Source organism: Legionella pneumophila subsp. pneumophila str. Philadelphia 1, assembly GCF_000008485.1.
Lineage (GTDB): Bacteria > Pseudomonadota > Gammaproteobacteria > Legionellales > Legionellaceae > Legionella > Legionella pneumophila.
Map to the genome: position 1 here is coordinate 1,071,374 of NC_002942.5, position 57,671 is coordinate 1,129,044.

Here is a 57,671-nt window from a genome sequence, read left to right on the forward strand (position 1 = left end):
TTGCCATTCATCACTTTTTTTGAATGATTCATTGGTAGCCAAAGTGGCAGTGACAAAAGATTGTCCGTCTTTTCCGGTGATGCTTTTAGGATCAGCGCCGAGATTACCGATTAATTGAACGCGGTTTAAAGATGCAGTCATTGTATTCTCCTGTTATTGTTAAATGTGAGCCGCATAACAGAAAAACATCCGCATAGGCAGGTGGTTTTCACTTATGCGGATAAGACTTAATTTGCTTCAATTAACAAGCAATTCGTTGAGTATCAAACTGTTTGACAAAGGAAATCAGAGATTCCAGTTTGTGCAAACTTAACTCTGCCTGCTGAATGTCATAGGGATTAATTTGCAGTCGATGACGACTTAAATCATTAACACAACAATTCAGTTCAAACAGCAAATGTTCAATCTCAAGTTGCGCTGGTTCCTGCTGTTGCATGGTATGCTCCTTAGGTCTAAAGAGGATTAGCCCCAAAGGGACTATAAATCCCAATTGGGTTATGCAAAAAAGATCACCGAAACTTCGGTTGATTTACCTGGTTATTAATGATGATGTGCTTAAAGCACTCCTCGGGCGTAAAGCCGTAAAGACATCTCCTGGTAGGGTTTCCCTGCTAAACGCTTTGCCATGGAATTAGGGAACAAGATGGCATATCACAAGACCTAGTGGTTTCGTCAGATTTGCGCTGACTCATCAGTTGTGTTGCTTTCAGATTATCAAGCTAGTATTGGAAATCAAGCGCTTTTTTCAAGTGATAGTAAATGAACTTAATTGAAAATTTATTAATAGACCGCTTTCTGATAAATGGTACAATTCAAAGATAAGATCCTAGTTTTTTTGAGTGTTATTTGATGATTAAAGCCTCCACAAATGAGTTTCGTTTTTGTTTCAAACAAATGAATAAATCGCAACATGAACTTGTTTTGGGGTGGATTCATCAGCCACATATTAATGAATGGCTTCATGGTGATGGATTAAGTAATACAATAAAAGACCTTCATGAATTTTTAAACGATGGGAAACCGTGGGCAACTCATTGGATAGCCTATGATAATGAAATCCCCTTTGCTTACTTGATTACTTCTGAAATAGAGAAATCAGAAGAATATCCTGATGGTGCAGTTACGCTGGATTTATTCATTTGCAGGTTGGATTATATTGGGAAGGGATTATCAGTACAGATGATACATGAATTTATCTTAAGCCAATTCTCTGATACTAAAATCGTGCTTATTAATCCTGAAATCTCTAATGAGCGTGCGGTTCATGTTTATAAAAAAGCTGGTTTTGAAATCATTGGGGAATTTATAGCTTCATGGCATCCAGTACCACACTATAAAATGAAATTGTGTATTGAAGATTTAAAAAAGCAAAGATTGTCAGCCTAAGTAAATTTTTGTAATACTTAATCTCGAATGCCCAAGCGACTGGCTAATAATTTCCCTTGCGGTTCTATCCCAATATTTTTCAAGAGGATTCAGTTCTTTGTATACTCTGCCTCCTTGAATTGGGCATATAAGTCCATTGCCAGTTTTGTCATAGGATTTTGTAATTTCATGATATCTTCGCTGAGCATAAGCATGGCGAAGGCCATGGCATTTGCTTAAGCCCATTTTTTCTATCACTTCATGATACTGAGCTAGATGATTTTTATAAGTCTTTTCTTTAGGAATGAGGGATTGTCCAGCAGGAACTTGTTTTATAGCATTGAGTAGCCACTGTCGTTGTTGCTCATTCGTTAGTTTAATATCACGCCCGATTCCACCTTTTGTCCAGCTGGGCTTTATAACCAATTTATTTCCTTGCCAGGCGTGACTGAGTACAATCTTCATCGATTCTTCACGGCGTAGACCGAAAAGTGATTGGGCTTCCAGGGATAAACGGATCATTGGGTCTGAGCATTTGGAAAAATCGACGTTATTGATTGCTTTATTATATTGAGGGGCATAATTACGTTTATTGATTTTATAGTTGTCGTTGCATTCTTTGACCAGTTCTGGCTTGTTTAGCACTGAGGCTACTTTTCGCAGTTTAGCCATGTAATTTTTAATTGTTGCGGGATTTTTATTCTGCGCTTTCCAGTGATCAACCAGGATGTATATGTGTTTTGGTTTTAGTCCTTTTATGTGTGTTATCATATAGCCCAGTTCGTGTAGATCTTTGACGCAGCGATTCAACATGTGTTTCATATCTGCTCGACTGGCATGGGAGTAGTTTTGGATTTTCTTAATACATTCATTGATTGAATACTGGGCATTTTTAAGTTTGGACTTACTCATTGAGATACCTCCATAAAGAATCACGGGATTTGATGCCCATTTCGGTTCGAATAACCCAATAGGTTTCGTACTTGCCTAATATGGACAAAAGATACTGATACATTTGTTTTGCATAGAGGTAGCGGTATGCTTTACTAATCGGTAACGCATGCTTTTTTAAAGCCTTTCGCCAGGCAACTTTGGTGTCTTCATAATCGTTAAATTCAGCAATGGATTTACCGTCAGTCAGCTTTTTGATTTCATTAAGGATGGCTTTTTGCATTTCAAATCTGATAGGAATTGTTCTGTCTAAGGAATTAAACGCGATGTTTCTAGTTATCCAAATGCTGTCTGCTTGGATGTTAATTTCAGGTTTTATATAAATAGCTTCTTGAAAGGTCAGGCCAAATTCTGTTTGTAATGCCATGATGAGGCGCGGTATTGGATTTTCCCATGAGTGCCAGTGGTCGTGCTGTATTTTGAGTTTCCTTTTACGTTTCCTGATGGTTTTACTAAGTTGTAGAGATTGATTGTCTATATTGGGAATGGGGCAATCTATGCTGGTTAGATAATGCCTGATAATAGTCATGTGATTCATAATCGTGCTGGCACGAATTTTACTTTTTTTCCAATGAGCTACCAGTTGATGAATATGGTGCGATTGGATATTTTTCCAGGAGGATGGCACATCACCAATGCTATAGAGATCATCGATCATTTTACGAATAACATATGCCCGTTGTTTTTTGATTTTGTAACTGCCTTGATTGCCGAGCTTTAAATATTGATTGGCAGTTTGTCTTAAGCTGTATTTTCTCATCATCCCATCCGATAAAAATTTATTTGCCCTGTCTTTGGTTTAGTGTTGAACGAGCGGCTCACTCAAAGATGAAACCTGGCCAAAGCCATAAAGCTCGAAGTAGGGGGCAAATCAATCGTTATAAGGCAAACGATCTCGCCGATTTACAACAGTTTTTGAGAGCTTATTTCCTCCTTGTTTTGATGATTAATAAAAACGACAAGACAATGGCTCTTGTCATACAAGTCCATGGTCAAATTGAAATAAATTGACTTAAACTCCCGAGGGAGTTGCCCTGTCGGATGACAGAGATTCCTAGATGGTTTTCCCTACTGAACGTCCAACCACGGGGTTAGGGAATGAAGTGGCTTAGCATAAGACGTCTGTTGACGTTTCGCCGGAGTTTCACCAGCTCATCAGTCATGCTTGACTCCAAATTAGCAAAGCAGTGCTTGCTTCGCAAGGGATTTTGGAAAGAATTTTGTCCAATCCCGATTGGCGGGATCGGACAAAATGCTGAAATGTGTTGATTTTACGCGGTAAAATCAAGGTGATTTTTCTGCGTCACTGCTGGGAAATTTGCAGTGACGCAGAAGCATATGGAATTTAAAACTGGATATCTTTTGTCAATAAATAAAATTCATTATCTTATTTTTATCTGGTGAATTAGCTTGTTGATGGGCTTTTATTTTTTGTAGTTGTACTGTTTAAATAGTTAATGAGTTTTTGTTTTGTTTCAGAGAAACTCCATTTTTCAAATATTTTTGCTACAGTATTCTTATCAATAGCAAATTATAGAGCACGCTCATGCAGGAAAAATGCAGATTATGTGAGCAAGAAGCAATTTTACTGGAAAGCCATATTATCCCTAAGTTTATATATTCTTATTTAAAGGACACTTCACCAACAGGCAAACTAAGAGAAGCAAAAAATATTAATTTGAGAAAACAAGATGGTATTAAATTACATTGGTTTTGCCAATCTTGTGAAAATATATTTAGTGAATGGGAAAAATATTTCTCTGAAAAAATATTTTACCCTCTTCAAGAAGATAAAGTTCCAATTTATTACAACGAAAAATTTCTAAAATTCTGCGTTTCTATATCATGGAGGGTATTAAAATTCCTGCTGGAAGAAGATTATATTTCTGATTTTTCAAGTGAAATAAAGGGGAAAATCCAGACCGCATTGATTGCGTGGAGAAAACTTCTTTTAAATGAAGTGGATAATCCTGGCGTTTATGAACAACATTTTTATAATTTTATAGGAGAAATTGAGAGCAAGATGTTTGCTCTGAGCTCAAATATTCATCGTTACTTGCAAAGATCCATTGCTATCGATGTGATTAATTGGGGATCTAAAGCTATTATAGTTTATTCAAAGTTTCCAGGATTATTATTAGTTGGTTTTATACATATCGAAAATAGAAATACATTTAGAGATACAATAGTTCATGTAAAAAGAGGGACACTCCAACATCAAAATTTTTCCATTTCACAACAATTATTGAATTATATACAAACTAAGGCAAATAGGACCGACAAAATAAAGAGAAGTCTTTCATCTAAGCAAAGAAAAAAAATTAATGAAGACTATAAGAAAATTTCTATGGAGGATGTTGCTTCTTCAGGTACATTCCAATCACTTAAGCGCGATATAGATCTTTCGAGTTAAAGCATGTACCGAATTTAGTCATTCATTATTTGAGTTCATGGGCAAGGGAATTCTAATTTTCCAAATCTCCCCACCACTTGCTAATACAAACGCCTGCCCTTTAGGTAAAGAAATAATATCATCTACCCCAATCATAGGAGCATTAGATGTCTGAACGCGATCCTCATTTGTTGTATTAAAATAAACCCCATCGTCTCCATGCGGCGTGTCATTAACCATCGAAACTTGCGTATGTCCGACAACGCCAACTTGAGGCAGTACTTTAACCAGTAAATTGGCTGTTTCTTCATTTTTAACACGCAGCATAATCAGGGTATTAAAATTTCCCTCAGATACTTCTGCTTTAGCCCTGGAACCAAGTGCAACTTCCATATCTTGAATAGTTTGAGCGTAAGCGGTCACCTGAAATCCAGCACCTCCTGCTTTATTAAGAATCTTCACAAAAGAATCCTGAATAATCTCTGATAACTCATCGCAGTGTAGATTTAAAGTATATCGTGCGTTGGGTTCTTTATAGATTTTACCAGCTGTAGACACCAGATCAGACAAAAAGGCTTTTCCTACTGCTTGGGCAATATTGGGATTGGTTAGGCTATCTAAGCCAATATAAAGCACTTTCTTATTTTTAATTACATCCATCAGCTCAATATCGCCTGGTTGAGCTTTTGACGACAGGATTTTTGAGGCATTACTTTTATTGATTTCAGATAGTACAGGTCCGACACTGGCCGTGATTTTGTCGTAATAATGTTTATCCATAATGGCTGCATCGTAGAGGTCTATTAAGATTTGGTCGTGTAGAGCTTCGGCATTATTGCTTTTGATGGTTTTATTGATGTGGTCTTTGATATATTGAATGACTGCCTGGTGGCGTTCCATGGGGGATTTAGTCTTATTATTTTTGCCTATTTTACTGTCATGTTCCTCAATGATGTCATCTATCTCTTGATGATAATTTAGGTAGTGGTTAGGAAGAATGTTATCAGCATAGGACATTAACAGTTGTTCTAATCGGCTGATATAGAAGGCTATTGTTTGGTAGGTAATGGGTTGATTCATTTCTTCCAGGCATATAGCGACTATATTTACATATTTCCAGGCGAAGGCTGCGAACTGCTTTCCTTCTCCTTCTGCGGAGATTGCATCGGTGATGCGTGTGGCAACCTCACTGATTTGGTCGAATTTTTTTAAGGGGTTGTATTGTGCAGATTGTTCTGGAAATCCCAAGTGTACGATTTTGAAATCTTCTGTTCGTCCTGATACTTTACATGCTGCCACCATGTCTCTCACCAGGTCTTGATCGCCTTTGGGATCTACAACGATAACAGCATCCCCATTTCGGATGTCTTGGTTAATTAGAATACTGGCCAAACGTGTTTTTCCTACCCTGGTTGTACCGACAACGAAGGTATGGCCTACTCGCACATCTTGGGGGATGTAGACGGGTTTATCTTCGTCACCAACTCCATGCAAGAATGGACTACCACCAACAGGTGGATCTGGTCTAAATGGGTTTAGTTTTGAATTGATATTTAGCCATTTAGCCAGCTTTGTATGTTCATGGCTTTGGCAGAATCTTCTGGTAAGCTGGTAGCAATAGCTTCGTTGCATGAATTTTTCATTTTTGACTTGTTTAATTTGATGCAGTTTTTGGGTGTGGCTTGGCCGCCAGCGAAAGCCTTTACCTAAGAATAACCAGTTTTTGGATAAAGGTATTTCTGTGGTGGATAGGGCATAGGTAGGCATGGCTAACAATCTTCGGTGATATCGCTTTACTTTAATTGCTTGCCAGGCTCGATAAATTCCAGGGACGAATAATGCGAGTGCAGCATATAGTCCCATGGTTTGGGTTAGTAAAAACAAATGTGGTTGGGTATATGCCAGCAAGGCAAGAGACAAACAGGTAACTGCTGACCAGGCTTCTGTTGGTTCTCTTAATAGGTTATTAATGGGGTAATTGCTCATAGTCGACTTCCAATCATCAAAGCATCAATGAATACAAAAATAGCCAGCAAATACCAGCGGGCTTTTAAGGCAGTATTTAGCTGTTCTGCGGTAAGTTGGTGTTGATTCTGTAGGCGTGAAATTAGCTTTGGCCATAATAGGACAAGGGCTAAATAGAGCACTCCATGCAGGACGAGAAATAATGGTTGAATGGTGGTGAAGGTGTTTTGCCAGCGAGTAAGCAGATTGCTATTAATGAACCAGGGCGCAATTGCTAATAAGGCAATGATTGGTAAAACGGTTTGAATTAATACTATAATGGATGAACGGATATAATGTTTAATCATAGGGATAGCTCCAAATGAGAAAGGTATTTCGGTTGTTGGCAGTTGTTCTTGATGCCATTGTCGGAGTGGCAGAGGATAAACCTGCCAAATGCTACATGTCTGTTTATGAGGCTCAAGATAAGCTTGATAATGGCTTGATCACTATTCGTGAATACAATGAAGCCTTTGAACGTAAAGATGTGCTTTAACATATTCATTGAATTCCTTTTGAAATAATTTTTACTCCTGTCTTGGCTACCTGCATACCGGATTGCGCCATGCTTTCGCTTTGCCTATCTGCACCATTGACCAAATCCATAAGACCCGCCCCAGCGTCACCGCCAAAATGGCTTGATAATCTCAACAATAAAACAGGTGCAACAAAGTAAAACATCACAGCCATATTCTTCATGGCAGAAATCGCATCGTTTTCACCTAATGGATCAAGCACTGAACGTTCAAGAAATCCGACTAAATGCCAGAGGTACTGAAGAAAAATAGCCATGACAAATAAGGCGCATAAACTGCCTAATGCTCTGGTGCTGTAGCAGCTTAAAGACAAAACCATTGGAGTGAGAATGATTAAAAAGAACATGAAAAACGCCTGCATGACGGGCAATGTTTGCATGATTGCTTCTCTTTTTAATGGGGTGGATGTCCATGATTTTGTCCATTGTCCGACATTGACCAGGCTATGGGTAATGGCAGATGCGACTTTTCCATTGTTATTATCCATGAGGTTTTGCACAGAACTGGTCTGCATGTCTTTGCTTTCTTGCAAGAGCATTTTCGCAATAAAATCTTCTGCGCTGATGTCTGCTTTCCAGGCTTTTGGGTGTTTCACTTTATATTGGCGAACCCTATCAAGCATGGCGTAGTAGTTTAAGTGTTTATTAAAAACACTGGCCTGATTAGAGACTTCAACCAGGTCAGTTTTGATTTTGTTCCACCATTGCTGACAGCTGGGATAACCATCTTCTGGCAATCGTTCGGGTGGGATATCGCCACGATTAGCTGCCTTTTCAAGATTGCGATTAGGGGCTTGATGAAAGGTAAATCCTGGCACGGGTTGGCGAGCATGAAGTTTGCTGTAATACATTTTTTGCAGGATTTTAGAACCCATCCAGTTTAAGTCATCTTCACCGCCATAGCGTTTGAGCATAGGGTCTAATTCACTGGCTTCATGCTTTTCACTATTGAATTGAGTTCTGGCTTCAATAAAACATTGTCTATGAAAATCCAATGCCTGCTTGCGAACGCTCTGGGGGAGATAGGTTGATACCAAATCTCCTTGAATGGATTGCAAACTATCGGTGCAACCCGTCACCTTCATAAGGCTGTAGGTAAAGCTCGATATAAAATTCTGGATGATGGCAAAGCCTATAGGAATTTTGACCTGGTTAGTCAGTAGATCTGCAAAGGCTTCATCATAAGTTGTGCCGCTGTCGCCAATGACCGCAGTCGTTGGGTTTTTCAGTCCGCATAAGGGTTTAAATTGTAGGGCTTTGGTTTCCAACGGTACACAAGGATAGACAAATAAGCTGCATATCAGGAAAGTTATTGCCAATTCATAAAGAAAATTATTTAAAGCATGTTCAACCGCATAGAACGCGCCAGCTGGATTGAGCACATTTTTAAGAAAGCGATAACCAATGGCCAAAAAGCCAAGATACAACAGCCCTGTTTGCCACAGGGCGTTGAATAGAACCTCATACTGTTGCCAGCCTAGATAGGTGGTATAGAGAGATAAAGGATTAAAGACAATCATGATTAAGCTCCTTTATTTTCTTTAACGTAGATTGCGCCGTTTTTAACAGCAGGCTGTTCGTGATCCTGGCCTGGCATATTTTGGCTTTGGGCTTGATGGCGAATGTCCATGATGGTTCCCAAAGTCTCAGTCATCATTTTTTTGCGGACATCGTTTTCAAAGGACAAAGAATGAATGTCATCGTCTAGTTTTTTCAGGGCAAACAAGACCATATTCATAGCAGGTTTTAAATTCTGTACTTCTTGCACTTGTAATCCTGCTTGTAAGATGCGGCGCATCATTAAGGCTTTATCCAGCATATTTTGAACAGCGATTTCTTCTGCCAGTTTTGAGACAGTAAGCATTTGTTCTTCACGGGGCAGGTGCTGAATAGTAGTAATGACTTCATCAGTAATCAGTAAATTGGAGGCACTGACTTTACTCAGATTTTCTTCAGTAAGCGTCCAAGTACCATTGACTAAATTCCATAAGGCCTTGGCAATGTTCTGGCTACAGGTATTGGCGTTCGCGCAGCTTTGCAATAAAGCTGATAAACCAATCCCTGCTTTAGCATCATGGCTTTGTTTGTTTTCACTGCTGCTGACCTGGATATCGCCAAGAACCTTAACTGCCCAATTAGCAGCATCGGTAGGTGTTGGCCAGCTTTGTACCATAGGAATTTTGGTGCTTGGTTTTTCCAAAGAATCTAAAGGTTTTCTCTCTAAAAGAATGTTGTAGCCCGCAATGACTACATCATTAATTACCTTAATGGGGCGTTGAAACTTACCGCCCGCATTGCCTTTATTGCTGCCTATCCAGGGTAGACCATATTCATCTCGCTTTTGAGCGATGCTTTTTGATGTTTCGGTCACATCGACGTTTTCCTTTTTAGCTCGTTTGGCAGCATCAAGCCATCCTTGACTATCGGATACTGATAATATGCCTTCCATTGGAGATTGGTTTTGTTCCAGTGCTTGTTTGACTTCCTGACAATCTTTAACCTTGAGGGTAAATTCGTTTTGTGCACTGGATGCAGCGTTTTGTAGAACATTGTATAAAGCAGGCATGGACTGTTGCAGCTTATAAAGAGGGAATCCTGCGACTGAACCTTTTAAATTATCAATGACACCACCAGGGATATTTAATGCTGATTTTTTTAAATCCTGAAAGGTATTGGTAATGGATACGACAGGATTAAAACCGCTACAAGAGAATCCCATACGGCCATCAATATCTGCACCAATAACCAGCGTTTGATCTTTATTTACGGGCGGAATAAATAAATTAGATGTTCCTCCTAATTCATAATAGTAATCCGATTGGCTGGGCATAAAGCTGCCAGCATGGGTCAGTGTTGGAACGAGTAAAGCTATTAATAGAGATTTCTTCATGATGATGTCCTATCGTTTTTGAGGTTGCCCAACCTTGGGTAAAGTAAGAAAGTTCACGAGTTTGCCTTTATGCTGAATACAGCCGCGGTATTTGCGCCAAAGGACAAACACGTAATTGCCATTTCCGGCTTTTTCGTCTTCAATGCCAAAGTCCTGTGTGTCGCCTGGGTGGATATTGCGATTTAATGGATAAATTTCCTGCCAGATGACTTTCGTGTTTTGTGGGTCATAAATGGCATTAGCCACCACACAGTTTTTACCGCAGGAATTACTGGTTGATTTGGTGACATGCAGAGGATTTTTATTGGTGACAATATCGACCGCGTGCATGGCTGCAACAACTGACGCTCTGTAGTTATAGGGTTGCGTGACGCGCATTAATCTTGGAATTTCAGAACCCCAATGCTGTGTTAATGTGCCGATTTCATGATTGATTAACAGATGAGGATGCGTTCCCATATATAACAATTCAGCTGCTTCTGTTCTATCCATGACTGCATCAGCTTCGGCCAGATAATAAGGAACGCCAAAACCAGTTTCCGGTCTGTGTGATAGATATGGGATACGGTAAAATGCAGCAGGGCTGCCAATCACATCAACAATGCGAGTGCGTTCGTCATTGATATGAAGATCTGTGGTTTGACCGCTGTCATTGCCAAACCCCAACGCTGAGCCAGTTGCAGCCTTATAGGCTTGTTGGTACATCGTTCTTGCAGCTTTATTTTCATAAAGTGTTCTTGCTTCAAGCCATGGATTTTTTTCTGGTTTATTGCTGACGGTAATCACTAAATCAGGTAAAAATTGTTCAACTGCAGGGGTGACTTCAAGTCTTGGCGGTAAATGTCCTACCGTCCAAGTGCAAGATCCAATGACTTTGTAATGGCTGTTTTGAAACAGCTTTTGCAAAACCCGTGTGGCAATTGTGAAGGTGTTCACTGGATGAGGCGGGCTTGTGCTTTCTAAAGCAAAGACAGTATTAGTCATAAAAATAAGCCCTATTATGAGTAGTCGTTTTTGGTTGCTCGAGTTTCTTAGCCATGATTTCAGCTGCTTCAAGGACATCATGTTCTTTCTCCAGGAGGTGGCGTTGTGCTTTTTCTGATTTCTCAGTCATTAAAAGGGCAAGCAGGTAGCGAGGTGGAATGACGCGAAACAATCCTTGATAGCGTGACCCTAATAAAACCGCTTCTGCATACAAACCTTTTTGTGAATCAATATCTCTGATTAAGGTTTCCTGCTGCGGTGTTAAGGATTTGAAACGTTTCACATCAGTGATTTCTTTTTCATCCAATCCCAATAAAATCCAGGTTTCAATTAACGATAAAATCTTTGCAGCCTTTTCAGAATTCATGTCGGTGACATTTTGGGTAATTGCAACCAGCCAAAGCCCGAGTTTTCTGGCTACTTTGGCAACTAATAGACACACAGTCACCACAGAGGGAATTTGAAATTGCAGATGGGATTCATCAATAAAAAGAAAGGTCGGCCTATTGTCGTTTTGAGTGGCTTCTGCCATAGCCAAAATTCTTGGCAACAAAGACACCATAACCAAAGCCAGCTTTCCTGTATCATCTTTAATCGCTGAAATATCAATATGAAAGATATCAAAATCACCTAAAGGTTCTGTTGGCACATTAAAAAATCGTGATTTGGCGCTGTTAATGACATAACTGTTTAATCGGTCGTGCATATCCAGAATTCGGTCTTTCTTGCGAGTCACCGTTTCTTTATCCAACCGTCGTTTAAAGCTACTTACAATATGCTCAGTCAACATTTGTGGAATGCCGTTGTTAAATGAGGTTAGGATGGCATCAATTAATACTTCGATAAGCAGAGTTTCATCAGCCAAGGTAAATTGTTCTTCTTCCAAGGCATTGGCTTCCGTAATCATGGTACGCAAAGCCAAGGCAAGCTCTGCGAGATATGCGCGAGAACCATCACCACAAGCTAAATCTTCTGAGTTTGCAGGATCTTTAAGATCCAGGATTTTTTGAGCCATTAAAGAGGCTTGCTCAGCACTTAAATTATCTGTAATTTCTGGAATGGCTTTATATGCTTCACAAAATGGATTTAATGGAACGGCTTCCTCTTTCTTATTACTCAATAATAACTGCTTGGTTTTTTTGCCATGGGCTTTGGCATGAATGAGCATCCGGTCAAACGAGTTCCCCATTTCAAAAAGCACCACCCGGGCGTTTTTCATGGCGAGGAGTGATTGAATCATCCAGCCTGTTAAAACCGATTTACCACCGCCAGAGTTAGCGAAGATAGCGCAATGCGAATTTTGGCTAATAAAATCATGGTGAAGTAAGTCAAAGAAAACAGGCTCGCCTAAGCGGTTGAAAAAAGGAAAACAGGGTAGATGCCTTGCGCCTTGGTTCCGGCCATAGACTGGAAGTAAAGCTGCAAGTTCAGTGGCATACATCAGGCGGTCAAAGCATAAGTACTTACGGGCATAGTGGGGATCGAAGTTAAATGGCAGGGCATTGAGCCAGGAATTTAAAGGGTGGATATCATAGCTGGAATGAATTAAGGGCATCTTTGCATCGTTGAATATGGTATGCAGGTTTTTTTCTATGGCTTGTGCCTGTTGTTCATCTTCAGCTTGATAAAAAACGGCCTGATTAACCCAGAACAGACGATTACCAGTACTTAACTCATTACGGGCGGTTTTAATATCATCTCGGACTTCCTGTGGTTTTAAACTGGTTCCCACAATTCCTTTTTCTAATCGTGTTAAATGGGAATCAAGACTTTCATCATGGCTAAAGACGACTTGAATGGTGTAGATGCTTCCTTCTGGCAAGGTATCCAAAAGCGCATAGCGGTGTTTAGGATTGGCTTGTTGTCTTTCTCGGGAGACTAAACCAATAATAGGCGATTCTTTTAAGCCATCAACATACAGAACTCTTTGTTTTCGGCCTTCAAAAATAAATCCTTGTTCATCGCTCTCAGGCGGGGAAAAGAATATATTTTGCGCCAGATTAAAACCTGCTGGTATGGGGTCAGGGTAGGGATATTGTTCCAAGATCTCATCGGCTGATTTGGGATTAAACCAGCGTATCCACCATTGATAATAATCCTGACCTTTAAGACGTTTGATTTCTAGGCCTGGTGAGCGCAATTTGGTTTCAATCTGGCTGACGACTTCTTGATGTTCCAGAAGAGTCTGTTCTCTAGTTAAAGTGGTTTGATGTAGTTGTCTATAAAACAATACTCTGATTCTTCGTCTGCGGCCACGATAGGGCGCACCCGTTTTAGGATCGAGAAATAAGCCTTCTGGCCTGGTCATTTTATTGTAGAGATCGTGCAGGCGTTGTAAGTAGTCTTGCGTTAATGGACTTTCAATGAGTTGTTGTGGAATCTGGGCTTTAATATGATCGATTACAGGATCAAGGCTATATTCATCTTGAACAAATATCTGCATGACCCAAGGATCAATGGCATGAAGGGGAACTACCGTTGCAAAGGTATCGCGGATTTTATTAAAGACAGCTTGAAGATATTCAGGAGAAGCGGCTTCAGCTTGAATATCGCCTAACTCAAACCCTGAACCTAAACTTTTTCCATCAGCAAATAAAAATACTTGTTCCTTTTCATTAAAATCAACAATGGCGAGCCTGTCGGCAAAAGATGGGAGAGGGTTGGCGTATTGCATTTTTACCTCTTGTTCCTTTATAGCTTGGGGATTCTTTTCCCCAAGCAACCAGTTAGATAATCGTTTCATCATGCCTCCTTAATACAGTTCCGATGCCAGGGCATACTGGTTTTGCTTATAAAGAAAAAAGCGTGTGGTGTAGGCTGGTTTGATGATTTGTTCATCGCCCAATTGCGCTACATGAGCAAAAACATGAATCGGCACTTCTGGGTTAGGCAGTTGTTTGAATTCCTCTCCTGACGAATCGAGGCTAACCTTCTGATAAACAGGCTTTTGTATTGGTTGTTGTAGGCTCTGCTGATACAACTGGCTGACCGTTAAACCCTGCTCAGGAATCGCGCTTTGGGATATATTGGTGGTTGAGCAAGCACTCAAAGCCAGACTACCGCAAAGCATTATCAAAGTTCTTTTGTTGATGGTAACCATAATCTAAGACCCTCCCTTGGTGTTCTTTATCAATGGCAATGGTTTGACTGAAATGAAGATTGAATTGATTGGGTATAAAGCCTGAATGGCTGCGGATGCTGGCAGGAACAAAAACCATATCGAAACTGCCTTGGATTCTTTTCTCAAGCCAATCAGTAATCTTTTGGCTGCCTTCGTTAATGGCACCACCAGCTGCAAAATGCGCTAAATCGCCAGTGGGTGTGGCAATGGCAGAACCACCTTCGGCTTGATAGCTCATTTGCCATTTGGATAAAGCGTTGCCTGCCCCTTGAATTCCGCCTGCTGCCATAAAGGCTGTTAATACTCTGGGAGCATTAGTGATGTATTGTCCTTTAATGCAAGGATTACCGAATTGAGTAGTTAGATAACCAATGCTGTCATTGTTCACCAGCTCCGCAGAGCTTTTCATTTGCTCTTGGCCGATACTGACAAAATGCCCATCCTCAAAGACAAATAAAGCGGCGGTAACATATGCGCGAACGCAGCTGATGTTATCGAGGAAAGAGCCTACGCCAATGGAGTAACCGCTGATTTTCATACCAATGATTTCTTCCGGTAATTGCATACCATTTGCTGTCATTAAATCGCCACGGCTGACCATTGCGGTAAAGGGAAACAAAGGCTGCATCAGTTTGCCTTCAACAGGCACTTCACCCATCAAGGCAGACAACAGCGTGACTTTACTGAAATCACTACCTGCTGGAATGGTATAGAAGGGCGTTTTTGTTGGCGCTTCTTCTTTGGTTGTGGTGTCTTGTTCTGCAAAAATTTTGCTCTCAATAGGAGCTTTATCCAGTAATCCATCCAGATCTTTAATTCGGCCAGATATAGAAGCCTGGTTGCCTTCCATGGGATAGGATTGAGTTTGATGATCAGTCAGGGCTGAGAGCTTTTCTTTCAGCGTTTGCAATTCATCTTGTAGCGTATGGCTTGCTTCTTGTATAGGTTGCTTTAATTGCTTTTGCAGAGATTTATTCTCCTTGTGCATTTGTTCCAGTTTCTTTTCTGTTTCCAGAAGTCTTGCAGACACATCACGGATGTTGTCGTTGAATTGGCTGGTAATGGCTTCATGAAAATTGTTGGGATTAGGTGTGTCATCATGGATAGGCGTACTATGACGGCTATTGATAAGAATCATGACGACTGCAAAAACCACCGATCCAGATAAGATTTTAATGCCTTTGTTTTTGTTCATCGGCTGTACCTCGCATGTTGAGTAAGCGCTGTTGCAAAGGGTTGGTCAGAAACCACAAAGACAGTTGTGCTTTCATGTTGATTCCGCGGAGGCAATTCACTTTTGGGATAGAAACTTGCGGTTTGCCAATGCCCCATGAGTTTTGAAAATTGCAGTTTCACAGGTTGATTCAGCAGGTTTTTCAAATCGACCGCGGTTACATAGAGGCTACCGCCACGCCATGAGGCCAGAGGGTGAGCTTCAATGCTTGCGCCATAAAATAAGGGGATGGTTTTATTGGTTTGCATGGGCGAGCGATAAATACCCTCTGGAATATCTCTGACACGCTCTGGTGAGTACAAGGCTTGAATGGCAAAACGGGTGAGCTGTATAGCGTTGTATTCATATTGGCTTGCACTTGATTGATGGGTGACTTTGGGATCATCAATGAGGATTTCAATAGGTGTGGTATTAACAGCTTTTTCATTGGCTTTAAGGTTCAGTATGATGACTTCACCTTCGGGTAGGAGCTGCGCAATCAAACGCGCATCGTTGAAGGTGTCTTTAGCCTTTAAATACAGACTGCCTTTTACTTTCAGAATATCTAAGTTGGTACTGAGTTGTTGATCAATAATTTTAATGGCCTGGGGAAATTGGACGAGCCTTTCTTTATTGATAGGTAATTCAATCGTTAAAGGGACTTTTTCCCAAACCAGATGTTCGCTTTGCAGCGCGTAGCTTACTTGCGTGAGCATAAAGCCAATTATTAATAACATGTGTTTAATGAGTTTCATGGGATTCCTCCGTGTCGACCAATAAATCTTGTAAACGTTCTTCAGGACGGGTGTAGCCATCGAGAGCGAGTTGGAAAGGGTTGTGTAAACGAGACAAATTGAGTTTGGCCACACGTAGGTGATAGGCCACTACCTTGTCGGCAATCACCATACCGCTGTTGTCTTTTAATCGTTGAGTAATGCGCAGGATTAATTTCACTTCCCAGGTATCGGGACCAATTTTTCTAATATCTTGAGGCTCCATGAAACGATAGAGACTGGCTACTTGACTGCGGTCAAAGAGCTGCGCGTTTTTATAAGCTCCCAGCGTTTCTCTGAGTAATTGTTCATGACGAGAGGTAAAATAATAATGAAAGGCTTTGATATTTTGGTTAAATTCTTCTTTGCCTTTATTAGACCAGGTATATAGCGTTGGTATTAATGAGGACACAAATCCTTGCACATATTCATTAGGGATATCGCTTGCTTTCATTAAACCACCATTGGCCGCCATATTAGGACTTAGCCAAAACTCATAACGTTTGGTCATGGTCATGAGGTTAATGATTAAGGCCAAAACGATGGCTGATAACAGGCCGATAAAAGCCAGTAATAAACGGTTATGATGCTGTAGACTGTCGATCTTTTTCCAATATTCAAACATGAGGCTCTCCAACAGATTTATTCTTTTGCCACTGTCCCTGATAATGAATCCAGGGCGAGTGTTTGAGCCTTAATCGCACCATCCATTGAATGGTTTTCTTCATCACATAACCATAAGGTTTGCCTGCTTTGATACGGGCGACTCCTTTTGGCCATACGGTAATGGAGAGGATGAATCCAATCACAAAACCGATGCAGCCAGCGGCCAGTGGATATCCTGCCATTGTTCCTAAAAGGATAAAAAGCAGGGTGGTTACTGGTGTTGTAGTGATGACAATCCAAAACAATTCACGCAGACTTAAGCCTTTCCAGGCTGGGAAGTCATGTGATAGATGGCGCGAAGAAGGCTGACTCATAATGTCACCTCCTATATTTTGAACTTGGTAATCATGGTGTAACCCACGTAACCAGAAGCGATGCTAATGGCTAAATAGGAGATGCCCATTACGGCAAAAGTACCGAAGGCCACCATGGAACCTTCGTTCTTTTTGGATTCTTCAATACCGTGTTGCACAGTGGTAATGAACTTGATAAAGGTCACGACTGCGGTGATGAACAGCAATAAGCCAAGACCTTGTTTGACGTAATTGCCTGTTACCGACATCATGCTTTTGGAACCGTCACCGATGTTGTCCGCATCAGAAATTTTAGGGAACCAGTTATCTGCCAATAACACAGGCGCATAAAAAAGATTGACAGCGCCCAGGTAGAGCGTGCGAAGCGTTGTTTTCATGTTGTCTCCTTAACGAATAACACTAAAATGAAAATCATCAGGCCAATGACAAGCCTGACCATTCGAGAGCCGAAGTTCAGCAAGTATCCTTGTTGCTGTTTTTCCTCGGCTCCCATCATGTGGTTGACGCACCACATCACCGCTAAAATCACCAGGCTTATGGCAATAAAACGGATACTGCTGGAAAAGACTTGGGCTGAGATGTTGTTGCTGGCTTGTTTGAATGTTGAAGCAAACATTCTCGCTATTTCGTCTTTACTCATTAGGGCTTCCTCACAAAATCCATTTCTAATGGTTTAATTTTTCGAGGGGCAATGATGGGCTGGTTGATATAGTCAATCAGCCCGTTGCGGATGTTTAGCAAGTCCTCTCTCAATCCTGCGTGATGTTGTCCTTGCAGATCTTCAAATCCTTCGATTTGCAATTGGATACGAGCGTTAGGTGTTATCTGTGTTTGCGCTTCATCAAGCAAAGGCATGATGGCGTTAATCTGATTAATAATGCGTACCAAGGTTTCATTCAAATCAGGGTTATTCGCTGAGCATTGCAGGCTTATTATCACTAAGATCAGGCATAATATTCGTTTCATGGTTTCTCCCTATAAGTATTTCTTAAAGCGGCTGGCCGTCATGGCTACCATTAATCCCATCAACAAACTGACAGGTACAAAGACATAAGCAGGGGTGATGCTAACGGGCAGGGCAAGCCACAGTATGAGTAAAATCACCAGTCCTTTTTTCAAATAGTGATTAAGCCTGTGGAACACATAAGAGGATTCACGACCTAAACAAGCGGTACGTATTGCTCTTTGATTTAGGCCGTCAACCAGACCTGCAATCATGGTTAAAGCAAATAAGGGCAGGGCAGCGAATAGGATAATGAGTTTGATCAAAAGGCACTTGCTGCTTAACAAAAGGATCTGCAATAATTGTTGTGATTTTTCGATTAAGTCCTTGGCAAGATCATTGATGGCCAGTTTGTTTAAGTAGGGAATGGCGAATGCCCAATCTGGTTTGGCATTTAAAGGAAGGACTGCCAGAAGGGAGCCTTGATAAACAGGAGTAATAGCCTCTCTTTGAGTGTTTACAAGGATATTCACTTTTTCAAAAGCGATGGGGTAGCCATGCAGCATCCATTGGCTCAATGCCCAGATAATAATTGCTAACCAACCTAAGAATAGCACTATGGTTAATTGCATGGTCAGTTGCCTTGAATATTGCTTTACTGCCATACAGCCCCCTCAGCAATGATTAAGGGGTAATGTTGTTCATGAAGGTATGCAAGCAATGGGTCAACATTGACAGGCAGTAACGGTAGTTTGAATTTTTCTTGCAAAGCGACAATGGTTTCAAAGTCATTGACGTTGGTAATGAATCCTGTGGCTTGCATGGACTTTAATTCTTCCTGATGCTGCTCTAACCATTGAATGGATACTCTATCCGCACCTATGACAAACAAAGGCATGTTTAATAAAGTGGTATCCAATGTTTTGCGGCTGACTTTGCCTGCGGTGGCTTTGCTTTTGGCTGGTACGCCTATTGGGCTAGACAGATGTAATTTTAATGACGTATCACTTTGTGCCAGGGTTAAAGGGATGACGTTCATACTATGAACATTCAACGCGACCAAGAGTAAGAGCAAAATCCTAATCATTAAAATCTCCCTAAATCGACGACTTGCGAGGTTTTACCATTGGCTATTAACAGCAATGGGGTTTGTTTCTTGGCAAGCGTTAAGCCTTCAAATTGTTGGTTGCCAGGGGTTAACGTGATTTGCTGACTGGTCACTAATTGAATGGGGATTTGATGTCGATTCGCCCACAGTTGTATGGTGTTATTGTCCATGTCCAGAAACAGAAGGTTAAGTTTTGTATTGGGAGTGCGGTTAATCGCGTCAATGAGTTGCAGGATAATGGTAGTAACCGCATCGTCAGGTCTTATAAATAAATAGAGTGTTTCTCCCGCTTTTAGTTGAATAGGTTGATGAGCATAGGGTGAGTAAGGGGAAGGATCAAAATCACCAACCACGGGTACATCTTTAAATAGTTCGTTATACGCTTTGTAAAAGGCATTGTTCCAAGCGATATTTTGCGCCACCTTTTGCGCTTCCTGGCGAGCAGCCAGACTGGCAAAATGCTCACGTTCCGCATCATCTCTGGCATTAAGTCCCAGGATATCAACCGGTGTCATGCGTAAGTCTTTGTAATACACACCGCTTCGGCTTTGCATTAATTGCAGATAGCGTTTTTCTTCTTTTTCATTCAATCCCCAGATTTTAGCTTCTTGCTTTTGAACATCATTCAGTAGGAAATCCTTTTCTTCGATCACTTCATCATGAAACTCAGTAAGACCTGCTTTTGCTAGGGCATTGTCGGCTTGTTGCATGGGTGAGGTGGCAATGCCAGGGATATACAAACCTGCGATGGCTTGCTGGCCTAATAACAGGCATAGAGTGATGGTAGACAATTTATTCATTGCCCACCTCTTGTTGAGTCAAATGCATCAGAACATGGGCTTTATCTGCGTTCTCAAATTCGATAGTTTGCTTGGCAAAATTGATATCTAGGATTTTCCATCCGGCTAGGGAATCCCCTTTCTCTAGGGCTTGGGTTTTATAATCGTAAGCAACCGATGCGACTGAAATTTCCTGTACGCTGTCTATGCTTAAAACTCTAAAAGGAAGTTCGCTTGCTGGCAGCATTTTAATAGGCTGCTTTTGGCTATCTAAATGCTTCAGCAATTCTTTAATGCCATCGAGCTGGTTTTTAATAGCAGCTTGTTCGGTTGAAAAAAGATCACCTAATTGATGGTCGTCTTTGTTTTGCATTTGTTGGATGAAATCCCCAAGCTGTTTGATATTGTCAGTAATAGGGGAAAGATCGGGTTGTTGGTTAGGTTTATTTAATTGCGATTGAATAGTTATAAGTTTTTGTTCCAGACCATTCAGATTGTTATTATTGATGGATGAAGATTGGTGTTTTACACACACAAACACAATCACCAGAACATTTAAAACAACCAGGCCAAGCCATTTGGCATCCAGAAATTTCTTCATTGTGCTCTCCTTGCATTAAGACTGAAATTGATTTCTCTTAAGAGGTCATCCTGCTTGAGGCTAAACAGGGTTTTCCCAACCAATACCGTGAGCCCGTCGGCTATAGTTAAAGGACCAAGGTTTCTGGTGACTTGGGGTAGGGGTTGTTGGAAGATTTGTTTAAGGCTTTCGTTTTGCTTATCCTGGGGAGCAAGATGGTAACCTGAATAACGAAGCCAATACTCAACCGCTTCACCTATCGTTTGAACTGAGCTTGGGAAATGAATCTGCTGGACTGTTTTAAGCGGATTTATCTGTGCTGCCAGGGGTTGATTATTCACGGTAGCATAACGTCCAACCTGGGTGATATTAGCAGCTTGTATTTGCAGGCTGCTTAGGGCTAAAAGGCCAATAATGGTTGTTCTCAACATAACTATCCCTATCCTTGATTTGACTTGTTTTCTTGGTCTAATTTTTGAATGTATTTGCGGATAAAGACTTCTTTGCGATCGATATCGATTTCGCTGGGTGCTCTGACACCAATTCCTATCAGGCCATTTTTTTCATAAAGAACAGTGATTTTGATTTTGCCTTTATTGATATAGATTTCTTCACCAATTTTGCGGTCTAGGATCAGCATGATTTTTTCTCCTTAACTGAGGGACTGGTTAGCTTTTCCATCATCTCTTTGATGTGGGATTTAACGATTTGTGGGTCGGTTCTTTTATGGTTTTCGGGTTTAGCCCGCAGAGCTTCTTCTCTTGCCTTAATACTTTTTTGAATGCTGATGCAAAGTTCTACAAAGACAGGAATAACGGGAGGGCGTTGTTGCGTTCTTTTTATTTTTTCCACCGCAAAGGTTAAGACCTGGCTATCAAATTCTTTGATGCTGTCAGCCCATTCCAGCTTGGCAGCTTCAAGGGCTTTTTCATTGTTATAGGCAGAAAGCCATAAGGCACCATAAATGGCATTAAATCTTAAGAACAAAGTATCAACCCGTTTGTCATACGCTTCTTGTTGAATTGAAGTGGAGGACGTTGTTTCCTGTTTGGGGTTTATCTTCAAAGTTGATGCTGAAGCTGGATTCTTTGCAGGATTCAGCGAGAATATCTGCGGCTGATTTTTTTCTATAACTTGTTTGAATGTTTGCATGGCCTTGCTCCTGTTTTCTTATGGGTAAAAGTTCATCATTCCAGCATTGTTGGGCTAGCCAATTGGCTGGAAACTTCCATTTAGGAACCCACTCGCCACAGAGCTCCATGTCTAAACGGTTTTCAATTTGTTCTTGCAGAGCATCCATCATCTGTCTAAACAGCGTTTCATCGGGCTTGAGTTTATAAAACTCCTGGAATGCCCTGGTCTCATCTTGCTTCTGTGGATAAAGTTCCCAAAATTTTTGAAATTGGGCGCGCACATACACACACAAATTTTCTGAGTTATGAGGTGTGTCGGGTTTTGTGTTTTCAACTGTGTTGGATTTTTTAGAAAAATCATCGTAACTTGATGATTTGTAATTCTTTTTGATGTTCGGGTTTGTGTCGGGTTGCTGTGTCGGGTTTGTGTCGGGTTTATTTTGGACAGAAATATCCGTATCAGCTAAAAGGCATTTTACAATCAGGTTCATGCCTATGGACTCAATCTTGATTAAACCAGCTCTCTCCAGCGCATAGATGATTCTTCGCAATTGTTGACGACTAGGACTACCGGATTGTTGAAAGCCTTGATGAGGCTCAATATATAAAGCCTCAGCGAGTTGCTGATAACTGATTTTTCGTTTAACCCCAACCAGAAAGGTTTCCCTATCCATATAAGGTCGAATCCCCAGCAAGTAGGTCGATTGCTGGATATAAGGCAATCCCATCAGTGCGGATAATTCGTTAGTAGTAACAAACAAAAATCCCATTTTCTTATTCATCCATCTAAAAACACTGTTCCAAATTCAGTGTTTGCAATATCAAATAATTTCATTTAGTATCAATCAATAACACGAAACGTGTTGTTGATAACCCATTGTAAATAAGCACTTTTTAGTGTCAATGGGCTATTTCCGTTTGATATCAAATGAACCTAAATGAACATGAAAAAAATTATAGGTAGTAGGATTACGCAGGCTAGAAAAGCAAATGGGTTGACGATTAAGATATTGGCAGAGAGAACAGGATTTGGCGCTGCCAGGATTGGGAATTGGGAGCAGGGTACGAGAAGCCCAGGACCTGAAGAGGCTTTAGTTCTATCCAAAGAGTTGGTTGTTGCTGCTTCTTGGTTGCTTGGTATTTCTAATGACCCACATGGAGAGTGGATGGATCATGTTATATTTGAATATTAAGATCACTTTTAATGCAATCTGAGTTTGGCAAAGTTGAAGGCAATCAACGACGTCTTCTAGATATTGGCGATAGCCATTCGGGGTGGTGTCTCAATCAAACCGTAGCGTTCATACAGACGAATGGCAAACAGGATAAATCCATTATGCTAGGCCTAGCCCCTGTGAGTTCACAATCCAGAGAGTGATGGCAAATTTCTTCACAATATTTTCATCTCCAAGAAAACCAATAGGTTTTAAAATAATTTCTTATAGTTATATTCTGTATGCAACTTATTTTGATCAGTAAATAGAATGATATCATGATTGTCTTTTTAAGATAGGCATTAAATATAAGTAGAGGTATCCTAAATATTTGTTTGGTGACTTCATTCTCTGGGTTATTGAGAAGTTACAATTTAAACATGTAAAAACACCTAAATAAAGTTAAACTAAAAAAGTATATTTGCAAGTTAAGGGTAAGTTAAGGGATGCGTATTTATTTTTATTTAGTTATTGCATGGATGAACCTCATGACTCATGAAGCTATGGCATCATCCTCATTTACTTTCAAAGATGCTTTGGCAATTGCATATCGGAATAATCCGGAATTACAAGCTGAAATAGATAAAGCTCAGGCCATGCGTGGGTATTTTATACAAAGCGGGCTTTACCCTAATCCACAACTTACCTTAACTGCCGAGAATTTTGGCGGATCTGGAAGTTATTCCAGTTACGAATCTGCTGAAACTACCGCATCAGTGACACAGCCCATTCCTTTAGGTAATCGTTTATCTTATTTGAAAAAAGCCAGCTATGCAGATTATTTAGCCTCATTAGCACAAATTCAAGTCCAAAAAGCAGCGATTTATATGGCTGTTGGTGGCGCATATGTCGATGCATTGTATGCCGGACAATGGCACCAGGTAACTAAAAAGCTTGTTTCACTCAATGAGGGTATCGTTAAAGCAATTGAGCGGCGTGTTAAAGCGGGTGCGGGAGCTGAATTGGATTTACGTTTAGCTCAAATTCGATTGGGTGAATCGCACATTCAAGAAAAAAAAGCGGCACGTGATGCACTGTCACAACGTGCTAAATTGGCTCGTTTATTAGGTATCGGATTAAGGGTGGATCAACCATTAGTAGATAAAGGGCTACCTGATGTTACATTAAATTGGTCAGTGCTTTTAAAAACATTACCTCAAAGCCCGCAATTGATACAAATGCAACAACAACTAAAAGCCAAACGAGCAACCATTACAGCAGTTAAAAAATCCGTTTGGCCGGATTTAAACATTCAATTAGGCGCTCGCCATTTTTCTGATGATGGAAGCAATGCTGCAGTGATGTCGGCTTATGCACAAGTTCCTGTTTTTGATCGCAATCAAGGAAAAATAATGACAGCGGAAGCGCAATTCACGCAAACTGCGCATGAATACCAGGGAACAAAGCTCGATATACGTCAAACAGCATATACTGTATTTTTACAAGCCCAACAAAGTCATTATGAAGCAGAATTAGTAACCAGTACTTTGTTACCACTTGCTCGTAAATCAATAAAACTCGCTCAAGATGGCTATCAAATGGGACGCTATACCTACATTGAATTATCTACAGCCTTAAATGCTTTGTATGAAGAGGAACGACACTATCAACAGGCACATGCAGATTATCATAAAACATTAATTCAACTTACAGGGCTTTTAGGTCTTCATCCTACCAAGGAGAGTAAATGAATCTATTAAAACCAATCGGTTTATCCCTAAAACTTGCTGTGTTCCTGTTAGGAATGAGCTCTTTTTCGCTTTGGGCGGAAGAAACAACTCATGCTACAGAAGAAAATAATCATCAAGAGACCATGGAAAAAGGACCTCATGGAGGCCGTTTGTTTAAAGATGGCGATTTGGCCTTAGAGTTTTTAATTTTTGAGCGTGGTATGCCACCTCACTTTAGAGCTTATCTTTATAAAAATGGGGAAATGATTTTGCCCCAAAAGGCAGAATTAATCGTAAATCTCACTCGATTTGGTGGAAAAAAAGAGCAGATTACTTTTATTCCTGTGGAAAATTTTTTGCAAAGCAACCAGATCATTGAAGAACCTCATTCTTTTGATGTAACAATTCAATTAAATAGTTTTGGAAAGCCATTGAGTTGGCATTACTCTACGTATGAAGGTCGAGTAAAAATTGCTCCTGCTGTTCTTAAAGCAGCGGGGATAGAAACAGCAGTTGCCCAAGAACAAACGATAAAAACGCAATTAAATGCTGTAGGCAAAATCGTCACCAATCGTGATACTTCAGCACCTATTTATGCACGTTATTCGGGAATTATTAAAGTAATGAATAAAAATTTAGGCGATGAAGTGACAAAAGGGGATGTGTTGGCAACGATTGAAAGTAATGAGAGTTTGCAAAATTACGAAATAAGATCTCCCATAACGGGAACGATAGTACAAAAATATGCCACCAATGGTGAGTTTGCTCAAAACACCAAACCTATTTTTGAGGTAGCCAATTTAGTTACTGTTTGGGCTGATTTTACCTTATATCGCAAGGATGCACCTTTAGTAAAGCCGGGTATGGAAGTCATTGTGACTGGGGATGAAGGAAAGCCCAAATCAGTAAGTACCATTAGCTACATTTCACCTTTAGGGGTTGAGGACAGTCAAACCACACTGGCACGTGCTGTTCTTAATAATGACACTCGCATCTGGCTTCCTGGTATGTATGTGAATGGTGCCATCGTGATTAAAGAGAAAATAGCCCCAGTTGCAGTACTTCTTTCGGCACTCCAACAAATGGGTGAACAAGACGTGGTTTTTGTTCAGCAAGGCGATTATTTTGAAGCCACTCCAGTTAATCTGGGTGAAAAAGACGAGCAATGGGCAGAAGTGATTTCGGGATTGGATGCGGGGCAGCGCTATGTGAGCAAAAACAGTTTTTATATCAAAGCAGAAATAGGCAAAGAAGGCGCAAGCCATGACCACTAAGGAATAGTGATGCTTGAAAAAATCATACGTTTTTCTTTAAAACACCGTTGGTTTGTTCTTTTGTTTACATTTATTATCGCAGTGCTTGGTGTTTACAATTTTCAACGCCTTCCCATTGATGCAGTCCCTGATATCACCAATGTGCAAGTACAAATCAACACACAAGCCTCAGGTTACTCGCCTTTTGAGGTGGAGCAACGTATTACGTTTCCTATTGAATTGGCCATGAGTGGTCTGCCTAATCTTGACTATACCCGTTCTTTATCGCGCTATGGCCTATCGCAAGTGACTGTGGTTTTTAAAGATGGAACGAATATTTATTTTGCACGACAGCTTATTAACGAACGCTTACAGGAAGTCAAAGATAAATTACCACCAGAAGCAGAAACAACATTAGGTCCTATTTCAACAGGACTTGGTGAGATTTTTATGTATACCGTGACTAACAAATCAAACCTACCTAAAAGCCAACGCTACAACCCAATGGAGTTACGCACTATTCAAGATTGGATAATTAAACCCCAATTACGCAATGTAGAAGGGGTGGCAGAAGTTAATACCATTGGTGGATATGAAAAACAATTTCATATTACCCCCGATCCAACCAAATTGGTGCGTTATGGTCTGAGCTTAAATAATGTTGTTGAAGCACTTGAACGCAATAATGCCAATGTTGGAGCAGGTTATATTGAACGAAATGGCGAGCAAAATCTTATTCGTGTACCAGGTCAAGTAAAGAATATCGCCGACATAGAAAATATTGTGGTGGCAAACTTTGAGGGAACTCCTGTTCGAATTCGTGATGTAGCAGAGGTGGCTCTTGGCAAGGAGCTAAGAACGGGTGCTGCAACGGAAAATGGTGATGAGGTCGTTTTAGGAACGGTGTTTATGCTAATGGGCGAAAATAGTCGTACCGTGTCTCAACGCGTTGCTGCAAAAATGAAGGAAATTAATAAATCATTACCCGAGGGAGTCGAAGCGGTCACGGTGTATAACCGGACATTGCTTGTTAATGCCACCATTAATACTGTGAAGAAGAATTTACTTGAGGGTGCTTTATTGGTATGCGTTATCTTATTTCTCTTTCTGGGAAACGTTCGCGCCGCGCTTATTACGGCGATGGTCATTCCATTATCCATGCTGCTGACTATCACTGGTATGGTGACTAATCAAATCAGTGCCAACTTAATGAGTTTAGGTGCACTTGATTTTGGTTTGATTGTCGATGGAGCGGTTATCATTGTTGAAAATTGCATCAAGCATTTAGGAGAGCAACAGCATGCTCTACAGCGAATTTTAAACCTTGAAGAGCGTTTAAAGACCATTGCTTATGCTACCACTGAAGTGATTCGACCTAGTATTTTTGGTGTTTTTATTATTACCGTGGTTTATTTGCCTATTTTAACCTTAACAGGTGTTGAAGGAAAAATGTTTTTGCCCATGGCAGAAACCGTCATTATTGCACTTTTGGCATCCATGCTGTTTGCCTTAACGTTTGTACCGGCAGCGGTCGCTATTTTTTTACGAGGACACATACAAGAGAAAGAAAATCGACTGGTTCACTTCCTTTCTATAGGTTATGCCAAAGTATTAAGACGGTGCTTTCATGCACGTAGGCAAGTGATTGGAGCAGCAGTTGTTCTGGTTATTATCAGTTTTATGCTTGCGTTTCGCTTAGGTGGGGAATTTATTCCCAGTCTTGATGAGGGGGATATTGCTATGCATGCGATGCGTATTCCTGGAACCAGTTTAACTCAAGCCATTGCTATGCAAGATTTAGTTGAAAAACGCGTGCGGCAATTTCCTGAAGTAAAACGTGTGTTTGCCAAATTGGGGACCGCAGAAGTTGCTACTGATCCCATGCCGCCTAATGTGGCTGATACATTTATTATGCTCAAGCCACGTAACGAATGGCCTAATCCTAAGAAAAGCAAACAACAACTTGTACAAGAAATTGAGCAGGCTGTGAAACAAATTCCAGGAAATAATTATGAATTTACCCAGCCGATTCAAATGCGCTTTAATGAATTAATTTCAGGAGTTCGAAGCGATGTCGCAGTGAAAGTGTTCGGTGATGATATGCCTACTTTATTAAAGACTGCGGACGCAATTAGTGCAGAGCTTAAAAAAGTACCGGGTGCTTCTGATGTGAAAGTCGAACAAGTCAGTGGGTTGCCGCTTCTGACCATAGAAATCAATCGTGATGCATTGGCTCGTTACGGTCTACAAATTGGTAATGTCCAAGACGCTATAGTCATTGCTGCAGGGGGGAAAAAAGGTGGAGAATTGTTTGAAGGTGACAAGCGATTTGATTTAATCGTGCGCCTGCCTGAGGCATTACGTACAAGCCCTACTGTTTTAAGGCAAGTGTTTATTCCGTTACCTCTTGCAAAAGACGGAGAGCGTCATTTTATTCCATTGAGTGAAGTTGCTAAAATGGTACGCAGTGAAAGTCCCAATCAAATCAGTCGTGAAGTGGGTAAACGTCGTGTAGTAGTCACTGCAAATGTGAGGAATAGAGATTTAAGTTCCTTTGTCAATGAAGCGAAACAGCGTATCGAGCAAAAGGTTAAGGTACCTAGTGGTTATTGGATAACCTGGGGTGGCCAATTTGAGCAGCTGCAATCTGCATCGCAACGATTGCAAATTGTGGTGCCCATAACCTTATTAGGTATTTTTCTACTCTTATTTATGAGTTTTGGGAACGCACGTAATGCATTGCTAGTATTTTCTGGTATTCCCTTGGCTTTGACTGGAGGCGTTTTTGCTTTATGGCTGCGAGGTATTCCACTTTCAATTTCAGCAGGAGTAGGATTTATTGCTTTGTCAGGAGTCGCTGTTTTAAATGGTTTGGTGATGATTACGTTCATCAATAAGCTACGCGAACAGAAGAAATACTATTTAAAGGATGCGGTGTTGCAAGGATCTCTTGCTCGTCTTCGTCCAGTATTAATGACTGCACTGGTCGCATCATTAGGGTTTGTCCCCATGGCATTAGCTACGGGTACAGGCTCTGAGGTACAAAGACCTCTGGCTACTGTGGTTATTGGTGGAATTATCTCTTCCACATTTTTGACATTACTGGTATTGCCAGGGTTGTATTATATATTTCATGAGCGACGCAAGAAGCAAGGTCTTAAACAAGAGATCACAGAGTGATGTGTATCAGACGATGTTCTTGTGATGCCTCATTCATTGCAAGGGTTATATTTTACGGACAATGCGGAAAACCAAATGACAGTACCTTTAAATGAAATCAAATTTTTTGTTGCAGGACTTGATTGTCCAGCAGAAGAGCAGCTTATCAGAAAGCAGTTTCAGGATATTCCTGAAGTGGAGCAGTTGGATTTTAATTTTATTGCTGAAGAAGTTACCATTCATCACCGGTTGGCTTCAAGTGAAGAATTGCAAAAACGCATTGAGGTGTTGGGAATGAGTGTTCGAACGCTGGAAAGCACTTTACCTATACCACAAAGAAAACAATTATCGTTGGATTTTTCCTGGAAAATTATTGGACTAGCAGGTTTTCTTGCCCTATTTTCTGAGCTGGCAGCTTATTTTTTGGCTACGGAACAATCCATTTGGACTATTCTTCCAGCTTTGTTGGCTATTGGTCTTAGTGGGCCTTCTACCTTTAAAAAAGGGTGGCTTGCCTTAGGGACTAAAACAATGAATATCAATAGCTTGATGTTCATTGCGATAGCAGGGGCTGTTCTTATTGGAGAGTGGCCTGAAGCGGCAATGGTGACTGTTTTATTTGCATTGGCTGAACGTATCGAGCGCTACTCCTTAGATAAAGCACGTCTTGCGATTCGAAGCTTAATGCAAATTGCCCCTGAGGTAGCTTCGGTGAAACAGGACGATGGTCAATGGCAAACCTTGGCCATTGAAAAAGTGGTGCCTGGTGCTGTTTTTAGAGTAAAACCTGGAGAGCGTATTCCTCTGGATGGTGTTGTTATTTCAGGTCAGAGCACGGTCAATCAAGCGCCGATTACTGGTGAATCAATGCCAATAACAAAAAAAGTAGGCGATTTGGTTTTTGCAGGAACATTAAATGAGCACGGCGCGTTTGAAGTGCAGGTCAGTAAAGCGTCAGGCGATACATTGCTTGCTAAAATTGGTAAAGCGATAGAGCAAGCGCAAGCGGATCGAGCCCCAACGCAACGATTTGTTGATCAATTTTCTAAATATTACACTCCAATTATGGTATTGATGGCTTTTTTTGTTGCATTAATTCCACCTTTAGCATTTGGTTATCCTTTTTATGATTCTCTTTATAAGTCACTGACTTTATTAGTTATTGCTTGCCCTTGCGCTTTAGTGATTTCAACACCCGTGACTGTTGTAAGTGGCCTTGCAGCGGCAGCAAAACAAGGGCTTCTTATTAAAGGAGGAAGCTACTTAGAGGTTGGTCATCGACTGAGGTTAATTGCTTTAGATAAGACAGGTACTTTAACGGAAGGAAAGCCAGTTGTAACTGACTTCATAGCTTGGGATGAAAATCGAACTAAGGAGAGTTTGTTATTGTTAGCTGCAAGCCTTGATAGTCACTCGGAGCATCCAGTCGCTAATGCCTTAGTACAGTACTGGCAACAGGAACAACCCCAAAACGCTTTACTTGAAATTGAACAATTTTCAGCACTTCCTGGACGAGGAGTAAAAGGATTGGTGGGTCAAGAACTCTATTTTGTAGGCAATCATCAGTTAGCTGAAGACAATCAGGTATGCAATCATTTTGTCGAACAAGAGCTGAAGCGCTTGGAGGAAGAAGGTAAAACGACCGTAATATTAAGTAATGCTACGACGGTTTTGGCTATTTTTGCAGTAGCTGATACGTTACGTGTTACAAGCCAACAGGCGATTGCACAACTCCATGAACGGGGCATAAAAACCGCGATGTTAACGGGAGACAATGCGGTAACGGCTCAGGCTATTGCTAAAAAAGTAGGTATTGATGAAGTAAATGCAAATATATTGCCTGCGGAAAAACTGCAAGCGATTAATCGTCTTTTAGAACACTATCATAGCGTTGGGATGGTAGGAGATGGAATTAATGATGCCCCTGCATTGGCAAAAGCTACCGTGAGTTTTGCGATGGGGAAAGGAACAGATACTGCCTTAGAAACTGCTGACGTTGCCCTAATGAATGACAATCTAGCAAGACTTCCCTTTTATGTTGATTTAAGTCGTAAGACGGCACGTACTCTTTATCAAAACATCAGTTTATCTATTGCGATTAAAGGCATTTTCTTTATTTTAGCTCTTGTAGGGTATGCAACGTTATGGATGGCAGTTTTTGCAGACATGGGAGCGAGTTTAATCGTAGTGGCTAATGGTTTGCGATTGTTGTATATGTCTCCAGATGATTAATCAAGAAAGTAGTTAATAAAATAACGTAAGTCTAAGATATTTTTAAAGTAAAGGATGGAAATGAGTCAATTTTGGTATTTGATGGCTCATTAACATAAATCCATTACAAAACTAAATGTTTTAATCTTATTGTAATTATTAATGAAGTAAAATAATTGATTTTTACCCTCATCAAAGTGGGTATTTATTATGTTAGTATATGAGGTATTTTATTTTCCAATGTAGTAAGGTGAATTTTTTTTATGATTATATATGGAGATGTAATGACTATGCCAAGATTTAAGATGTTCTTACTGATAGGTATTCTTATTTCAGGATTTGGATTAACTTCATGCACTCAAACACAACCTGCTTCTGGAGCACATTCTGAAAGTGGCCATAATAAAGGTTCGGGTGGAAACGCTCAGCATGAGCATGATTATTATAACGACTAGAATTAGGAATAAAAGTGATAATAAATGCTTGGGTATTAGGCATGTTTGTTGTTTTTCTCATTATTTTATTCAGTCTTATGATTTATTTTCAAAAAAATAAGCAAAAATTATCTTTTATTATTTCCTTAGTGAGTTTTCTTATCATGCTTGCTATTTTTTTACATGGAGTATCATTTAAACTTCATTAATTGGCTTAGCACTTCGGAATACGATCCGTTAGTTGGCAGTAACTCATTTTTAATCTATCCTTCCAGTTCTTTATACTCCGTTTTTTTAGAGAATGATATTTTAAAATATTTTCTAATCAATGAGATATAATTATCATAAGTTCTTGATGATGCTTTGCTTGTTGTTGGAGGAACATCAAACAGCTTAGCAAGTGTATTAATAATAAAACGGAGTATTTTGGTTAGGTCATCAATAAATTGATTCCCTTGGTAACATTGAAATAACAAAGCAAATGGATCTGTTCAATATCTATGATAGAGATGGTTCTCTAACAACCGTTACTTTTACGCGACATATAGCATCAGTGTTTAAAAAAATTACGAATAAGGAGTGTAAAAATAAATGGGCTGCTCGACATGCTCTTCACATAAAGAGCCAATGCCAAAGCTGTGGCATAATCCCAAAGTCATTACAGCAACTATAGCTGGTTTATTATTAACTATTGGTTTTGTAGGCTCATATTTGACATTACCAAAAATTATCGCTAACGGGTTTTACGTAGGCGCAGTTTTAATTGGCGGATATTATTTCGCTCGCGAAGCAATAGACGAATTTATCAAAGAATATGAAATCGGTATTGAATTCTTGATGTCTCTTGCTGCCATTGTTGCTGGTATCATGGGACAATGGGCGGAAGCAGCAACATTGGTATTTTTGTATTCTATTTCTGAAGCTGCTGAAGGTTATTCTGGTGAAAGAGCGCGGCATGCTATCCGAGCATTGATGGATCTTGCCCCAAAAACAGCATTAATCCGGCGAAATAATACTGAATTTCGAATACCCATAGAAGAAATTCACATTGGAGATGAATTCATTGTTCTTCCTGGTGAAAGTCTTGCTACAGATGGAGAAGTCATTTCAGGACATTCTAGTGTTAATCAAGCACCTATTACGGGTGAGTCAATTCCAGTAGAAAAAACTATAGGGAGTAAAGTTTTTTCTGCAACTATAAACGGTGAAGGAACTCTTACTGTTCGTGCAACCAAAAAATTTGCTGATAATACATTATCTCGTATCATATTTCTTGTCGAAAAAGCACAAGACAAAAAGGGGCGTAGTCAACGTTTTATAGAACGTTTTGGTAACCTATATAGTCCATTTGTCCTTTTGGTGGGAATACTCATAGCTACTTTACCACCTCTATTTGGGCAACCTTGGCAAGAGTGGGTGATTCGTGCCACAGTATTTATTGTTGCTGCAGCACCATGTGCCCTAGTGATTTCTATACCCATTACACTTGTAGCTGCTCTTGGCACAGCAAGTCGAAATGGAATATTACTAAAAGGTGGCTTATATTTGGAGCAACTAGTGAAGATAAAGGTTATTGCACTAGATAAAACAGGAACATTAACACAAGGTAAACCGAAGGTTACTGATATCATTCCATTGAATAACCATACTCGGAACCAAATTTTAAATGCAGCAGCAACTCTTGAATCGCGTTCCCAGCATCCCATGGCCCAAGCCATTTTGCAACAAGCCAATGAAGAAAATATTCAATATAATCCTGTTGAACAGTTTAAGTCATTAACTGGTTCAGGTGTACTTGGTTTTATCAATGGGGAAAAATTCTACATAGGCAATCCAAAATTATTTATTGATATGGGCCTATTGATAGAAACATTAACACAGGAAATAAATAAATTACAGGCCGCTGGAAAGACAGTCGTATTATTAGGAACTGATAAGGAAATCCTCGGTTTAATTGCAATTGCTGATCCTCTAAGACCAACAGCCAGGCAGATGGTGTCTAACTTAAAATCGATGGGTATTGAACGTGTGGTTATGCTCACAGGAGATAATTTGATAACTGCCTCTTCAATTGGTGAACAGGCGGGTGTTGATGAAGTATTTTCTGATTTATCACCAGAAGATAAGACACGAAAAATTGAAGAGTTAGAAAGACGTTATGGTAAGGTAATGATGGTTGGTGATGGAGTAAATGATGCTCCAGCACTCGCAGCAGCTCATGTAGGAGTTGCTATGGGAGCTGTCGGAACCGATGTTGCATTAGAAACTGCGGATGTAGCCTTAATGGGTGATAATTTATTAAAATTACCTTATCTTATCGCATTTAGTCGTCGAACCTGGAATATAATTTTACAAAACTTGGGACTTTCTATAATTGTAATTAGCTCTCTTGTTGTCGGTGCAATAACAGGTTATTTCACGTTGCCGATAGCAGTTTTAGCTCATGAAATCAGTGAGCTTATTGTTATTGCAAGTGGTCTTCGTATGTTAAAGTCTTAGCCTTAGATGAGTAATTATAATGCGTTTAATACTCTCTCAAGTCGCTTCCTGACTTCACTAGCGATATGATTAATTTCAGGATTGCTGACCAATTCTAATACCGCTTTCGGATCCATGAATTCAATATACACTATGCCTGTATTATCTTGGCGTACAACCACATTACAGGGTAGAAGCAAACCAATAGATGGTTCTTTTTCTAAAGCATGATGAGCAAATTGGGGATTGCATGCGCCAAGAATTTGATAGGGAGGCATATCCTGATTTAACTTTTTTTTCAGGGTTGCTGACACATCAATATTTGTAAGAACTCCAAATCCCTCTTTTTGTAGTTCTTCAGTAACCTTTTTAATCGCATCATCAAATGAATACAATGTCTTTTTTCCAAATCCATATTTAATATTATTCATTTTTCTTCCTAATTATTTTGATAGATAACTACTTACTTCGTAATCGTTTTGCCCACCAAAGAAGAGCTAGAGTAATCAGGGCATTGATAACAATTGACCAAGTATTTAAAGTGGGAGTCAGAATTATAAATTTAAGGTCTAACGGAACTAAAAATGCAAAAAAGACGTGTGCCATCGTATGAAAAAATTCAAATCCCGCAAAAAATAGAACGATATCTCTAAGCATAAAATTTTTCCTTTCGATTAGTCTCCATTTATTTGTTAATTATAGAGTACTTTTCTGTATATGTATTATTGAAAAATAGACGTTGATTATCGATTTTTTTAAAATACATTTTAGTTTTTTCTTAGTAGGTGCTCTTGATTGGAGTGGAATTACTACTCCGCTGTTTAATAAAACTTTATTTATAAAAATGCTAAAAACATATGCGTCTTCTGGAATAACAATAAATCAGGATCATTTGGAAGCCGCTTTTTATGGTGTTCTTGGCAATTGGATCAATTGGCTAGTATATAATATAAACCGTTCTTTTAGTTCTGATAAAGAGCAGCAGGACATTGGTATTGAGCAGGTGCTTCAGGTTTTACCTACTATTATTCAAGTCAAGGCGAGTATTCCAGAATTAACTCAATTAGTAACACATGAATTAGGAATAACCTTTTAACTTTCGCCAACTTTGATTACCATACCGCACGAAAGTAACTTAAGTTTCAAGGAATGCTTCATGACGAACATCAACAATAATAAAGCTGCATTAGTGACCGGAGCCAGCCATGGAATTGGTCTTGAACTCGCTAAAATTCTTTTAGATGATGGCTGGGTTGTCTATGGAACAGGAAGGGATGTGAGCAGCTTAGAGGATACTAAAGCGCTATTTCCTTGTTTTGTTCCCATTTAATCGAATTTTACTCACAATAGTGATATCGAACAGGCTGCTAAAATTATTAATGAATCTGGAATACCGCTTCATCTTTTAGTTCAAAATGCAGGAATGAAAAGTCCTCCACGTCCGTTGACCGAATACGATTGTGACAGTATTGACGAAGTTTTTCAGGTTAATTTATTAGCTCCAATGAAACTTACGGCACTACTTGCCGCGCAGATGCCTGAGAAGTCTCGGATTTTATTTGTTACATCAAGAGCTGCCACTCTGAAACTTAAAGAAAGTTCAACATACTGTGCCAGTAAAGCGGGTTTGGATGAAGTAACTGCTATTGTGAGAAAAGAGTTAGCAGAGAAAAATATTGGTGTGTCTTGTGTTATTCCAGGAGAAGTGGATACAAGAATTCAAAAAATTTTAAGAGAAACGATTTCATTTCATTTACATAAAATGTTTGATGAGGCTTATCAGTCCGGTCAATTAATAAGTCCGGAAACTTGCGCGGTATTCCTTAAATGGTTTCTTTGCGACTTATCTTTTGATGAATTTAAGCAAAGCAATATGCCCGTTTCCATCTATGAAGAGTGGCATCATCCATTCTGGCTTAGAGATAGGAATCAGCTACCTCCTTTTCCTTTCTAATTTATTTATGAACTTTTATGATTAGTTCCAATAAAAATTCAACTTTGGAGAACAGATGCTTCGTTTATTCTGTTCTTTTTTCAAGGCATATTCTCTTATGGGGGATATGCTCCCCACTCTTTCTACAATTACTTCCTAAAATAGATCCGATCATGCCCTTCTAAGTAATTTTTAATTGTCCCTAAAGAATTAGGTGCAGAGTACTAGGATCCCATGTTCGGAGGAGGGCAAATTGTTATCAAAGTATTTCTTATCACCCGTGTGGGAAAGGATTGAGCAAGCTATCTGTTTACTGTGACTCCGAAGGGGACGAACAGAGTTTTTCCATTAATTTGTACTTGGGCAAACAGTTTAATAAAGCCAGCTTTATTAGGTTCCACATGAAATTGCAATTCAGGCCCTCCTCTCTCAGAAGTTTTTATTGGTTCTTTGCCCATGGGATGGACATGGATTACCGTTTTAAAATCTTCATTAAAACCAACAATATGAGCATAAGCTCCCATAATCGGCTCTAAGGTATGAACTGATTTTCCTTTAGCATCAGTAATATCAATTTTCCCCATGGCTGGTTTACCCGCATGTAATGGTGTTTTATCAAAAGACAATTTGAAAGTGTAACCATCGACAGTACTTTCAGAGAATGGGTGCCGGTCCATATGATTTTCTGTTTTTTTCATGGTTTTTGTCAATGGAAAATCAGCAATTACGTATTCTTGAGTTTTGGTATTGGTTGGTAATAAATCGGCCCATGCCCGATAGGAGGCTTTTTCAAAAGTTGGTTGCCATTCAAATTGATAGACACCAGGGGTAGCTGTTTCGACTGGATGGACATGGCTGTAGTCTGTGAGACTGTCATCAATAATCAACAAATGAATCTTTTGTGTATGCGCTTCAATCAAGTCGTTGGAGGTGACTGGTTTATTGTTTTTCATGTCTATTAGCTTGATTAATATCAGTTTCTGGTTCTTTTTATCAATTATCTCTTGAATGGATAATCGTATGGTAGAGTTATTCGATGATTTCAAAATCTGGGTGGCATGATTTTTCACAGAATGATAATGGGCATTGGATGCTGTAGCGATAGAATGATATAAATTGATTAATAATAAGCTCATTAAGAGGGTGGCCAATTTTATCACGATACTCCGGTCTCCAAGACAATCCAATGGTTATGAGATATTTTTCTTATAGTCCTTGTAGGTTGACTATACACCTCAATCAGTTAATAGAATGATATCATGGATTGCTAAATAGCATAGGGATTATTTAATTGCTTAGACGAGTTTGCATTATGAATATTTGATTAGTAGACTTATTTTGGGTCACCATTGTGGGATTTTTCATTGATTTGGAAGCCTTCATGAGTGCTATAAAAAAATTAGTAGATTTGATTAAGGACAGTAGTGAAGGGGAAAGAGAAAACGGTAAGTTATTTATCAAAAAAATGAGGATGATGAATAACGTAATCTTACCGAGCTGTTGGATTGGGAGAACGAGGTTGATGTCGTATGTTCCATCAATTAGTAGAGATGCTTTCACAAACTAAGTCTTTGAATTAACGTAAGACGCAAAAGACGTTGTCAAAAGCATAGCGCTACTTTGTCTTTTATCAGAAAAGAGCCTATATTGTAATTATTTCCTTTTAAAATCAAAGAGCGAGAACATCATGAAACAAAGTCATTGGATGGTTTTGGCATGTTGCTTGATACTTACTGCTTGTATGAATAGTGGCACTACCGGTAAAAATACTGAAAGTCTGGAAGAGCATGTCGCTCAAGGCCATGTAGGGCATGGTGGCGGTGGTCGCTAACACTAAAATCTTTTTATTGGATTTCAAAGAGTAAAGAGTAAATATGAAAGATGCCGATTTTTTGTAATAAGAGCGCTTAGATACTAAAAAATGGGGTAAAATGGTGCTCACCGACTAATGGGTGAGTGAATGCAAAGGATGGCTGTTATGGCAGAACAGTGGCACGAACAAGCACCTGCAGATATGGCATTGTTGTTTGAAACTGACTTATCTTTAGGACTATCTGAGAAAGAAGCAGAACAGCGGTTAAAAGAAGTGGGACTCAACCTGCTGAGTCAAACAGAAAAAAACGTCTCCTTTCCTCATTTTTTTGCAGCAATTTGCGAGCGTGGTTACCTGGGTACTTTTAGGTGCTGTCATCGTTTCTTTTTTATTAGATGAAAAAGCCGACGCTATTGCCATTTTTGCTATTGTAATTTTAAATGCCATTATTGGATTCGTTTTAGAATATCGCGCCGATCGAGCGATGCTTGCTTTGCAACAAATGGCGGCCCCTAAAGCCACAGTATTGCGAGATGGCCACGCGAGGATGATTGCTGCTTCTGATATCGTACCAGGTGATGTTCTTCTTTTTGAAAGCGGTGATTTAATCGCTGCCGATGCTCGCCTTTTTGAATTATCAGCGCTTAAGGTTAATGAAGCGCCGCTCACGGGTGAGTCCATACCTGTTGCTAAAAATCTAGAGGTTTGCTCTAAAGAAACGCCTCTAGCCGACCGTAAAAACATGGTGTTTATGGGCACCTCTATAGCCGATGGCACAGGTCGCGCGCTTGTCGTGGCGACTGGTATGCAAACGGAAATGGGGCACATTGCCAAAATGCTGGGTGAAGCGTCTCGTGATGAAACCCCTTTACAGAAAAAACTCAATCAAGTGGGTTCTCGTCTATTGTGGCTTTGCTTTTTCATTATCATTGCCATTTTTGGCTTAGGTCTCTTACGTAACATCCCTATCTTCAGTTTGTTCATGAGTTCAGTCAGTCTTGCAGTGGCTGCAATTCCTGAAGGCTTGCCTGCCGTAGTAACGGTGGCTTTAGCACTCGGCGTGCAACGTATGGTACGGCGTGCCGTACTGGTAAGGCGATTATCGGCGGTTGAAACACTCGGCTGTTTACAAGTCATTTGCACGGATAAAACAGGAACGTTGACGGTAGGGGAAATGACGGCGCGTAAGCTTGTGACAGCAAGTGATGTTTATAGCATTCATGGGGAAGGCTATAACCTCTCGGGAGGGTTTGCTCTTCAAGGTCAAGAAATTAATGTGTCAGAAGACCCGTTGTTGCAAGCTACTTTGCAAGCGATGGTGGCTTGCAATAACGCGAGTTTTGAGAGCCAAGATGGACAGGTAGCTACTGTGGGAGACCCAACTGAAGTGGCACTTTTGGTTGCTGCTGCCAAAGGAGGCCTTTGGCAAGGGGAACTACAGGCCTCTTATCCTCGTATCAAAGAGTTACCCTTTAGCTCCGAACGCAAACGCATGTCGGTCGTGTGTCGACAAGACCATGAACACATCGCTTTTGTGAAGGGGGCACCAGAAATTATCTTGGAGCGCTGCACCCATATTTTGACCAAAACAGGTATTAAAAAATTAACACCGAATGATAAGGCGCGCATGAAACAATCCTGTGAACTCATGGCCAGCGAAGCATTGCGACTGTTAGCTTTTGCGAAGCGCCAATTAGAGCCTGCAGCTTTAGAAAAAGAAGAGAAAGAGCTTGAAAATAACCTGGTTTTCTTAGGTCTTATTGGTCTTCAGGACCCACCTCATGCAAGTAGCAAGGAATCCATCAGTCGCTGTAAAAAAGCCGGCATCAAACCGGTGATGATTACAGGAGACCATCCTGATACGGCAAGAGCCATTGCCAAAGAGCTTGGTATTTTGGAGGCAGGTGACCGATTGCTCACTGGCAATGAACTTGAAAATATGCCAGAGGAGGAATTTAACCATTGCGTTAAGGACATTGCCGTCTATGCTCGTGTGACCGCGGAGCATAAATTAAAAATCGTACGGGCCTGGAAAAGACAGCAAATGGTGGTGGCGATGACAGGCGATGGGGTGAATGATGCGCCTGCTTTAAAAGAAGCATCTGTTGGGATTGCCATGGGAAAAACTGGTACTGCGGTCACCAAGGAAGCCTCTGACATCATTGTCATGGACAATAATTTCACCTCGATTGTGGCGGGCATTGAAGAAGGCCGGACTATTTACGATAACATTGCCAAAACGCTTGCCTATTTATTAGCAGGCAATAGTGGGGAGTTACTGGTTGTGTTTGTAGCCCTTTTAATTGGTTGGCCTCTGCCGTTACTTCCTATCCAATTATTATGGATTAACTTAGTAACCGATGGTTTGCCGGCCATTGGCTTAGCTACCGATATGTCAGAGCCAGGGATTTTGAATCGTCCACCCAGAGCCACGCAAAAATCCATGATGGATATGGCGTTTTTCAAACGAGTAACCTTTGTGGGTTGTTTAAAGGCTTTAGTAATCCTTAGTGTGTTTGCTTATGAATATTTAATCGATAAGGATTTAATTCAAGCCCAAGATGCGGCCTTTTCTGTTTTAGTAACCGCCGAGCTTTTATGGGCCTTTGGAGCGCGAAGCGACACCAAGAACATTTGGCAAGTAGGATTGTTCTCCAATTTAAGACTCTTTTTTATTGTGAGCATCAGTTTTTCCCTGCAGGTCTTAATTCACCATATCCCGGTATTGCGCGAATTATTTGGGATACAACCGGTCTCATTCACCCAATGCCTGGTTTGGATTCTATTGGGCATGGTGCCTTTGCTCATCATAGAAGCTCAGAAACGGCTAAGGAAGGCACCCAATGAAGCATTTTAGTGTGAAACAAATCACTTACACTATTTTCTTAGGTTTCTGTTGTTTTACAGGGCCAATATCTTATGCCAAGACACCGCTTGCTTTATCGCAGCTAATTAAGGAGGCCACGCAAAACAATCCTCAGATTCGTGCGGCACGCGACCGACTGCTGGCCGCAATCCATGTGATTCCACAAGCGCGTGCCTTACCTGATCCGAAGCTTAATGCAGGGTATATCAACATGTCTGAGAATATCCCTATGGATGTGGATCCAAGACGCGAGCAAATGTTGGGTGGCCAACAAGAAATTCCTTTTCCTGGCAAACTTATTGTGCGAGGAAGGATAGCAACGCTCGAGGCCAAAAGAGCGGAAGCAGAATATCAAGCCACTAGTTTCGCCGTCATTGCTGAATTAAAACGGCTTTATTACGACCTTTATTTTGTCAATAAGTCCATCGAGATTGTTCAAAGAAACCAGGAACTTCTTCATGAAATGGAAAAGAGTTCCGAAGCCAATTACAGTGTAGGGAAAACACCCCAACAAGATATTTATCGTGCCCAAACTGAGATTTCTCGTCTACTGATGCGTTTAGTCATCTTAAAGCAACAACGGGGATCCCTGCAGGCGGATATCAATCGCCTTTTAAATCGTTCCTTAGAAATTACAATCCATACACCAGCAGTGCTCCCTGTAACGCCAATGGGTCATAATTTAGAGTATTTTTATACGCTCGTTAAGAGCCGAGCACCGCAATTAATCATGCAGCAACGTGCTGTTCAAAAAGGACGACAAGCCATCCGCTTAAGTAAAATGGAGTATTTCCCTGATGTGGAAATCGAAGGGGGACAGCTTCATGATACGGGAATGCACACCAAAGGCTACCAAGTATTGTTAAAAGCAACCGTGCCTCTTTATTTTATGCAAAAGCAAAATCATGCCGTGCGCGAATCACTTGCGCGGTATAATGCGGATATTGAGGATTTGCAGACCACCTATCGCATGCTTTCTTTTCAAGTGAAAAATGCTTATTTGTTGGCAGAGCGCTCTGCAAAACTCATTCATCTGATTCAACATACCATCATTCCACAAGCCAGCTTAACATTTACTTCATCGCAAGCCACCTACGGCGTGGGCAAAGTGGATTTCTTAACGATGCTGAATAATTTATTGACGCTGCAAGAAAATGAATTGGAATGGCACGGTGAACTCGCTGAACATGAGAAAGCGATAGCACAAATCGAAGAAAGCACAGGGACGTTCTTATGAATTTTAAGAGAATAATCAAGGGTGTGGTTATTTTGAGTTTACTTTCGTTGTTGCAGGTAACTCAGGCGCAACAGGCCATGGATAATCATGGCAAGATGGACATGAAACAGTCCACTCAAGGAAATGAGATTGTGATTGATCCGGCTCGTTTACAAGCCATTGGCATTACGTCAGAGCCGGTGCGTCGCCAAGTGGTTGAAAAGATAATCCGTACTGTGGGGCGTGTTGAAGCCGATGAGCGGCTCGTTGCCCATATTCATGTACGCTTTGATGGGTGGATTGAAAACTTATTCATTAATTTTACCGGAGAAAAAGTCAAAGCAGACCAAGCTCTTTTTACCGTTTACAGTCCTGAATTGGTCGCCACTCAGCAAGAATATTTGCTCGCCCTTAATGCCCAAAAAATATTAAGCAAAAATACGACATCGAGTGCGGCTCGTGGTGCGAAGTCTGCTTTTCAAGCAGCTCACCAAAGATTGTTGCTGTGGGGGATATCCGAAAAAGACATTGAGCAATTAAGACGTACGGGCAAAATCACCCGGACGATGACGATTCATTCCCCCATCCAAGGTACGGTTCTTAAAAAAATGGCGCTGGTGGGCATGCGCATTGAGCCAGGAGATGAACTCTATACCATTGCTGATTTATCACGCTTGTGGGTTTTAGGGGACATTTACGAATATGAGCTTCCTTATATTCGTCTTGGTCAAATGGCTGATTTGACCCTTACCTACTTGCCCAATGAATTATTTAAGGCCAAGCTTGATTTTATCTACCCTACGATTGACATGAAAACACGTACCGCCAAGGTTCGCTTTGAAGTGGACAACCAGAAGGAGCAATTAAAACCGGGTATGTATGTGAATCTGGAACTCAAAATTCCCTTAGGAAAACGACTTGTAGTTCCTAAAAATGCTGTTCTACTCACAGGTGAGCGCGCAGTGGTGTTTATTTACCATGGCAATGGCAAAATTGAATGGCGGGATGTGACCTTAGGAGTTAGGGCCGGTGATTTGCTTGAGATAGTCAAAGGGGTTAAAGAGGGCGATCAAATTATTACGTCTGCCAATTTCCTCATTGACTCAGAGAGCCAGTTGAAAGCGGCCATGGGAGGCATGCAACATCAATAGATTTTCTTTCTGAATCGCTATAATGGGAAAGAAGCTCTAATAAAGAGGCGTGATTTGGCCTTGAAATAAAGGGATTTTATGGTCGAACGGATTATTGAATTTTGTGCACGCAACCGGTTTATTGTGTTGCTTTTTGTACTTGGGTTTTCTTTCATGGGCTATATGGCCTTGAAAAATACCCGTATGGACGCGCTGCCTGATATTTCAGACACGCAGGTCATTGTGTATACGACCTGGATGGGGCGCTCGCCCGATCTGATGGAAGATCAAGTCACTTATCCTATTGTCACTGCGCTTTTATCAGCACCAAAGGTTGTTGCTGTGCGGGGATTTTCTGACTTTGGCTTTTCTTATGTCTACATCATTTTTGAGGATGGTACGGATATTTATTGGGCGCGATCTCGTGTCTTGGAGTACATGAGTCAGCTGGCTGGAAAATTGCCCGAAGGGGTAACACCCCAATTAGGCCCTGATGCCACACCAGTGGGCTGGATTTATCAATACGCCTTGGTGGATGACAATGGCAAGCATAACCTGGCTGAGTTACGCACATTTCAGGATTGGTATTTACGTTATTGGTTAAGAGCGATTCCTGGGGTGTCTGAAGTAGCCAGTGTGGGAGGTTTTGTCAAGCAATACCAAGTCAATTTGGATCCAGTCAAAGTCCTTGCCTACAACCTATCGGTTCCTGAGATTGTTGAAAAAATTCGCATGAGTAATAACGACACCGGTGGTCGAGTCATTGAGTTTTCGGGCGTGGAATACATGATTCGTGGTCGCGGGTACATTAAGTCTACTGAGGATATTGAAAAAATTGCCGTGGGCACCAATGCCAATGGCACGCCGATTTTACTGCGTGATGTCGCCACAGTACAACTTGGCTCGGATATGCGCCGCGGGGTGGTCGATTTAAATGGCCAAGGCGAAGCTGTGGGCGGTATTGTCATCATGCGCTTTGGTGAAGACGTGCTGCAAGTGATTGGTCGCATCAAGGATAAATTGAAAGAATTGGCTTCGGCCATCCCGGAAGGGATAAAAATGGTTCCTGTGTATGACCGAAGTAACTTAATCCAAGAAGCGATTTCCACGGCCAATTGGAACTTGATTGAAGAGCTCGTCGTGGTTGGGTTACTCATTATTGTGTTTTTAGGACATTTTCGTTCCGCACTCATTCCTATTATTACTTTGCCGCTGGCGATTTTGATTTCGTTTATTCCCATTTATTTCTTACATGTTGGACTGAACATCATGTCCATCGGCGGCATTATTGTCGCCGTTGGTGATATGGTCGATGCGGCCATCATCATGGTCGACAATGCCCATAAACGCATAGCGGATTGGGAAGCAAAAGGAAGCCCAGGCGATCGCACCCAGGTGTTAATCGATTCGGCGAAAGAGGTGGGGCCTGCGATTTTCTCATCCCTTTTAGTGATTGCCATCTCCTTCATGCCCGTTTTTACCTTGGAAGCCCAAGAAGGGCGGCTGTTTTCGCCCTTGGCTTATACCAAAAACTTGGCCATTTTCATGAGCGCTTTACTCGCTATCACCTTAATTCCTGTGTTATTGCCTCTTTTGGTACGTGGTCGAATCATTCCTGAACAAAAACATCCGATTACGCGGTGGATGCAAGCCATGTACGCGCCCGTGTTGAGGCTTGCTTTGAGATATCGCCAATTTGTGGTGGGAATTGCCATTGTATTGGCTCTTGCCACCATTCCTCTTTATAAACTCATTGGCTCTGAATTCATGCCCCCTCTTTATGAAGGGACGATTTTGTATATGCCGGTTACTTTACCAGGTATTTCAGTCACTCAGGCGACCGCTTTACTTCAAGAAATGGATAAAAAATTAAAAGCATTTCCTGAAGTGGCGCACGTTTTTGGCAAAACGGGAAGAGCCGAAACGTCCACCGACCCTTCTCCATTTAATATGATGGAAGTGATTGTGGAGTTAAAGCCTAAAGAATTTTGGCGCAAAGGAATGACTTATGAAAGCCTGGTTGCCGAAATGGATAAAGCGTTGCAATTTCCTGGTGTAAGTAATGCCTGGACCATGCCCATTAAAGCACGCAATGACATGCTCACCACAGGAATCCGAACAGCGGTAGGGATTAAAATTTTTGGTCCTGACATTAAAAAGATTGAAGCTATTGGCAAAGAAATTGAAATGGAGGCCAAAGAAGTGAAGGGCACCAGTACGGTCTATGCGGAGCGGGTGGCTGGAGGCTACTTCCTTGATTTTCAAATTAATCGGGACCAGTTGGCTCGCTATGGTTTAACCATTATGGACGTTAATCGCATTATTGAATCGGCCGTGGGTGGTGAAAACATTGCCACCACGATTGAGGGGCGTGAACGCTACCCAGTGAATGTGCGTTATTTGCGAGAATTGCGCGACGACCCCGACAAACTCAATCGTATTTTAGTCAAAACACCCAGTGGTGCAGAGGTACCCGTTGCGCAATTGGTGACTTTAACCTTTCGTTCAGGACCTGCTATGGTTCGCGATGAGAATGGCATGTTAGCAGGTTATGTGTTCATTGACATCAGTGGCCGGGACATTGGCGGCTATGTAGAGGAATTAAAACAAGTGGTCAACGCTAAAGTGAAATTGCCTCCTGGCTATACGCTTGCTTGGTCGGGCCAATACGAGTTTATGCAACGGGTCTATGAGCGACTTAAAATTTTTGTGCCACTGACCTTGGCCATCATTTTTGTCTTATTTTACTTTACTTTCCGCACCATTACCGAGACCTTGATGGTGATGCTTGGCGTTCCTTTTGCTTTATTTGGCGGCTTTTTATTGCTGTATTTATTAGGTTACAACATGAGTATTGCCGTTTGGGTGGGGATGATCGCACTCGCCGGTGTTGCTGCTGAAACCAGTGCCGTGATGCTCGCTTATCTTGATTCCGATTACAATGAACAAAAAGAAAAAGGGTTGCTCAAAACATTGCCCGATTTAATTCAGCTGGTACAACTTTGTGCGGTCTCCCGCATTCGTCCCATGGCCATGGCGGGTCTTGCTAACATCATTGGCCTATTACCGGTGATGTGGGCTACAGGCATTGGGGCTGATGTGATGAAGCGTCTTGCAGCACCCATGGTCGGTGGGGTTTTTTCTGCCCTTTTATTGACCTTAATTGTGATTCCTGTGGTTTATGTGATGTGGCGGGGCCAAATGGATTTGAAAAAAACAGCAGACTTAACGGAGGCAAGATGAAATTAACTTTTTTAGGAGCAACTGAGACGGTTACTGGTTCTAAATATCTTTTGACCATTGGTTCTAAAAAAATCCTGATTGATTGCGGTCTTTTTCAAGGCTACAAAGAATTACGATTACGTAACTGGGCTCCCTTGCCAATTGATCCCCATGATATTGATGCGGTGATTATCACTCATGCGCATATTGACCATTCAGGCTATCTTCCCTTGCTCGTCAAAAACGGATTCCAAGGCAAAATTTATACAACACCGGGTACCAAAGCACTGTGTTCCATTTTGTTACCCGACAGTGGTCATCTGCAGGAAGAAGAAGCCCGCTTGGCCAATAAATATGGTTTTTCAAAACATAAGCCTGCTCTCCCTCTTTATACTGAAAAAGAAGCTCAGACGGCATTAAATTATTTTGAAACGATCGATTTTGATACTCCGCATCAATTGTTTCACGATTTCAGTTTTGAGTATCATCGTGCTGGTCACATTGTGGGTGCGGCCATGGTCAAAATAAAAACCCAAAAGGGTTCCATTGTGTTTACTGGAGACATTGGCCGTCCTTATGATCCCGTTATGAAAGCCCCTGCCTTCATTCAAGAAACGGATTATCTGGTGATGGAGTCCACCTATGGTGACCGATTGCATGATGCCACAGATCCTTTGCCTCAAATGGCTCAGGTGATTAATCAAACCGTTAAACGAGGGGGCTCGGTCATTATTCCTGCTTTTGCAGTAGGACGTGCTCAAAGTCTTCTTTATTTTATTTACGAATTGAAACGACAAGGGGCTATACCCAAAAACATTCCGGTTTTTTTAGATAGCCCTATGGCCATTGACGCGACTCATTTGCTCTGCACCTATAAAGAAGACCATCATTTAACGGCAGAGCAATGTCAGGGATTATGCCGTATCGCTACTTATGTGAATACACCTGAGGAATCCAAGGAGATTGACCGCCATCACATGCCGCAAATCATCATAGCGGCTAGTGGCATGGCGCAAGGAGGTCGCATTCTCCATCATTTGAAAGTGTTTGCGCCCGATCCCAAAAGCACTTTGTTATTTACTGGCTTTCAGGCGGGTGGCACTCGTGGTGCTCGAATTGTGAATGGGGAGAGACAAGTCAAAATTCATGGGAGTCTTATTCCGATACGAGCCCAGGTGGTAGTTATGAGCAGTACGTCGGCTCATGCGGATTATCAAGAACTGTTAGGATGGCTTAAGCACTTTGCTAGGCCGCCTAAAAAAGTCTTTATTACTCATGGTGAACCCCACTCTGCTCAATCATTAAAAGAAAAGATTGAAAAGCAATTCGGTTTTTCTTGCACGATTCCTTCTTATCTGCAAACGGAGGATTTGTTGTGAGTAAGAAAACCCCTCATGGGCTTCGTTTAAAGCATTTAGGGATTAAAACCTATCATGAAGCCATTATTTACATGCGCGAGGATTGCCATGTCTGTCACTCGGAAGGATTTGAAGTACAGACCCGTATCCAAGTGACTTTAGGTAGCCGCTCCATTATAGCCACCCTCAATGTGGTGACCTCAGAGCTACTTCAGCCTGGTGAGGCTGGTTTGTCGGATTACGCCTGGGAGTCTTTACATGCCAAAGAAGGTGATGAAATTCAGGTCTCTCATCCAAAACCCTTGGAATCCTTAAGCTATGTGCATGCCAAGATTTATGGCAATGAACTGTCTTTTGAGCAAATGAAAGTGATTATTGATGATGTGTTAAGCGGTCGACTTTCTGATGTACAAATTTCCGCTTTTCTAGCGGCAAGTGGCGCAGGACGTCTAACCCGTACGGAAGTGATGAAGCTCACCAAAGCTATGATTGATAGTGGCGATCGTTTATCTTGGCCTTCGCCTCTGGTCGTTGATAAACATTGCGTGGGGGGATTACCGGGAAATCGCACGACTCTGATTGTAGTTCCCATTGTGGCTTCATTTGGATTGATGATTCCAAAAACATCATCGCGTGCTATTACATCCCCTGCGGGAACTGCAGATACCATGGAGACTTTAGCTCCAGTCCACTTAAGTCCCCAAAAGATGCGCCAAGTGGTTGAACAAGAAAATGGCTGTATTGTCTGGGGTGGGGCTGTGAGTTTAAGTCCTGCTGATGACGTGCTTATTCGTGTGGAACGAGCCATAGATTTAGATAGTGAAGGGCAATTAGTGGCTTCCATTCTTTCTAAAAAAATTGCAACAGGGGCCACACACGCGGTTATTGATATCCCCGTAGGACCTACTGCCAAAGTCAGGAATCAGTCTATGGCGCTCCTTCTGAAACAATCACTTGAGGAGGTAGGTAACGAGTTAGGGCTTGTTGTCCGTGCGTTATTTACGGATGGGTCGCAGCCGGTAGGCCATGGCATTGGTCCATCGTTAGAAGCTCGCGATGTATTGGCAGTATTACAAGGGTTGCCTGATGCGCCCAATGATTTGCGTGAACGAGCGTTGACGCTTGCAGGTGCTGCGTTAGAGTGTTCTTCGAAAGTACCACCGGGTTTAGGTAAATCCATTGCGACGCAATTATTGGAGAGTGGGCAAGCGTTTAAGAAATTTCAGGCCATTTGTGAGGCTCAGGGTGGGATGAGGGAATTGACCAAGGCACGTTTTACTTATCCTGTTGTGGCTGCAAAGGAAGGAAAAGTCTCCCTCATTGACAATCGAAAGCTTGCAAAAATAGCTAAGCTTGCTGGTGCGCCAAAATCGAAATCGGCGGGTATTGACCTCCATGCCCATGTCGGCGAATCCGTTGAACAAGGCGAGCCTTTGTTTACAATTCATTCGGAGTCTTTAGGGGAGCTCCATTACGCCTGTGATTTACTTCGCGATAAACAAGACATCATTATTTTAGGAGAAAACCCTTGAAGCCCTTGTTATTTTCATTATTTGATTCTTCAGAAATCGCTGGGCGATTACAAGAAAGCCTGCAAGTGGAGGTGGGGGATGTGACTTTTCATCGCTTTCCAGATACGGAGTGGTACTTAAAAATCAATTCAGAGGTTAATAATCGCAGTCTTATGGTAGTGGACAGTTTAAACCAGCCGGATGAAAAAATACTGCCTTTGTTGTTTTTTGCCAAAACGGCTAAAGAGTTAGGGGCTCGAAAAGTTGGATTGATTGCTCCTTATCTTTCCTACCTACGGCAAGATAAACGTTTTCACGAAGGAGAAGGAATTACTTCACGTTATTTTGCGGACATTTTATCCACTTCATTCGATTGGCTCATGACCATTGATCCGCACTTGCACCGCTATCACTCTTTAGATGAAATCTACTCAATTCCCACTTTTGTTTTGCATGCCACATCGATGATTGCCACATGGATTAAACATCATGTTCCTAAGCCAATTCTTATTGGTCCTGATATGGAAAGTGAACAGTGGGTTGCCGATATTGCAGAGAAAGGTTCTTTTTCTTATGCGATTTTGGAAAAGATTCGACGTGGTGATAAAGAGGTGACTATTTCAGTACCCACTATTCCTGAGCTCGAATCCTCGACACTCGTGCTCGTCGATGACATCATTTCCACCGCCAGAACCATGGTAGAGACGGTGAAGCATTTACACCAAGCAGGGGGCAAGTCCATCGTTTGTATTGGTGTGCATGCGCTGTTTGCAGAAGACGCTTATTCTTTATTATCTGAGATGAAAGGGGTGCAAGTCATCACGTGTAATACCATTCATCATATCACCAATGCGATTGATGTGAGTGATTTGGCTGTGGACGTTCTGGTCCAAAACAAACTGGCCGCTTTAAAAAGTAAGCGTAAATGAGTTGATTATTATTACAAGGAGTATCCATGTTGAAAGCCTTTAGAATGATTGCAGTGCTTATTGGGTTAATCGGAGGACCATTCTTTTTGAGTTCCTGCGATGGAGCAGTGAAGCATGGCTCCCAAGAGGTCGATAGCGGCTATGGAGGACACAGCGCGGGTGGGCATGGTGGTCATGGCGGTGCTGGGCATTAAGCCCATTCGCTGCATTGGTAAATCAAGCCAAAGCATACTCACACTTAACAGGTAGGGCAAACCATGAAACACGACCACCATCAAGGACATACCCATTCTGGTAAAGGACATGCTTGTCATCACGAACATAATTCTCCCAAGACTCAGCAAGCCTCTTCCAAAATGGAGGGGCCTATTGTTTATACGTGTCCCATGCACCCAGAAATTCGCCAATCTGCCCCTGGTCATTGTCCTCTTTGTGGTATGGCTTTAGAACCGGAAACGGTGACGGTTTCGGAGGTTGTGAGCCCTGAATATCTTGATATGAGACGTCGATTTTGGATTGCATTGATGTTAACTATACCTGTTGTGATATTGGAGATGGGTGGACATGGTTTGAAGCATTTTATTTCTGGTAATGGTTCCAGTTGGATCCAATTGCTTCTTGCCACGCCAGTGGTGTTATGGGGAGGTTGGCCTTTTTTCAAGCGCGGTTGGCAGTCTCTAAAAACAGGCCAACTCAATATGTTTACCTTGATTGCCATGGGTATTGGTGTGGCGTGGATTTACAGTATGGTGGCTGTCCTTTGGCCAGGTGTATTTCCCCATGCGTTTAGAAGTCAAGAAGGAGTAGTTGCTGTTTATTTTGAAGCGGCAGCAGTGATTACTACGCTTGTCTTGTTGGGGCAAGTGCTGGAACTAAAAGCTCGAGAACAAACGGGTAGTGCCATCCGTGCCTTGTTAAAATTGGTCCCTGAAAGTGCACACCGAATTAAGGAAGATGGCAGTGAAGAGGAGGTGTCCCTGGATAACGTTGCCGTTGGTGATTTGTTGCGTGTTCGGCCTGGTGAAAAAATACCAGTGGATGGTGAAGTGCAAGAAGGACGAAGCTTTGTCGATGAATCCATGGTGACAGGTGAGCCCATTCCAGTTGCTAAAGAGGCCAGCGCTAAAGTTATTGGTGCTACGATTAATCAGACGGGTAGCTTTGTCATGAAAGCGCTGCATGTGGGCAGTGATACCATGCTTGCACGCATTGTGCAGATGGTGAGTGATGCCCAACGAAGCCGTGCGCCGATTCAGCGACTAGCCGATACCGTCTCAGGATGGTTTGTGCCCGCTGTGATTTTGGTTGCGGTGCTGTCTTTTATTGTGTGGGCACTGTTGGGTCCGCAACCAGCGCTTAGCTATGGTTTAATCGCTGCTGTGTCAGTACTCATCATCGCTTGCCCTTGTGCGTTAGGTTTAGCAACGCCCATGTCCATTATGGTCGGTGTTGGAAAAGGAGCACAAAGCGGGGTATTGATTAAAAATGCCGAAGCGTTGGAACGAATGGAGAAGGTCAATACCCTGGTGGTCGATAAAACGGGCACGCTTACTGAAGGTCACCCTAAATTGACACGCATTGTGACCGATGATTTCGTGGAGGATAATGCTTTAGCATTAGCTGCGGCACTTGAGCATCAAAGTGAACATCCGCTGGCCAATGCTATTGTGCATGCTGCAAAAGAAAAAGGATTGTCCCTTGGATCAGTCGAAGCGTTTGAAGCGCCCACTGGAAAAGGGGTTGTAGGTCAGGTAGACGGCCATCATGTTGCTATTGGTAACGCCAGATTAATGCAAGAGCATGGAGGCGATAATGCCCCTCTTTTTGAAAAGGCTGATGAACTTCGTGGTAAAGGCGCCTCAGTCATGTTTATGGCGGTTGATGGTAAAACAGTAGCTCTCTTGGTGGTTGAAGACCCTATTAAATCGAGTACTCCAGAGACCATCCTCGAACTTCAGCAAAGTGGCATTGAAATTGTCATGCTCACCGGAGATAGCAAAAGAACAGCTGAAGCGGTAGCAGGTACACTTGGCATCAAAAAGGTAGTAGCTGAAATCATGCCTGAAGACAAGAGCCGCATCGTGAGTGAATTAAAAGACAAAGGTCTTATTGTTGCCATGGCAGGAGATGGGGTGAATGATGCCCCAGCGCTTGCCAAAGCTGATATTGGTATTGCCATGGGAACAGGCACTGATGTGGCCATCGAAAGTGCTGGTGTTACCTTGTTGCATGGAGATTTGCGTGGTATCGCCAAAGCGCGACGTTTGTCAGAAAGTACCATGAGCAACATTCGCCAAAATCTTTTCTTCGCCTTTATTTATAATGTACTGGGTGTGCCCTTGGCTGCTGGGGTTTTGTACCCTCTAACTGGCTTGCTCTTAAGTCCTATGATTGCAGCAGCAGCGATGGCGCTTTCTTCAGTGTCAGTGATTATCAATGCGCTGAGACTAAAGAGAGTGACACTATGAAAAAAAGGATGGTCAGATGAGCTTAAGATGTGATTAGTCTTTATTGTATTGGCTAAACAAAAATCATCACGTTCACTTCATTGAAGAAAAATCAAGTCTATACTAAAGAAATAGTTCAGACTGTATTCAAGGCCAAATCATGGTTATCCCAGTTGTTATGATAGTGTTTGGTATTGCCTTTCTTGCTAATGGAGCTTATTTAATCAATGGATTAGTGCAACAAAGGAATCACTATCGGCGACTAGGGCTTGTTTCTCTTGCTTTTATTGGCATTTTTATCCTCAGTTATTTAGCCAGCATTTTTTATGGTTTATTGGTCGATCCTCATTGCCTTAATTATTTTTATGGCAGTGTGTTTTTGTTAGCGGCGACTTATATTTATTTTTCATGTCATTTGGTGACTAAGACCATTCAAAAAGTGGAATTGATGGCTGACTTTAAAAGTCGCTACGAACTATTAAGGCAGCATGCTCAGTATGATTCGTTGACTGGCTGTCATAACAGAGAGACCCTTTTTGAGGTTTTGAACACAAGGCTCCAACAAATTAAGATGCATGGAGGATGGGTTATCGTTCTTTTTATTGATATGGATAAATTTAAGACGGTCAATGACCGTTATGGTCATGATGCGGGAGATAACACGTTACAAACATTTGGGCAACTCCTAACGCAGCGATTGCGAAAGGATGATATCGTGGCTCGTTATGGTGGGGATGAGTTTATTGCCGTGATGGAAAACATCTCTATCGATGAGGCGAAAAAGATTGCTGAAAATCTTATCACTGTGACGAGACAATTGTTCAAAGAAGGTATTTTATCGGAGCTTAATCTAGGTTGCTCTATTGGCATCACTCAGATGAATCCTCACTCGGCCTCAGTGAATACCGTCATCAAAGAAGCGGATTTGGCGTGCTACGCGGCAAAACAAAGAAAAATCAATGGCTCGGTTTGTGTCTATAGTCCAATGCTTGCAACAACAAACCATCCCATCGACACGAGTATCCATCCAATCGCTGACTAGAAAAAGAGAATGCATAAAACAGTCATCTTACTGCAGAAGCAGGTACGACATCATCTATTATTTTACAACCCATTGTTTAATGGCATTGGGTGGGAGATACTAGAAAATAAAAATAATAAAAAGAAGGGATTAATTTATGACTCATTATCTGATGAAACGCACCCTCCTGGTGATAATTCCCGCCCTTCTGGTGGGTTGTTCCTATAATGCCAAGTTAACCCCTGAAGGAGAAAAAGTAACCATTCTCCAGTCAGATCAGCTCTCAAAAGGCTGTACTTTTTTAGGGGAAGTCAGAGCCTACGATCGCAATGGCATGAGCCAATCCTATCAATCACACGAGCATTTGATCAAGGATGAACGAAATATCCTAAGAAATGAAGCGGCGTTATTAGGTGCTAATACGGTTTTGGTGAGTCAACATCAGCAAACTTATGAAGGCAATCCCAAAAATGATTTCGTGGCAGACCATTGGATGGTAGGTCGAGCCTATCGATGTAAGATAAAACAATAGATGGACTTCCTTGAGTTATTGTTTATGGAATATCATCGTGCTTGGCGGTTTTCTTATCGGGTCGTTCTTCTGTTGCTGTACGCCTCTTTGGCAACAGCGGGGAAGGCATGGACTCTTCAGGAAATAACCCAAATGGCTTTTGCAAACAACAAGGATTTAAAAGCCGCTCGTTATAATGTGGCTATTGCCAAGGCCCGTTTGCTACAAGCTGGCCTTTGGCCCAATCCAAGCCTCAACCTCTCCAACAACGACGATCGCTTATTTAATGATGAAGGGGAATATTCACGAAGTGCTGGGTTTAATCAAGCATTTCCGATTTCTGGGCGTATTGCAAAGCAAAAGACAGTGGCGCGCTTAGATGTGTTGAAAGCCATGGCAGAAATCAGGGAAGCAGAGCGCCAATTAAGCGCCAAAGTAGCGAATGCATTTTATGCCGCGATGATTACTGAGCGTCGCACGCAACAGGTGAATTACTTATTACGGATAAACCGAGAGCTCGTTGATGTGATTCATAACCGTTATCACGCGGCTGAAATTTCAAAGCTGGATGAGAATGCGGCACGCATTGAGTATCTGCGTATCGGGCAAGAAAAGCACCTTTTGCATAGTCTTCGTATTAGCCAATATGCGCTACTGAATCAATTGATGGGGCGAGAAGCCAATTCACCCTTATCCCTTAAGATGGATTTTATCGCTGAGAGAACGCTCCTTAAATTACCCCGCTTAAAAGCCTTGGCGCTTAAAAATCGTCCAGACCGTCAATCCATCGCATTATCGATTGAACGCGCTAATGCCGACAGGCGTTTGGCCAAAGCCGAGCGTTTTGCTGATTGGACGGTAGGGCTTGGGGTACAACAAGATAAAATTGTGGTCGAAGAGGGCCCACCTCAACCTGCCGATAGGACTTTGGGTGTGACTCTTTCTGTGCCTCTTCCTCTGTTTAATCGTAATCAGGGGCGAATTTTAGAAGCAAGTCACACAGGGACTCAGGCAATAATGGCTTTGCGTGCTTTGAATTTAAGTATTGAGACGGAAGTAACCAGTAACTATGGGCAATTAAAAGCGCTGCAAATGAGTCTTAGGGAAACGCAACAGGTTTCTCTGAAATTAGCCGTTGAGAATGTCACACTGGCTCGTGACTCTTATGAGAATGGACAAATTTCTTTTTTGAATGTGCTGCAAGTACAAAAACAACAAAATGATTTACAAACGACTTATCTCAACACGTTAGAAAAGTATTTGCAAGTGTATGTGGCTTTATGTACAGCTATTGGTCCTGGTAAAACCAATGGGTTTTGCCCTTATTTAGCGTATCAAAGGAATGGGGATAGTAAATGAGATGGCAACAGCGCATGAGAAGGATGGCATTAATTAGTCTGTTTCTTAGTCTACTCGCTCCTATTCAAGGATGCTTTGCTCATGGGGAAGAAATCGAGGTGAGTGAGGGAGGAGCTAAAGGCCCCGTTCATTTAACACCCCAGCAAACCAAGATGCTTGGCATCAAGGTGGTGGAAGCAACCAATCGTCCTATGGCACAAATACTGGGTTTGAATGGCCAAGTTCAATTGTTACCTGATGCGCAAGCGGATGTTAGCATTCGGATTAGCGGAAGTGTGACGGCCATTGATGTGAATTTAGGAGATAATGTCAAGGCAGGACAACGCTTAGCCACAGTGCAATCAAGATTAGTGGGTAATCCTCCACCGAGTGTTGCGGTCACGGCACCCATTGCGGGCATCATTGATGCCAGGAACATTAACTTAGGTCAAGCCGTTGAACCGAACACCGTTCTTTTTCACATCAGCAATCGCGACAAACTGTTAGTCATCGCTCAAGTGTATGAAGAAGATTTAGATAAGATTAAGGTAGGGCAAGAAGTGAATGTTCATGCCCTAAGTTACCCCAAGCGAACTTTTCCAGGCCAAGTGACTTTAATTGAACCCAATCTTGATCCATTAACTCGTACCGTGAATGTGCGCATCACCTTGGATAATGAAGAGAAACTCCTAAAGCCCGGAATGTTTGTACGCGCCAATGTCATTTTAGCGCGTAATGAAGCAGCACTTGCCGTACCCAATGCGGCCGTGTTGCAGGCAGATAACGAGTCGTTTGTTTTTGTGCAAAATAGGGATATTTATGATCGCATCGTTGTTCAAATAGGTGCCGTGGATGATGAGTATTCAGAAATTAAAGACGGGCTAGTTCCTGGCGACCTTGTTGTGACGCAAGGACAACGTGAGCTTTATACTTTGTGGTTGAGTGGGGGTAGTAAGCCTCATTCAGACCAAGAGGAGCCTCACTAAATGTTTACGCACTTAATTGCCTGGTCGTTACATAATCGCCCCTTGATTTTGGCCTTAACGATTATTCTTTGTTTGCTGGGTGGTTATACTTTAAAACAAATGCCAGTGGATGTGTTTCCCGAATTTGCCCCACCGCAAGTAGTGGTGCAAACGCAAGCGCCTGGTATGGCCACGCAAGATGTGGAAACTTTAATTACCTATCCTTTGGAAAGTGCGATTAATGGCACGCCAGGGGTGGTTAGTGTGCGCTCTAAAACGTCTGTGGGACTGTCCACCATCACGGTGGTGTTTGACGACCAAACTGACATCTATCGTAATCGCCAGTTAGTTAATGAACGCATTCAACAAGTAGTCAATCGCCTCCCTCCTGGCGTTGAGTCACCCATCATGTTACCGGTTACGTCTGCCGTGGGGTGGTTGGTCAAATACGCGTTGGTAAGCCGCACCGAAAGTCCTGAAACCTTGCGCACTATTTCGGATTGGACGATTCGGCCCAGGATTCTGGCATTAGGTGGTGTGGCTTCTGTAGTCTCCCTGGGTGGAGAGGTCAAGCAATACCAGGTGCGCCTCATTCCTGAGCGTATGCTCGCTTATCGAATCTCGGTGGAAGACGTGCGACAAGCGCTGACATCGGCGAATCAAAACGTACCCGGTGCCTTTGTTCACCAGGCAGGAACCGAATTCGTAGTGAGTACTCTTGGGCGGATTAAGACGCTTAAAGACATCAAAAAAACATTGATTGTGGTTCGTAACGGGGTGCCTATTACCATGAATAATGTGGCAAACGTTGCTTTTGGTGGTGAAATTAAGCGAGGTGATGGAGCCTATAATACCCAGAATGCGGTGATTGGGACAATTTCCAAAGCGTATGGGGCTGATACGGTCACGACCACAGCGAAAGTCGAAAAAGCACTTGCCGAAATTAAAAAGTCCTTGCCTCACGATGTGACCTTAGTGACTAATGTGTTTCGCCAAGCCAGCTTTATTGAATCTGCCATTCACAATTTAACTCGGGCTTTGCTTGAAGGGGCTGTGATTGTTATTGCGGTTCTTTTTGTTTTTTTGATGAATTGGCGTGCTTCGTTTATTACGTTCCTTTCGATGCCCGTTTCGTTCGTAGTGGGTATTTTAGTGCTTCATTATTTTGGTATTGGCATCAATTCCATGACCTTAGGTGGTATGGCCATTGCCATTGGAGAAGTAGTCGATGACGGCATCAT

General features: G+C 41.6%; 54 protein-coding genes and 3 pseudogenes (2 of these 57 running past the window's edge). 29 read left to right on the forward strand and 28 right to left on the reverse strand.

What is annotated here, in order from left to right:
- Both LPG_RS04850 and LPG_RS04855 read right to left on the reverse strand, forming a co-directional pair.
- Positions 1–141 carry the 5' portion of a single-stranded DNA-binding protein gene (locus tag LPG_RS04850; protein WP_010946711.1) on the reverse strand. Its footprint begins 282 nt before the window's first position, so 141 of the gene's 423 nt are visible here — the first part of the coding sequence; its start codon is at positions 139–141; its stop codon lies off the left edge, out of view.
- 100 nt (positions 142–241) lie between these two features.
- Positions 242–436, reverse strand: coding sequence for a hypothetical protein (locus LPG_RS04855; RefSeq protein ID WP_011946067.1), 195 nt, complete (start codon positions 434–436; stop codon positions 242–244).
- A gap of 413 nt (positions 437–849) precedes the next feature.
- Here LPG_RS04855 and LPG_RS04860 point away from each other — a divergent pair, with 413 nt between their 5' ends.
- Positions 850–1,386, forward strand: coding sequence for a GNAT family N-acetyltransferase (locus tag LPG_RS04860; protein ID WP_025862397.1), 537 nt, complete (start codon positions 850–852; stop codon positions 1,384–1,386).
- Here the strand turns inward: LPG_RS04860 and LPG_RS04865 are convergent.
- A complete protein-coding gene (locus LPG_RS04865) occupies positions 1,378–2,277 on the reverse strand; it encodes a phage integrase N-terminal domain-containing protein (RefSeq protein ID WP_025862398.1) in 900 nt (299 codons plus the stop codon). The two genes, LPG_RS04860 and LPG_RS04865, sit on opposite strands and share 9 nt — an antisense overlap.
- Positions 2,270–3,076, reverse strand: a complete 807-nt coding sequence (locus tag LPG_RS04870) for a phage integrase N-terminal domain-containing protein (RefSeq protein WP_025862399.1) — start codon at positions 3,074–3,076, stop codon at positions 2,270–2,272. Before LPG_RS04870 ends, LPG_RS04865 begins: the two co-directional genes overlap by 8 nt.
- A gap of 786 nt (positions 3,077–3,862) precedes the next feature.
- Here LPG_RS04870 and LPG_RS04880 point away from each other — a divergent pair.
- Positions 3,863–4,729 (forward strand): hypothetical protein, encoded by an 867-nt coding sequence (locus tag LPG_RS04880; protein ID WP_010946716.1) that lies wholly within the window; start codon positions 3,863–3,865, stop codon positions 4,727–4,729.
- 18 nt (positions 4,730–4,747) lie between these two features.
- Here LPG_RS04880 and traD read toward each other — a convergent pair whose 3' ends face one another.
- Both traD and LPG_RS04890 read right to left on the reverse strand, forming a co-directional pair.
- A complete protein-coding gene (gene traD, locus LPG_RS04885) occupies positions 4,748–6,694 on the reverse strand; it encodes a type IV conjugative transfer system coupling protein TraD (protein ID WP_010946717.1) in 1,947 nt (648 codons plus the stop codon).
- Positions 6,691–7,020, reverse strand: a complete 330-nt coding sequence (locus LPG_RS04890) for a hypothetical protein (RefSeq protein ID WP_010946718.1) — start codon at positions 7,018–7,020, stop codon at positions 6,691–6,693. The genes traD and LPG_RS04890 overlap by 4 nt, the downstream gene beginning before the upstream one ends.
- Before the next feature lie 14 nt (positions 7,021–7,034).
- On the opposite strand from LPG_RS04890, the gene LPG_RS15210 reads away from it, so the two are divergent.
- Positions 7,035–7,208 carry a hypothetical protein gene (locus tag LPG_RS15210; protein WP_010946719.1) on the forward strand — a complete coding sequence of 58 codons (174 nt, stop codon included), beginning with the start codon at positions 7,035–7,037 and terminating at the stop codon, positions 7,206–7,208.
- A gap of 5 nt (positions 7,209–7,213) precedes the next feature.
- Here LPG_RS15210 and LPG_RS04895 read toward each other — a convergent pair whose 3' ends face one another.
- The 20 genes from LPG_RS04895 to LPG_RS04990 are packed head-to-tail and all read right to left on the reverse strand — an operon-like array spanning position 7,214 to position 22,521.
- Positions 7,214–8,767, reverse strand: a complete 1,554-nt coding sequence (locus tag LPG_RS04895) for a conjugal transfer protein TraG N-terminal domain-containing protein (protein ID WP_010946720.1) — start codon at positions 8,765–8,767, stop codon at positions 7,214–7,216.
- Between the two features lie 2 nt (positions 8,768–8,769).
- Positions 8,770–10,137, reverse strand: coding sequence for an integrating conjugative element protein (locus tag LPG_RS04900; protein ID WP_010946721.1), 1,368 nt, complete (start codon positions 10,135–10,137; stop codon positions 8,770–8,772).
- A gap of 9 nt (positions 10,138–10,146) precedes the next feature.
- Positions 10,147–11,121 (reverse strand): TIGR03756 family integrating conjugative element protein, encoded by a 975-nt coding sequence (locus LPG_RS04905; RefSeq protein WP_010946722.1) that lies wholly within the window; start codon positions 11,119–11,121, stop codon positions 10,147–10,149.
- Entirely contained in the window at positions 11,114–13,864 is a 2,751-nt protein-coding gene (locus LPG_RS04910; RefSeq protein ID WP_027223831.1) for a conjugative transfer ATPase, read from the reverse strand. Before LPG_RS04910 ends, LPG_RS04905 begins: the two co-directional genes overlap by 8 nt.
- A gap of 9 nt (positions 13,865–13,873) precedes the next feature.
- Entirely contained in the window at positions 13,874–14,221 is a 348-nt protein-coding gene (locus LPG_RS04915) for a hypothetical protein (protein ID WP_027223830.1), read from the reverse strand.
- Positions 14,178–15,437, reverse strand: a complete 1,260-nt coding sequence (locus tag LPG_RS04920) for a TIGR03752 family integrating conjugative element protein (RefSeq protein ID WP_010946725.1) — start codon at positions 15,435–15,437, stop codon at positions 14,178–14,180. The genes LPG_RS04915 and LPG_RS04920 overlap by 44 nt, the downstream gene beginning before the upstream one ends.
- Positions 15,434–16,210 (reverse strand): TIGR03749 family integrating conjugative element protein, encoded by a 777-nt coding sequence (locus LPG_RS04925; protein WP_025862402.1) that lies wholly within the window; start codon positions 16,208–16,210, stop codon positions 15,434–15,436. Before LPG_RS04925 ends, LPG_RS04920 begins: the two co-directional genes overlap by 4 nt.
- Positions 16,197–16,853, reverse strand: coding sequence for a TIGR03746 family integrating conjugative element protein (locus tag LPG_RS04930; protein WP_010946727.1), 657 nt, complete (start codon positions 16,851–16,853; stop codon positions 16,197–16,199). The genes LPG_RS04925 and LPG_RS04930 overlap by 14 nt, the downstream gene beginning before the upstream one ends.
- Positions 16,846–17,208, reverse strand: coding sequence for a TIGR03750 family conjugal transfer protein (locus tag LPG_RS04935; RefSeq protein ID WP_010946729.1), 363 nt, complete (start codon positions 17,206–17,208; stop codon positions 16,846–16,848). The genes LPG_RS04930 and LPG_RS04935 overlap by 8 nt, the downstream gene beginning before the upstream one ends.
- Before the next feature lie 11 nt (positions 17,209–17,219).
- A complete protein-coding gene (locus tag LPG_RS04940; RefSeq protein ID WP_010946730.1) occupies positions 17,220–17,585 on the reverse strand; it encodes a hypothetical protein in 366 nt (121 codons plus the stop codon).
- Entirely contained in the window at positions 17,582–17,848 is a 267-nt protein-coding gene (locus tag LPG_RS04945; RefSeq protein ID WP_010946731.1) for a hypothetical protein, read from the reverse strand. The genes LPG_RS04940 and LPG_RS04945 overlap by 4 nt, the downstream gene beginning before the upstream one ends.
- Positions 17,848–18,174 (reverse strand): RAQPRD family integrative conjugative element protein, encoded by a 327-nt coding sequence (locus LPG_RS04950; protein WP_010946732.1) that lies wholly within the window; start codon positions 18,172–18,174, stop codon positions 17,848–17,850. Before LPG_RS04950 ends, LPG_RS04945 begins: the two co-directional genes overlap by 1 nt.
- Before the next feature lie 9 nt (positions 18,175–18,183).
- Positions 18,184–18,816 carry a TIGR03747 family integrating conjugative element membrane protein gene (locus tag LPG_RS04955; RefSeq protein WP_010946733.1) on the reverse strand — a complete coding sequence of 211 codons (633 nt, stop codon included), beginning with the start codon at positions 18,814–18,816 and terminating at the stop codon, positions 18,184–18,186.
- The gene (locus LPG_RS04960) at positions 18,807–19,238 is read right to left on the reverse strand and encodes an integrating conjugative element protein (protein WP_010946734.1); all 432 of its coding nucleotides are present in this window, start codon (positions 19,236–19,238) and stop codon (positions 18,807–18,809) included. Before LPG_RS04960 ends, LPG_RS04955 begins: the two co-directional genes overlap by 10 nt.
- Positions 19,238–20,059 (reverse strand): TIGR03759 family integrating conjugative element protein, encoded by an 822-nt coding sequence (locus tag LPG_RS04965; RefSeq protein ID WP_010946735.1) that lies wholly within the window; start codon positions 20,057–20,059, stop codon positions 19,238–19,240. The genes LPG_RS04960 and LPG_RS04965 overlap by 1 nt, the downstream gene beginning before the upstream one ends.
- Complete coding sequence (locus LPG_RS04970; protein WP_010946736.1) at positions 20,052–20,639, reverse strand: hypothetical protein; 588 nt, start codon at positions 20,637–20,639, stop codon at positions 20,052–20,054. The genes LPG_RS04965 and LPG_RS04970 overlap by 8 nt, the downstream gene beginning before the upstream one ends.
- Positions 20,636–21,049 (reverse strand): hypothetical protein, encoded by a 414-nt coding sequence (locus LPG_RS04975; protein WP_010946737.1) that lies wholly within the window; start codon positions 21,047–21,049, stop codon positions 20,636–20,638. Before LPG_RS04975 ends, LPG_RS04970 begins: the two co-directional genes overlap by 4 nt.
- A gap of 8 nt (positions 21,050–21,057) precedes the next feature.
- Positions 21,058–21,258 carry a carbon storage regulator gene (locus LPG_RS04980; protein ID WP_010946738.1) on the reverse strand — a complete coding sequence of 67 codons (201 nt, stop codon included), beginning with the start codon at positions 21,256–21,258 and terminating at the stop codon, positions 21,058–21,060.
- Positions 21,252–21,683 carry a hypothetical protein gene (locus LPG_RS04985; protein ID WP_223381092.1) on the reverse strand — a complete coding sequence of 144 codons (432 nt, stop codon included), beginning with the start codon at positions 21,681–21,683 and terminating at the stop codon, positions 21,252–21,254. Before LPG_RS04985 ends, LPG_RS04980 begins: the two co-directional genes overlap by 7 nt.
- On the reverse strand, positions 21,622–22,521 hold the full coding sequence (locus tag LPG_RS04990; protein WP_014843644.1) for a hypothetical protein: 900 nt from the start codon (positions 22,519–22,521) through the stop codon (positions 21,622–21,624). The genes LPG_RS04985 and LPG_RS04990 overlap by 62 nt, the downstream gene beginning before the upstream one ends.
- A 168-nt stretch (positions 22,522–22,689) precedes the next feature.
- Here LPG_RS04990 and LPG_RS04995 point away from each other — a divergent pair, with 168 nt between their 5' ends.
- The 8 genes from LPG_RS04995 (at position 22,690) to LPG_RS05025 (ending at position 34,191) form a co-directional block, all read left to right on the forward strand.
- Positions 22,690–22,944, forward strand: coding sequence for a helix-turn-helix domain-containing protein (locus LPG_RS04995; protein ID WP_011215153.1), 255 nt, complete (start codon positions 22,690–22,692; stop codon positions 22,942–22,944).
- Positions 22,945–22,955: 11 nt separating this feature from the next.
- Positions 22,956–23,129 carry a hypothetical protein gene (locus LPG_RS05000; RefSeq protein ID WP_153802424.1) on the forward strand — a complete coding sequence of 58 codons (174 nt, stop codon included), beginning with the start codon at positions 22,956–22,958 and terminating at the stop codon, positions 23,127–23,129.
- A gap of 282 nt (positions 23,130–23,411) precedes the next feature.
- The gene (locus LPG_RS05005; RefSeq protein ID WP_010946741.1) at positions 23,412–24,656 is read left to right on the forward strand and encodes a TolC family protein; all 1,245 of its coding nucleotides are present in this window, start codon (positions 23,412–23,414) and stop codon (positions 24,654–24,656) included.
- Positions 24,653–25,909, forward strand: a complete 1,257-nt coding sequence (locus LPG_RS05010; RefSeq protein WP_010946742.1) for an efflux RND transporter periplasmic adaptor subunit — start codon at positions 24,653–24,655, stop codon at positions 25,907–25,909. Before LPG_RS05005 ends, LPG_RS05010 begins: the two co-directional genes overlap by 4 nt.
- Before the next feature lie 9 nt (positions 25,910–25,918).
- The gene (locus LPG_RS05015) at positions 25,919–29,068 is read left to right on the forward strand and encodes an efflux RND transporter permease subunit (RefSeq protein WP_015444671.1); all 3,150 of its coding nucleotides are present in this window, start codon (positions 25,919–25,921) and stop codon (positions 29,066–29,068) included.
- A 75-nt stretch (positions 29,069–29,143) separates the two neighbouring features.
- Positions 29,144–31,279, forward strand: coding sequence for a heavy metal translocating P-type ATPase (locus tag LPG_RS05020; RefSeq protein ID WP_027223829.1), 2,136 nt, complete (start codon positions 29,144–29,146; stop codon positions 31,277–31,279).
- Positions 31,280–31,542: 263 nt separating this feature from the next.
- Positions 31,543–31,713, forward strand: a complete 171-nt coding sequence (locus LPG_RS15215; RefSeq protein WP_015444669.1) for a hypothetical protein — start codon at positions 31,543–31,545, stop codon at positions 31,711–31,713.
- 570 nt (positions 31,714–32,283) lie between these two features.
- Positions 32,284–34,191: a heavy metal translocating P-type ATPase gene (locus LPG_RS05025; RefSeq protein ID WP_010946745.1), complete on the forward strand. Its 1,908-nt coding sequence runs from the start codon at positions 32,284–32,286 to the stop codon at positions 34,189–34,191.
- 14 nt (positions 34,192–34,205) lie between these two features.
- On the opposite strand, the gene LPG_RS05030 is transcribed toward LPG_RS05025, so the two are convergent.
- Positions 34,206–34,601: a DUF302 domain-containing protein gene (locus LPG_RS05030; protein WP_010946746.1), complete on the reverse strand. Its 396-nt coding sequence runs from the start codon at positions 34,599–34,601 to the stop codon at positions 34,206–34,208.
- Between the two features lie 356 nt (positions 34,602–34,957).
- Here LPG_RS05030 and LPG_RS05035 point away from each other — a divergent pair.
- The 3 genes and pseudogenes from LPG_RS05035 to LPG_RS05045 form a co-directional block, all read left to right on the forward strand.
- Positions 34,958–35,266, forward strand: a pseudogene (locus LPG_RS05035) (acetyltransferase); the annotation flags it as partial.
- Between the two features lie 60 nt (positions 35,267–35,326).
- Entirely contained in the window at positions 35,327–35,500 is a 174-nt protein-coding gene (locus LPG_RS15460) for an SDR family NAD(P)-dependent oxidoreductase (RefSeq protein WP_010946749.1), read from the forward strand.
- Between the two features lie 18 nt (positions 35,501–35,518).
- Positions 35,519–36,124: pseudogene (locus LPG_RS05045) on the forward strand (SDR family oxidoreductase); the annotation flags it as partial.
- 281 nt (positions 36,125–36,405) lie between these two features.
- Here LPG_RS05045 and LPG_RS05050 read toward each other — a convergent pair.
- Positions 36,406–37,263 carry a hypothetical protein gene (locus tag LPG_RS05050; RefSeq protein WP_015444665.1) on the reverse strand — a complete coding sequence of 286 codons (858 nt, stop codon included), beginning with the start codon at positions 37,261–37,263 and terminating at the stop codon, positions 36,406–36,408.
- Between the two features lie 527 nt (positions 37,264–37,790).
- Between LPG_RS05050 and LPG_RS15220 the strand changes: the two genes are divergently transcribed.
- The 15 genes and pseudogenes from LPG_RS15220 to LPG_RS05115 form a co-directional block, all read left to right on the forward strand.
- Positions 37,791–37,934 carry a hypothetical protein gene (locus tag LPG_RS15220; protein ID WP_015444664.1) on the forward strand — a complete coding sequence of 48 codons (144 nt, stop codon included), beginning with the start codon at positions 37,791–37,793 and terminating at the stop codon, positions 37,932–37,934.
- Between the two features lie 147 nt (positions 37,935–38,081).
- A pseudogene (locus tag LPG_RS05055) lies at positions 38,082–40,773 on the forward strand (cation-translocating P-type ATPase).
- Positions 40,760–42,019, forward strand: coding sequence for a TolC family protein (locus tag LPG_RS05060; protein ID WP_010946753.1), 1,260 nt, complete (start codon positions 40,760–40,762; stop codon positions 42,017–42,019). Before LPG_RS05055 ends, LPG_RS05060 begins: the two are co-directional and overlap by 14 nt.
- Positions 42,016–43,149, forward strand: coding sequence for an efflux RND transporter periplasmic adaptor subunit (locus LPG_RS05065; RefSeq protein ID WP_010946754.1), 1,134 nt, complete (start codon positions 42,016–42,018; stop codon positions 43,147–43,149). Before LPG_RS05060 ends, LPG_RS05065 begins: the two co-directional genes overlap by 4 nt.
- A 78-nt stretch (positions 43,150–43,227) precedes the next feature.
- Positions 43,228–46,371, forward strand: coding sequence for an efflux RND transporter permease subunit (locus LPG_RS05070; protein WP_010946755.1), 3,144 nt, complete (start codon positions 43,228–43,230; stop codon positions 46,369–46,371).
- On the forward strand, positions 46,368–47,729 hold the full coding sequence (locus LPG_RS05075; protein WP_010946756.1) for an MBL fold metallo-hydrolase RNA specificity domain-containing protein: 1,362 nt from the start codon (positions 46,368–46,370) through the stop codon (positions 47,727–47,729). The genes LPG_RS05070 and LPG_RS05075 overlap by 4 nt, the downstream gene beginning before the upstream one ends.
- Positions 47,726–49,240, forward strand: coding sequence for a thymidine phosphorylase family protein (locus tag LPG_RS05080; protein WP_015444662.1), 1,515 nt, complete (start codon positions 47,726–47,728; stop codon positions 49,238–49,240). The genes LPG_RS05075 and LPG_RS05080 overlap by 4 nt, the downstream gene beginning before the upstream one ends.
- Complete coding sequence (locus tag LPG_RS05085) at positions 49,237–50,148, forward strand: ribose-phosphate pyrophosphokinase (protein WP_010946758.1); 912 nt, start codon at positions 49,237–49,239, stop codon at positions 50,146–50,148. The genes LPG_RS05080 and LPG_RS05085 overlap by 4 nt, the downstream gene beginning before the upstream one ends.
- A gap of 26 nt (positions 50,149–50,174) precedes the next feature.
- Positions 50,175–50,342 carry a hypothetical protein gene (locus LPG_RS15225; protein ID WP_015444661.1) on the forward strand — a complete coding sequence of 56 codons (168 nt, stop codon included), beginning with the start codon at positions 50,175–50,177 and terminating at the stop codon, positions 50,340–50,342.
- Between the two features lie 63 nt (positions 50,343–50,405).
- The gene (locus LPG_RS05090) at positions 50,406–52,616 is read left to right on the forward strand and encodes a copper-transporting P-type ATPase (RefSeq protein WP_010946759.1); all 2,211 of its coding nucleotides are present in this window, start codon (positions 50,406–50,408) and stop codon (positions 52,614–52,616) included.
- 139 nt (positions 52,617–52,755) lie between these two features.
- A complete protein-coding gene (locus tag LPG_RS05095) occupies positions 52,756–53,637 on the forward strand; it encodes a GGDEF domain-containing protein (RefSeq protein WP_010946760.1) in 882 nt (293 codons plus the stop codon).
- A 136-nt stretch (positions 53,638–53,773) separates the two neighbouring features.
- A complete protein-coding gene (locus LPG_RS05100) occupies positions 53,774–54,148 on the forward strand; it encodes a DUF4156 domain-containing protein (protein ID WP_010946761.1) in 375 nt (124 codons plus the stop codon).
- A gap of 24 nt (positions 54,149–54,172) precedes the next feature.
- Positions 54,173–55,486 carry a TolC family protein gene (locus LPG_RS05105; RefSeq protein ID WP_015444660.1) on the forward strand — a complete coding sequence of 438 codons (1,314 nt, stop codon included), beginning with the start codon at positions 54,173–54,175 and terminating at the stop codon, positions 55,484–55,486.
- A complete protein-coding gene (locus LPG_RS05110; protein WP_010946763.1) occupies positions 55,483–56,451 on the forward strand; it encodes an efflux RND transporter periplasmic adaptor subunit in 969 nt (322 codons plus the stop codon). Before LPG_RS05105 ends, LPG_RS05110 begins: the two co-directional genes overlap by 4 nt.
- Positions 56,452–57,671 carry the start of an efflux RND transporter permease subunit gene (locus tag LPG_RS05115; protein ID WP_010946764.1) on the forward strand. Its footprint extends 1,996 nt past the window's final position, so the window shows 1,220 of its 3,216 coding nt (coding positions 1–1,220); it begins with the start codon at positions 56,452–56,454; the stop codon falls past the right edge of the window. It abuts the gene before it with no gap.

Excerpts from the sequence above, each read along its gene's own strand:
- LPG_RS04900 (WP_010946721.1), bottom strand. The coding sequence starts at position 10,137 with ATGAAGAAATCTCTATTAATAGCTTTACTCGTTCCAACACTGACCCAT.
- LPG_RS05100 (WP_010946761.1), top strand. The coding sequence starts at position 53,774 with ATGACTCATTATCTGATGAAACGCACCCTCCTGGTGATAATTCCCGCC.
- LPG_RS05005 (WP_010946741.1), top strand. The coding sequence starts at position 23,412 with ATGCGTATTTATTTTTATTTAGTTATTGCATGGATGAACCTCATGACT.
- LPG_RS05075 (WP_010946756.1), top strand. The coding sequence starts at position 46,368 with ATGAAATTAACTTTTTTAGGAGCAACTGAGACGGTTACTGGTTCTAAA.
- LPG_RS15220 (WP_015444664.1), top strand. The coding sequence starts at position 37,791 with ATGAAACAAAGTCATTGGATGGTTTTGGCATGTTGCTTGATACTTACT.
- LPG_RS05090 (WP_010946759.1), top strand. The coding sequence starts at position 50,406 with ATGAAACACGACCACCATCAAGGACATACCCATTCTGGTAAAGGACAT.
- LPG_RS05025 (WP_010946745.1), top strand. The coding sequence starts at position 32,284 with ATGGGCTGCTCGACATGCTCTTCACATAAAGAGCCAATGCCAAAGCTG.
- LPG_RS04995 (WP_011215153.1), top strand. The coding sequence starts at position 22,690 with ATGAACATGAAAAAAATTATAGGTAGTAGGATTACGCAGGCTAGAAAA.
- LPG_RS05110 (WP_010946763.1), top strand. The coding sequence starts at position 55,483 with ATGAGATGGCAACAGCGCATGAGAAGGATGGCATTAATTAGTCTGTTT.
- LPG_RS04865 (WP_025862398.1), bottom strand. The coding sequence starts at position 2,277 with ATGAGTAAGTCCAAACTTAAAAATGCCCAGTATTCAATCAATGAATGT.
- LPG_RS04935 (WP_010946729.1), bottom strand. The coding sequence starts at position 17,208 with ATGAGTCAGCCTTCTTCGCGCCATCTATCACATGACTTCCCAGCCTGG.
- LPG_RS05095 (WP_010946760.1), top strand. The coding sequence starts at position 52,756 with ATGGTTATCCCAGTTGTTATGATAGTGTTTGGTATTGCCTTTCTTGCT.
- LPG_RS04980 (WP_010946738.1), bottom strand. The coding sequence starts at position 21,258 with ATGCTGATCCTAGACCGCAAAATTGGTGAAGAAATCTATATCAATAAA.
- LPG_RS04940 (WP_010946730.1), bottom strand. The coding sequence starts at position 17,585 with ATGAAAACAACGCTTCGCACGCTCTACCTGGGCGCTGTCAATCTTTTT.
- LPG_RS05070 (WP_010946755.1), top strand. The coding sequence starts at position 43,228 with ATGGTCGAACGGATTATTGAATTTTGTGCACGCAACCGGTTTATTGTG.
- LPG_RS04990 (WP_014843644.1), bottom strand. The coding sequence starts at position 22,521 with ATGGGATTTTTGTTTGTTACTACTAACGAATTATCCGCACTGATGGGA.
- LPG_RS15225 (WP_015444661.1), top strand. The coding sequence starts at position 50,175 with ATGTTGAAAGCCTTTAGAATGATTGCAGTGCTTATTGGGTTAATCGGA.
- LPG_RS05010 (WP_010946742.1), top strand. The coding sequence starts at position 24,653 with ATGAATCTATTAAAACCAATCGGTTTATCCCTAAAACTTGCTGTGTTC.
- LPG_RS15460 (WP_010946749.1), top strand. The coding sequence starts at position 35,327 with ATGACGAACATCAACAATAATAAAGCTGCATTAGTGACCGGAGCCAGC.
- LPG_RS04860 (WP_025862397.1), top strand. The coding sequence starts at position 850 with ATGATTAAAGCCTCCACAAATGAGTTTCGTTTTTGTTTCAAACAAATG.
- LPG_RS15210 (WP_010946719.1), top strand. The coding sequence starts at position 7,035 with ATGAGAAAGGTATTTCGGTTGTTGGCAGTTGTTCTTGATGCCATTGTC.
- LPG_RS05020 (WP_027223829.1), top strand. The coding sequence starts at position 29,144 with ATGACAGTACCTTTAAATGAAATCAAATTTTTTGTTGCAGGACTTGAT.
- LPG_RS04920 (WP_010946725.1), bottom strand. The coding sequence starts at position 15,437 with ATGAACAAAAACAAAGGCATTAAAATCTTATCTGGATCGGTGGTTTTT.
- LPG_RS04930 (WP_010946727.1), bottom strand. The coding sequence starts at position 16,853 with ATGTTTGAATATTGGAAAAAGATCGACAGTCTACAGCATCATAACCGT.
- LPG_RS04955 (WP_010946733.1), bottom strand. The coding sequence starts at position 18,816 with ATGGCAGTAAAGCAATATTCAAGGCAACTGACCATGCAATTAACCATA.
- LPG_RS04960 (WP_010946734.1), bottom strand. The coding sequence starts at position 19,238 with ATGATTAGGATTTTGCTCTTACTCTTGGTCGCGTTGAATGTTCATAGT.
- LPG_RS04870 (WP_025862399.1), bottom strand. The coding sequence starts at position 3,076 with ATGAGAAAATACAGCTTAAGACAAACTGCCAATCAATATTTAAAGCTC.
- LPG_RS05000 (WP_153802424.1), top strand. The coding sequence starts at position 22,956 with ATGCAATCTGAGTTTGGCAAAGTTGAAGGCAATCAACGACGTCTTCTA.
- LPG_RS04915 (WP_027223830.1), bottom strand. The coding sequence starts at position 14,221 with ATGGTTACCATCAACAAAAGAACTTTGATAATGCTTTGCGGTAGTCTG.
- LPG_RS04910 (WP_027223831.1), bottom strand. The coding sequence starts at position 13,864 with ATGAAACGATTATCTAACTGGTTGCTTGGGGAAAAGAATCCCCAAGCT.
- LPG_RS04905 (WP_010946722.1), bottom strand. The coding sequence starts at position 11,121 with ATGACTAATACTGTCTTTGCTTTAGAAAGCACAAGCCCGCCTCATCCA.
- LPG_RS04965 (WP_010946735.1), bottom strand. The coding sequence starts at position 20,059 with ATGAATAAATTGTCTACCATCACTCTATGCCTGTTATTAGGCCAGCAA.
- LPG_RS15215 (WP_015444669.1), top strand. The coding sequence starts at position 31,543 with ATGACTATGCCAAGATTTAAGATGTTCTTACTGATAGGTATTCTTATT.
- traD (WP_010946717.1), bottom strand. The coding sequence starts at position 6,694 with ATGAGCAATTACCCCATTAATAACCTATTAAGAGAACCAACAGAAGCC.
- LPG_RS04975 (WP_010946737.1), bottom strand. The coding sequence starts at position 21,049 with ATGTTGAGAACAACCATTATTGGCCTTTTAGCCCTAAGCAGCCTGCAA.
- LPG_RS04880 (WP_010946716.1), top strand. The coding sequence starts at position 3,863 with ATGCAGGAAAAATGCAGATTATGTGAGCAAGAAGCAATTTTACTGGAA.
- LPG_RS04970 (WP_010946736.1), bottom strand. The coding sequence starts at position 20,639 with ATGAAGAAATTTCTGGATGCCAAATGGCTTGGCCTGGTTGTTTTAAAT.
- LPG_RS04890 (WP_010946718.1), bottom strand. The coding sequence starts at position 7,020 with ATGATTAAACATTATATCCGTTCATCCATTATAGTATTAATTCAAACC.
- LPG_RS04925 (WP_025862402.1), bottom strand. The coding sequence starts at position 16,210 with ATGAAACTCATTAAACACATGTTATTAATAATTGGCTTTATGCTCACG.
- LPG_RS05065 (WP_010946754.1), top strand. The coding sequence starts at position 42,016 with ATGAATTTTAAGAGAATAATCAAGGGTGTGGTTATTTTGAGTTTACTT.
- LPG_RS05105 (WP_015444660.1), top strand. The coding sequence starts at position 54,173 with ATGGAATATCATCGTGCTTGGCGGTTTTCTTATCGGGTCGTTCTTCTG.
- LPG_RS05030 (WP_010946746.1), bottom strand. The coding sequence starts at position 34,601 with ATGAATAATATTAAATATGGATTTGGAAAAAAGACATTGTATTCATTT.
- LPG_RS04895 (WP_010946720.1), bottom strand. The coding sequence starts at position 8,767 with ATGATTGTCTTTAATCCTTTATCTCTCTATACCACCTATCTAGGCTGG.
- LPG_RS05060 (WP_010946753.1), top strand. The coding sequence starts at position 40,760 with ATGAAGCATTTTAGTGTGAAACAAATCACTTACACTATTTTCTTAGGT.
- LPG_RS04950 (WP_010946732.1), bottom strand. The coding sequence starts at position 18,174 with ATGAAACGAATATTATGCCTGATCTTAGTGATAATAAGCCTGCAATGC.
- LPG_RS04855 (WP_011946067.1), bottom strand. The coding sequence starts at position 436 with ATGCAACAGCAGGAACCAGCGCAACTTGAGATTGAACATTTGCTGTTT.
- LPG_RS04945 (WP_010946731.1), bottom strand. The coding sequence starts at position 17,848 with ATGAGTAAAGACGAAATAGCGAGAATGTTTGCTTCAACATTCAAACAA.
- LPG_RS05015 (WP_015444671.1), top strand. The coding sequence starts at position 25,919 with ATGCTTGAAAAAATCATACGTTTTTCTTTAAAACACCGTTGGTTTGTT.